Annotated in this window: 51 protein-coding genes and 1 tRNA gene (2 of these 52 cut by a window edge); 33 read left to right on the top strand and 19 right to left on the bottom strand. The window is 49.6% G+C overall.

The window, feature by feature from the left end; genetic code table 11:
- Together EJN92_RS01790 and EJN92_RS01785 are read left to right on the top strand one after the other, a co-directional pair.
- Positions 1-27, top strand: the 3' end of a protein-coding gene (locus EJN92_RS01790; protein WP_126129708.1) for a YeiH family protein. The gene continues 1,092 nt to the left of window position 1, outside the view; the window shows 27 of its 1,119 coding nt (coding positions 1,093-1,119); its start codon lies beyond the left edge, outside the window; it ends in the stop codon at positions 25-27.
- A 217-nt stretch (positions 28-244) separates the two neighbouring features.
- Complete coding sequence (locus EJN92_RS01785) at positions 245-862, top strand: PEP-CTERM sorting domain-containing protein (protein ID WP_126126266.1); 618 nt, start codon at positions 245-247, stop codon at positions 860-862.
- A gap of 67 nt (positions 863-929) precedes the next feature.
- Here the strand turns inward: EJN92_RS01785 and EJN92_RS01780 are convergent, their stop codons facing one another.
- Positions 930-1,382, bottom strand: coding sequence for a hypothetical protein (locus tag EJN92_RS01780; protein ID WP_126126265.1), 453 nt, complete (start codon positions 1,380-1,382; stop codon positions 930-932).
- A gap of 55 nt (positions 1,383-1,437) precedes the next feature.
- Complete coding sequence (locus EJN92_RS01775) at positions 1,438-1,896, bottom strand: hypothetical protein (RefSeq protein WP_126126264.1); 459 nt, start codon at positions 1,894-1,896, stop codon at positions 1,438-1,440.
- 397 nt (positions 1,897-2,293) lie between these two features.
- Here EJN92_RS01775 and EJN92_RS01770 point away from each other — a divergent pair, with 397 nt between their 5' ends.
- Entirely contained in the window at positions 2,294-3,487 is a 1,194-nt protein-coding gene (locus EJN92_RS01770) for an amino acid aminotransferase (RefSeq protein WP_126126263.1), read from the top strand.
- Positions 3,488-3,699: 212 nt separating this feature from the next.
- Positions 3,700-5,721, top strand: coding sequence for an LTA synthase family protein (locus tag EJN92_RS01765; RefSeq protein ID WP_126126262.1), 2,022 nt, complete (start codon positions 3,700-3,702; stop codon positions 5,719-5,721).
- Between the two features lie 249 nt (positions 5,722-5,970).
- Here EJN92_RS01765 and EJN92_RS01760 read toward each other — a convergent pair whose 3' ends face one another.
- From EJN92_RS01760 to EJN92_RS01735, 6 genes are all read right to left on the bottom strand, one after another.
- Positions 5,971-6,609 (bottom strand): nitroreductase family protein, encoded by a 639-nt coding sequence (locus EJN92_RS01760; protein ID WP_126126261.1) that lies wholly within the window; start codon positions 6,607-6,609, stop codon positions 5,971-5,973.
- 199 nt (positions 6,610-6,808) lie between these two features.
- Positions 6,809-7,690, bottom strand: a complete 882-nt coding sequence (locus EJN92_RS01755; RefSeq protein ID WP_126126260.1) for a hypothetical protein — start codon at positions 7,688-7,690, stop codon at positions 6,809-6,811.
- 183 nt (positions 7,691-7,873) lie between these two features.
- Entirely contained in the window at positions 7,874-10,450 is a 2,577-nt protein-coding gene (locus EJN92_RS01750) for a PAS domain-containing sensor histidine kinase (RefSeq protein ID WP_126126259.1), read from the bottom strand.
- 394 nt (positions 10,451-10,844) lie between these two features.
- Positions 10,845-11,837 (bottom strand): branched-chain amino acid aminotransferase, encoded by a 993-nt coding sequence (locus EJN92_RS01745; protein WP_126126258.1) that lies wholly within the window; start codon positions 11,835-11,837, stop codon positions 10,845-10,847.
- A gap of 502 nt (positions 11,838-12,339) precedes the next feature.
- Positions 12,340-13,233 (bottom strand): glutamate racemase, encoded by an 894-nt coding sequence (gene murI, locus EJN92_RS01740; protein WP_227869656.1) that lies wholly within the window; start codon positions 13,231-13,233, stop codon positions 12,340-12,342.
- 1 nt (position 13,234) lies between these two features.
- Positions 13,235-14,752, bottom strand: a complete 1,518-nt coding sequence (locus EJN92_RS01735) for a fumarate hydratase (protein ID WP_126126257.1) — start codon at positions 14,750-14,752, stop codon at positions 13,235-13,237.
- Positions 14,753-15,278: 526 nt separating this feature from the next.
- Between EJN92_RS01735 and acs the strand changes: the two genes are divergently transcribed.
- Both acs and pssA read left to right on the top strand, forming a co-directional pair.
- A complete protein-coding gene (gene acs / locus EJN92_RS01730) occupies positions 15,279-17,261 on the top strand; it encodes an acetate--CoA ligase (RefSeq protein WP_126126256.1) in 1,983 nt (660 codons plus the stop codon).
- A 263-nt stretch (positions 17,262-17,524) separates the two neighbouring features.
- Positions 17,525-18,385 carry a CDP-diacylglycerol--serine O-phosphatidyltransferase gene (gene pssA, locus EJN92_RS01725; protein ID WP_126126255.1) on the top strand — a complete coding sequence of 287 codons (861 nt, stop codon included), beginning with the start codon at positions 17,525-17,527 and terminating at the stop codon, positions 18,383-18,385.
- 16 nt (positions 18,386-18,401) lie between these two features.
- Here pssA and EJN92_RS21375 read toward each other — a convergent pair whose 3' ends face one another.
- Positions 18,402-18,563 carry a hypothetical protein gene (locus EJN92_RS21375; protein WP_157984289.1) on the bottom strand — a complete coding sequence of 54 codons (162 nt, stop codon included), beginning with the start codon at positions 18,561-18,563 and terminating at the stop codon, positions 18,402-18,404.
- A 241-nt stretch (positions 18,564-18,804) separates the two neighbouring features.
- Here EJN92_RS21375 and EJN92_RS01720 point away from each other — a divergent pair, with 241 nt between their 5' ends.
- From EJN92_RS01720 to EJN92_RS01610, 23 genes are all read left to right on the top strand, one after another.
- Complete coding sequence (locus EJN92_RS01720; protein ID WP_126126254.1) at positions 18,805-20,343, top strand: 2-isopropylmalate synthase; 1,539 nt, start codon at positions 18,805-18,807, stop codon at positions 20,341-20,343.
- A 206-nt stretch (positions 20,344-20,549) separates the two neighbouring features.
- A complete protein-coding gene (gene rpsO, locus EJN92_RS01715) occupies positions 20,550-20,819 on the top strand; it encodes a 30S ribosomal protein S15 (protein ID WP_126126253.1) in 270 nt (89 codons plus the stop codon).
- 209 nt (positions 20,820-21,028) lie between these two features.
- Positions 21,029-23,161, top strand: coding sequence for a polyribonucleotide nucleotidyltransferase (pnp, locus tag EJN92_RS01710; RefSeq protein ID WP_126126252.1), 2,133 nt, complete (start codon positions 21,029-21,031; stop codon positions 23,159-23,161).
- Between the two features lie 124 nt (positions 23,162-23,285).
- Positions 23,286-24,263: an NAD(P)H-quinone oxidoreductase gene (locus EJN92_RS01705; protein ID WP_126126251.1), complete on the top strand. Its 978-nt coding sequence runs from the start codon at positions 23,286-23,288 to the stop codon at positions 24,261-24,263.
- Positions 24,264-24,527: 264 nt separating this feature from the next.
- Positions 24,528-25,274, top strand: coding sequence for a triose-phosphate isomerase (gene tpiA, locus EJN92_RS01700; RefSeq protein WP_126126250.1), 747 nt, complete (start codon positions 24,528-24,530; stop codon positions 25,272-25,274).
- A gap of 58 nt (positions 25,275-25,332) precedes the next feature.
- Positions 25,333-25,698 carry a preprotein translocase subunit SecG gene (secG, locus tag EJN92_RS01695; RefSeq protein WP_126126249.1) on the top strand — a complete coding sequence of 122 codons (366 nt, stop codon included), beginning with the start codon at positions 25,333-25,335 and terminating at the stop codon, positions 25,696-25,698.
- 115 nt (positions 25,699-25,813) lie between these two features.
- Positions 25,814-25,898 (top strand) — tRNA-Leu (locus EJN92_RS01690).
- Between the two features lie 126 nt (positions 25,899-26,024).
- Positions 26,025-26,384: an NADH-quinone oxidoreductase subunit A gene (gene ndhC / locus EJN92_RS01685; protein WP_126126248.1), complete on the top strand. Its 360-nt coding sequence runs from the start codon at positions 26,025-26,027 to the stop codon at positions 26,382-26,384.
- A gap of 6 nt (positions 26,385-26,390) precedes the next feature.
- Positions 26,391-26,867, top strand: coding sequence for a NuoB/complex I 20 kDa subunit family protein (locus tag EJN92_RS01680; protein WP_126126247.1), 477 nt, complete (start codon positions 26,391-26,393; stop codon positions 26,865-26,867).
- A gap of 59 nt (positions 26,868-26,926) precedes the next feature.
- Positions 26,927-27,526, top strand: coding sequence for an NADH-quinone oxidoreductase subunit C (locus tag EJN92_RS01675; protein WP_126126246.1), 600 nt, complete (start codon positions 26,927-26,929; stop codon positions 27,524-27,526).
- Between the two features lie 9 nt (positions 27,527-27,535).
- Positions 27,536-28,789 (top strand): NADH-quinone oxidoreductase subunit D, encoded by a 1,254-nt coding sequence (locus EJN92_RS01670; protein ID WP_126126245.1) that lies wholly within the window; start codon positions 27,536-27,538, stop codon positions 28,787-28,789.
- Between the two features lie 49 nt (positions 28,790-28,838).
- Complete coding sequence (nuoE, locus tag EJN92_RS01665) at positions 28,839-29,327, top strand: NADH-quinone oxidoreductase subunit NuoE (RefSeq protein ID WP_126126244.1); 489 nt, start codon at positions 28,839-28,841, stop codon at positions 29,325-29,327.
- Positions 29,327-30,622, top strand: coding sequence for an NADH-quinone oxidoreductase subunit NuoF (gene nuoF, locus EJN92_RS01660; RefSeq protein ID WP_126126243.1), 1,296 nt, complete (start codon positions 29,327-29,329; stop codon positions 30,620-30,622). Before nuoE ends, nuoF begins: the two co-directional genes overlap by 1 nt.
- Positions 30,623-30,665: 43 nt before the next feature.
- Positions 30,666-32,993: an NADH-quinone oxidoreductase subunit NuoG gene (gene nuoG / locus EJN92_RS01655; RefSeq protein WP_126126242.1), complete on the top strand. Its 2,328-nt coding sequence runs from the start codon at positions 30,666-30,668 to the stop codon at positions 32,991-32,993.
- The gene (gene nuoH, locus EJN92_RS01650; RefSeq protein ID WP_126126241.1) at positions 32,990-34,060 is read left to right on the top strand and encodes an NADH-quinone oxidoreductase subunit NuoH; all 1,071 of its coding nucleotides are present in this window, start codon (positions 32,990-32,992) and stop codon (positions 34,058-34,060) included. Before nuoG ends, nuoH begins: the two co-directional genes overlap by 4 nt.
- Before the next feature lie 10 nt (positions 34,061-34,070).
- Positions 34,071-34,559, top strand: coding sequence for an NADH-quinone oxidoreductase subunit NuoI (nuoI, locus tag EJN92_RS01645; protein ID WP_126126240.1), 489 nt, complete (start codon positions 34,071-34,073; stop codon positions 34,557-34,559).
- A gap of 18 nt (positions 34,560-34,577) precedes the next feature.
- Positions 34,578-35,204 (top strand): NADH-quinone oxidoreductase subunit J, encoded by a 627-nt coding sequence (locus EJN92_RS01640; protein WP_126126239.1) that lies wholly within the window; start codon positions 34,578-34,580, stop codon positions 35,202-35,204.
- Between the two features lies 1 nt (position 35,205).
- Entirely contained in the window at positions 35,206-35,514 is a 309-nt protein-coding gene (gene nuoK, locus EJN92_RS01635; protein ID WP_126126238.1) for an NADH-quinone oxidoreductase subunit NuoK, read from the top strand.
- 89 nt (positions 35,515-35,603) lie between these two features.
- On the top strand, positions 35,604-37,658 hold the full coding sequence (nuoL, locus tag EJN92_RS01630) for an NADH-quinone oxidoreductase subunit L (protein ID WP_126126237.1): 2,055 nt from the start codon (positions 35,604-35,606) through the stop codon (positions 37,656-37,658).
- A gap of 20 nt (positions 37,659-37,678) precedes the next feature.
- Positions 37,679-39,172: an NADH-quinone oxidoreductase subunit M gene (locus EJN92_RS01625; protein ID WP_126126236.1), complete on the top strand. Its 1,494-nt coding sequence runs from the start codon at positions 37,679-37,681 to the stop codon at positions 39,170-39,172.
- A gap of 71 nt (positions 39,173-39,243) precedes the next feature.
- Positions 39,244-40,716 carry an NADH-quinone oxidoreductase subunit NuoN gene (gene nuoN, locus EJN92_RS01620; RefSeq protein ID WP_194074981.1) on the top strand — a complete coding sequence of 491 codons (1,473 nt, stop codon included), beginning with the start codon at positions 39,244-39,246 and terminating at the stop codon, positions 40,714-40,716.
- 23 nt (positions 40,717-40,739) lie between these two features.
- A complete protein-coding gene (locus EJN92_RS01615; protein ID WP_126126235.1) occupies positions 40,740-41,039 on the top strand; it encodes a DUF2818 family protein in 300 nt (99 codons plus the stop codon).
- 7 nt (positions 41,040-41,046) lie between these two features.
- Positions 41,047-41,616 (top strand): NUDIX domain-containing protein, encoded by a 570-nt coding sequence (locus EJN92_RS01610; protein WP_126126234.1) that lies wholly within the window; start codon positions 41,047-41,049, stop codon positions 41,614-41,616.
- A gap of 97 nt (positions 41,617-41,713) precedes the next feature.
- Here the strand turns inward: EJN92_RS01610 and EJN92_RS01605 are convergent, their stop codons facing one another.
- Positions 41,714-43,336, bottom strand: coding sequence for an electron transfer flavoprotein-ubiquinone oxidoreductase (locus tag EJN92_RS01605; protein ID WP_126129705.1), 1,623 nt, complete (start codon positions 43,334-43,336; stop codon positions 41,714-41,716).
- Between the two features lie 345 nt (positions 43,337-43,681).
- Here EJN92_RS01605 and EJN92_RS01600 point away from each other — a divergent pair, with 345 nt between their 5' ends.
- Positions 43,682-44,458: an SDR family oxidoreductase gene (locus tag EJN92_RS01600; protein ID WP_126126233.1), complete on the top strand. Its 777-nt coding sequence runs from the start codon at positions 43,682-43,684 to the stop codon at positions 44,456-44,458.
- Positions 44,455-44,913, top strand: coding sequence for an acyl-CoA thioesterase (locus EJN92_RS01595; protein ID WP_126126232.1), 459 nt, complete (start codon positions 44,455-44,457; stop codon positions 44,911-44,913). The genes EJN92_RS01600 and EJN92_RS01595 overlap by 4 nt, the downstream gene beginning before the upstream one ends.
- Before the next feature lie 29 nt (positions 44,914-44,942).
- Here EJN92_RS01595 and EJN92_RS01590 read toward each other — a convergent pair whose 3' ends face one another.
- Positions 44,943-45,503 (bottom strand): LuxR C-terminal-related transcriptional regulator, encoded by a 561-nt coding sequence (locus EJN92_RS01590; protein ID WP_126126231.1) that lies wholly within the window; start codon positions 45,501-45,503, stop codon positions 44,943-44,945.
- 363 nt (positions 45,504-45,866) lie between these two features.
- On the opposite strand from EJN92_RS01590, the gene EJN92_RS01585 reads away from it, so the two are divergent.
- Positions 45,867-46,565 (top strand): CoA transferase subunit A, encoded by a 699-nt coding sequence (locus tag EJN92_RS01585; protein WP_126126230.1) that lies wholly within the window; start codon positions 45,867-45,869, stop codon positions 46,563-46,565.
- Positions 46,566-46,594: 29 nt separating this feature from the next.
- On the top strand, positions 46,595-47,236 hold the full coding sequence (locus EJN92_RS01580; protein ID WP_126126229.1) for a CoA transferase subunit B: 642 nt from the start codon (positions 46,595-46,597) through the stop codon (positions 47,234-47,236).
- Positions 47,237-47,444: 208 nt separating this feature from the next.
- On the opposite strand, the gene EJN92_RS01575 is transcribed toward EJN92_RS01580, so the two are convergent.
- The 8 genes from EJN92_RS01575 to EJN92_RS01540 form a co-directional block, all read right to left on the bottom strand.
- Positions 47,445-48,092: a PEP-CTERM sorting domain-containing protein gene (locus EJN92_RS01575; protein ID WP_157984288.1), complete on the bottom strand. Its 648-nt coding sequence runs from the start codon at positions 48,090-48,092 to the stop codon at positions 47,445-47,447.
- Between the two features lie 355 nt (positions 48,093-48,447).
- The gene (locus tag EJN92_RS01570) at positions 48,448-49,683 is read right to left on the bottom strand and encodes a Wadjet anti-phage system protein JetD domain-containing protein (RefSeq protein ID WP_126126227.1); all 1,236 of its coding nucleotides are present in this window, start codon (positions 49,681-49,683) and stop codon (positions 48,448-48,450) included.
- Positions 49,680-53,216, bottom strand: a complete 3,537-nt coding sequence (locus tag EJN92_RS01565) for an ATP-binding protein (RefSeq protein ID WP_126126226.1) — start codon at positions 53,214-53,216, stop codon at positions 49,680-49,682. The genes EJN92_RS01570 and EJN92_RS01565 overlap by 4 nt, the downstream gene beginning before the upstream one ends.
- Positions 53,209-53,889, bottom strand: coding sequence for a DUF4194 domain-containing protein (locus EJN92_RS01560; protein WP_126126225.1), 681 nt, complete (start codon positions 53,887-53,889; stop codon positions 53,209-53,211). Before EJN92_RS01560 ends, EJN92_RS01565 begins: the two co-directional genes overlap by 8 nt.
- Before the next feature lie 74 nt (positions 53,890-53,963).
- Positions 53,964-55,418 carry a DUF3375 domain-containing protein gene (locus tag EJN92_RS01555; RefSeq protein ID WP_126129704.1) on the bottom strand — a complete coding sequence of 485 codons (1,455 nt, stop codon included), beginning with the start codon at positions 55,416-55,418 and terminating at the stop codon, positions 53,964-53,966.
- A gap of 346 nt (positions 55,419-55,764) precedes the next feature.
- Positions 55,765-56,322 (bottom strand): redoxin domain-containing protein, encoded by a 558-nt coding sequence (locus tag EJN92_RS01550; protein ID WP_227869654.1) that lies wholly within the window; start codon positions 56,320-56,322, stop codon positions 55,765-55,767.
- 298 nt (positions 56,323-56,620) lie between these two features.
- A complete protein-coding gene (locus EJN92_RS01545; protein ID WP_126126224.1) occupies positions 56,621-57,343 on the bottom strand; it encodes a hypothetical protein in 723 nt (240 codons plus the stop codon).
- Positions 57,344-57,548: 205 nt separating this feature from the next.
- Positions 57,549-57,671, bottom strand: the 3' portion of a protein-coding gene (locus EJN92_RS01540; protein ID WP_126126223.1) for a MarR family winged helix-turn-helix transcriptional regulator. Its footprint extends 573 nt past the window's final position; only the last 123 of its 696 coding nucleotides appear in the window; its start codon lies beyond the right edge, outside the window — the gene reads right to left on this strand; the stop codon is at positions 57,549-57,551.

Below are 57,671 nucleotides of genomic sequence, written 5' to 3'. Positions count from 1 at the left end.
TTAGCGGTGTTTAGCCTATGGGCCTAGGTGTTATCGCAAGTTTTACAGCTAGCCACGCTGTGGATGTTGGCTGAGGTGCGGTTTGGATTTGGTGTAAAAGAAAGAATAAAATGTGTCGGAAAATTTTACACTGCACAAATGGGTTGATACTGAAATTCCCTTAAGTAAATGATTTTATAGGGAAATGTATTCCAGGCATATATATTGCTTATTAGTCTGCCATGTTCAATTCACTCTATAAATAATGAAAAATTTACTCGCTTCCATGTTGTTAAGTATCGTCGGTTTTAGTTCTGCCAATGCAACCGTCCTGACCGCCACGACTAACGTTGATAATACGTTTAGATTGTATGTTTCCACTAGCGATGCAGTTTTAGGCAGCTTGATGGGCTCAGGAAATAGTTGGCCAACGACTTACACTTCGAGTGCGACTTTGGCAGCAAACACCACACAATACATTCATATGGTGGCAACCAATCAAGGTGGTCCTGGCGGCTTTCTGGGCATGTTTAGCTTGAGTGACAATGCTTTTGCTTTCGATAATGCGACCCAATTGCTGTTGACGAATCCAACTGACTGGAAGCAAAACACGACTGGTTTTGGCAATGCCACTTCTGCTGCGGTAGGCGAAGGCAATAATGGCGTTGGTCCATGGGGCATGCGTCCTGGCTACGGTACAAATTCGCCAACCTGGATCTGGAACTATGTCAGTAACACTGGTAACGATTTCCAAACTGTTTATTTCTCAGCCAGAATCAATGCGGTGAACAATGGTTCACAAGTACCTGAGCCAGCTTCCCTGGTTTTGTTGGGCCTAGGTTTGGCAAGTTTGGCAGCAGCACGCAAGCGCGGCGCTAAGTAAGAATTTGCACTCAATAAAAAACCCGCTTTAGCGGGTTTTTTTACGTTTGGGCAGGGAAGTAAATCACTCAGGATGTCACGGTTTCCTTCAGGCTCAGTAAAATCGCCTCGGCCTGTTTTACATCAGCTTCGCTATCGAGATAGACCGCCATCTCGACTTGTCCGCGTTCACCTAATGCAAAGCAATGAAAAGCGGCGACAGTTTCCGGCTCCTCAGCGATACCATCTTGCTCGCTGATGTTCTCGTGCAGGCGATAGCTAAAGCGCAGCATGCCCTCACTGCTGCTGGTGCTGACTTGGTGGGCATCATTCGACATCACCTTTTTGATATTCTCAAGACGCGCTTCTTGGCTTTGGGCATGGTCGTTATTCCAGATCGCGATCCAGATGGTCAACTGGGGATTCCAAAGCACCAGATCGCCTTCTTCTATGCGGCGATTGAATTTGCCCGGCAGCGTAATCCCCCAATTGGGAGTGAGTTGGTAGTTGCCCTCAACAACAGGGAAGTCGGCGTGTAGCATGGTGTTTTCCTTTTAAGGCTAGCCTCTGAGTTTGCTGCGTTTAATCGTGTAAATATTAGTGTTTGGAATTGAGTAAATTTCCTGTTGGCGTTGCGGCTATTGCCAGCGCAAATAACTGTAAGACGATGTGCGCGATTGCTTCGCTCTGGAGCGAGTGCTCGCCGGTCGCTAAGGCACTGCGTATGCGTGTAATCATAGTCAGTTGATCTGGATTATCTCTGATCTGGCCAAGCACCGTCAGCGCTTTCATGCTTAGCTGAGTCTGAAACAGGATGGGGCCGTCAGCGTAGTGATCCGAATAGCGGATCAGACCCTCATCTTTCAGAAAGCTCAGCGCTTCAAAGCTAGCTTCGAGTGATTCTAAGCTGTGCTCACTGGCGATCTGCGCAGGATTTGCCAGTGCGGCGATCTCTGCGAGATTAAGTTCAGTTGGTTTCGGAAAGGCTGCGTACAGGCGCGCTAAGGTATGCAGAACGATGCGATTGAACTGGTCTATGTTATCGGGCAGGGGCATGGAGACTTCCTTGTACTTGGTAAGTTCTAATGTTCATTGAGCGGGATCTGGCAGTATTTTCACCGTTAATATTCATTTAATCAATTCCCCTGTGAATTAAGCAGGCATCGTGGCTGTGCTCTCTTCTTCAGTTTGGCGAATGAACGCAGACCTGCAAGGCGGTTATTGCGCTAATTTCGGTGCGGATTGCTATGCTGATTGGTATTGTGATCGCAATCAGACGTTTAAATTTACTGCCTCAATTTACTGCGTAAATTTGCTGCTTAAATCAGCAGCAATCGGGCAGAGCCTGATGAATGTGGCAAAATAGCGGTCTGGCGCTAATTGCGGGCTTTTTTGCAACGCATTTGGAGTAGCCATCATTTGACGATATCTTCATTTTTCTGGAGTTCTTACCATGTTTCAACACGTCGAAGCCTACGCGGGCGATCCTATTCTTTCCTTGAACGAAGCCTTTGGCAAGGATCCTCGTACCAATAAGATTAATCTCTCTATCGGGATTTACTTTGACGATGCCGGTAAGATCCCTATGTTGCCGTCGGTGCGCGCGGCCGAATTGAAAGTGGTGGCCGAAGCCGGCGCCCGTCCTTATCTACCGATGGAAGGCGCGGCCAATTTCCGCACCGCAGTTCAGCATTTACTGTTCGGTGCCGAGCATGCTGCCGTCAAGGCGGGTCGCGTGGTGACCTTGCAAACCGTGGGTTCTAGCGGTGGATTAAAAGTCGGTGGCGATTTTATTAAACGCTATTTTCCGAACAGCACCATGCTGATCAGCGACCCAACCTGGGATAATCACCGCGCCGTGTTTGAAGGCTCGGGCATCACGGTTAAAACCTATCCTTACTACGATGCGGCTACCGGTGGTCTGCGTTTTGATGCGATGCTTGCTGCCTTGCAGCAAGCCGAGAAACACAGCATCGTCTTATTGCATGCTTGCTGCCACAATCCTACCGGTGTCGATCTGACGCAGGCACAGTGGCAAGCTTTGGTGCCCGTGTTAAAAGAGCGCGAACTAATCCCTTTCCTCGATATTGCCTATCAAGGTTACGGTGAGGGCATAGCCGAAGACGCGTATGCCATCCGCCTGCTGGGCGATTCTGGCTTGAGCTTCTTCGTCGCCAATTCTTTCTCCAAGAGCATGAGCCTGTACGGCGAGCGTTGCGGTGCCTTGAGCGTGGTGTGCCCGGATGCGGCGCAAGCGGTGAATGTGCTGGGCCAGATGAAGGCGAATATCCGCCGCAATTATTCTAACCCACCGCTGCATGGCGGCCAGATCGTGGCACGCGTGCTGACCGATCCAGAATTGCGCGCCCAATGGGAAGGCGAAGTGGTGGCTATGCGCGAACGGATTCAGGCTATGCGTAAAAAACTGCACGATGTCTTGAGTGCCAAAATACCGGGTCGTGACTTCAGCTATTTCCTGACTCAGCGCGGCATGTTTAGCTACACCGGTCTTTCGGCAGAGCAGTGCGATCGCTTGAAGGAAGAGTTCGGCGTGTATCTGGTGCGCTCTGGCCGTATGTGCGTCGCAGGCTTAAATACCGGTAACGTCGAAGCCACCGCCACTGCGATGGCAGCGGTACTGGCCTAAATTAGCTTGGCGGGCCACACTTATCGCATTTTGATGAGTACCCCCGACAATGCGCATATTCCATGCGGGTTTCCAGCCTGCCCGGGCTGCAAGCCGCATGGGATATGCGTGAGCGGGCAGGGCCCAATTTTTTACTGCTAGCCTGTAGCAATAAACTCAGCAATAAATTCCGCAAACCGCAAGCCCCATCCCAGCTCCTAGTACTCTAAGCAATGACCCAGACTTCTACCGCTAACTCTTCCCGTGCCACCACTTCAAGCCCGCTACAAAAACTGATATTGGCGCAGCGTCAAAATATCTATGTACGTCTGGCGCTGATCGCGCTGTTGTGCCTGCTGCCTTTTTTGGTGGCAAGGGTGGCGTTGTACCTATTCTATTTTGAGCACTTTAGAAATCTCAATCTGCAGCAAGTGGCGATGGCGTTTTGGGTAGGTCTGCGTTTTGATCTCTCGGTGATCACCTTTAGTATGTTCTTGCCGAGTATTTTTTTACTACTGCCATTTCGCTGGGCGCAGCACCCGATTTGGCAGCGCTTGTGGTGCTGGATTATCTATCTGGGTTTACTGCTACTGGTGGTTTTGCTGATCGGTGATGCCGTGTATTTCGGTGAAGTCGGTCGCCACGTCGGCTCTGAGATCAGCACCGTACGCGCCGATCTGGCCCCCATGTTGACGTTGGCCTTGCATCAGTATTCCGGCTTGCTGGCACTGTTCGCCGCTTTCTCGGTGCTGGGTGCCTGGGTTTGGCATAGAGTGGTACATCCTGTAGTGCCGGTCATTAAACATCGCTCGCTCAGGTTGATCGGCTTGTTGTTGGTGTTGGCCTTGTGTGTGGTCAGCGGGCGCGGCGGCTGGACCAATAAACCTATCAGCGTCTCGGATGCCTTTTTTTCTAATTCTTCGGCGCAGGCTTATCTGACACTCAACGGTGCCTTTGCCGTGAGTCATGCGCTGGCCGACAATACCCCGCCGGTGCATGATTTTATGCCGCAGCAAGAGGCGATTGCACGCACCCAAAAATCGCTGGCAGGCCAGCACCCCGTATTTCAAGATCCGGCCTATCCGCTGTATCGACAGTTGAATATGGCTGCCAACGCGTCAGCAGGCACAAGCGCCAAGCCGCCCAATGTGGTGGTCTTGGTGCTAGAGAGTTGGGGCGCGCAACACATCGATGCCATCCGCGCACATCTGGAGCTGCCGCCTATCGGTGCCACTCCGCATTTTGATGCGCTGGCCAAGCAAGGTCGTCTGTACACCCGCTTTTTTGCTAATGGTCAGCGCTCTATTGTGGCGGCGCAATCTATCCTGGCCAGTCTGCCTACTTTACCCGGCATGTTGTTTCTCGGTGAGGGCATAGAGCAAAATCGCCAGAGTTTCATGGGCGAGATGGCGCAAGCGCAAAACTACCAGACCATCTTTTTGCAGAGCGATCACCGCGTCTCGTTTCGTTTCAATTCTATTTCCGCGCGCGCTGGCTTCGCGACTTATCTGGGCGCAGAAGATATGCCCGAGCTACACCCTAAGCCTAAGCCCGATTTGGTGTGGGGAACCTGGGATCACAATACCCTGCAACAAGCGAATCGCCTGTTCGCTCAGGCGCAGCAAACTCAGCAGCCATTTCTAGGCTATATTTTCACCTCCACCACGCATGCACCGTTTATGGTGCCGGAACAGCGCTGGCGCAAATATCCCGAGACCAGTGAGCTGAATAAATTTCTAAATTCTATGTATTACGCCGATTGGGCGATTGCCGAAATGATGGCGTCCGCCAAACAAGCCGGCTATTACGACAACACCATCTTCATCATTACCGGTGACCATGTCAGCGGGGTGGGCGACTATAAACAACACGTGCCTAATCTTTACCATATTCCGCTGCTGATCGTCGGGCCAGGGATTACGCCCGGGGTCGATGATCGCATCGGTAGTCATGTGGATATTTTGCCGACTATCGCCGAGCTGGCGCATTGGTCAACTGGCTACGCCGGAATAGGGCGCTCGCTGCTAGACCCCGAGCGAGTCGAAGAACGGGTCGCCTTGTCGGTGCGCGGCGAGGTGATCGATCTGATTTCAAATCGTGGCTGGATCTCGCATAATTTAAATCGCACAGTCGGCAATAGCGCCGACCTGCCAGACACAGTGAAGTCAGAACTAGAGCAACTACTGCTGGCGCACTATCAAAGCATTAGCCACCTGATGCTGGAAAACCGGATACAGCCCGCTGCTAAGCATTAAGGGATACTCACCCTAAAATTCTTAAAATATCGCCGTTTCCGCATATACATTGCGGGTAGTAAAAATATACTGGTGAGGAGTATGTGGTTTTTGCTGCTTGAAGAGAGCTGCGTGTGCCTCGCTCTGCTGCATCGGTGCTGCTGTCGCTGATAGTTGTGCTGACTGTTGCGCTGAACTCGCAGGCGTAAAAAAGGGACGGTAAAATACCGTCCCTTTTTTTACTTCCGTTAAGGCAAGCAGATTTAAATTTTACTTAATCTCGGTGACAAACTGCGCATGTGGGCGACGGATTTTCTTCAGCTTGGCCAGCCAATCCTGCTCTTCTTCACGATAGCCCAAAGGCATGATGACGACGCTGCGCAGGCCGCGCTCTTTTAATCCCAGGATGGCGTCGACTGCATCGGTATCAAAACCTTCCATCGGTGTGCTATCGACTTCTTCGGTCGCCGCTGCGATCAAGGCCGTGCCGACGCCGATGTAAGCCTGGCGGGCCGCGTGCTGATAATTCACTTCGGCGCTGCGTGCTGGGTAGCTGCCCAGCAGTTGCTGGCGATAGCTTTCCCAGCCTTCGTTTTTAAAACCGCGCTCTTCATTGGTCAGATCAAACATCATATTGATGCGCTCTGCCGTGTAATTATCCCAGGCGGCGAACACCAGCAGGTGCGAGCAATCCGTGATCTGCGCCTGGTTCCAGGCAGCCGCCTTGATTTTTTCGCGCACGTCTTTATTGGTGATGACGAACAGTTCATACGGCTGCAGGCCGCTCGATGTGGCAGTCAAACGTACCGCTTCGACGATGCGATCAATTTTCTCTTGCGCCACCACTTTGGCAGGGTTCATTTTTTTTGTGGCATAACGCCATTGCAGCTTTTGTAATAGGTCGGACATGAATCGCTTTCTGGATAAGGGCTTGACAGTGAAACGCTCAAGGCGACTTCACCGCTTAAAGTCGGCTGACTGGCGCGTCGGCTGCAAAGGCTACTTTTTGGGAGCCTTGCTGCAGCTTACCCAGCCCATCTGGGGTGGGTAAGTGGTTTCACAAGCGCTGCAGCGATTTTTTTTCTGTCTTGGCGTTAAGCGCGCCTTCTTAAAAATTGACTCTCACATGCAAGCCCTGATAGTTGATCTTGCTGGCGTCGGGTGCCGCTTCGTATTCCAACTCTATGATGGCGTCGTCGCTAAAACTGGTATCGAATAAGGGCGGTGAAAAGCTCGCTACTGGCTTATTCGATTTCTCTGGTTTTTCCATCATGATCGCAAGCCGGCGCTCGCCTTGGATTAAGCTAGCGCTGCGTAAATCGGTGAAATCGGCTGGAAAGCTGAGCATGACTTTACTCGATTTGCAGGGACCGCCCAGCGCCCTTACAAAATTACGCGCCATAAACGGTAGATCATCGTAATGGATAGCCCAAAACATCTGGCACTCCAGACGCAAATCACCCAGCCGCCTTTGATGCGCGGCCAGCTGCGGGCTGCGCACATACGGCCACCAGCGAAATAATTCCTTCTTACGATTGATCATCAACTCGGCATTGTCTTGTTCGGCCTGGGCGTCACGAGGCAAAGTGAAAGTGCCATTGTCGGCCAGCGCGATCGCCAAGCTGTGCGCATCACTGGCCAGCCGCAATGCCACCCCGCTCAAAGTGGCCGTCGCATTACGTGGCTTGAGGATGAACTTGGCGCTGGCCTGCGGTGCCAAAGCATGCTGCTGCTCAAACGCAGTGAGCCCCTTGAGCATGACACGATACGGTTTCCAATCCGGATTCTTAGTGGCGCTGACGTCCACCTCGGCGATAGGCTCAGCGCTGGCTTCGGCAGCCGAAGCGGCGGCAGTTTCTGCGCTCGCCTGATTAGTTAGTGGGCTAGTTAGTGGGCTAGTTGTTGGATTAGCTTGTGGGTTAGCTTGGGCCGAGATTGCCGCGCTGAACAGCGCGCAAAAGAGGCCAGTGAGTAGGGCGTTTTTTTTCATCGTTAATCAGTGTAAAAAATTCTAAGGGCGAGTTATTGTGAGTCTTGAAGTAAGCGGCGTGCTGAAATTTTCTGGCTAGTATAATTACATTTGGGCGAGCATAGTGGCGGCTAGCTAAGTATCGCGCTGCGCCCCCGTTGGTGCTGACTGGCGCGCCTATCCTTGCTTTTTACAGGCCTTGGTTTACTCGATTTGTGCTGACTCTGCTTGCTGCGCCAGTGGTATCGTAAACCAAAATGTACTGCCTAGTCCGGCGGTTGAGCTGAAGCCAATTTCGCCGCCCATTGAGATGATCAATTTTTTTGAGATGTTTAATCCTAGACCGGTGCTACCTTGTTTGCGGGTGTCGCCGCTATCGGCTTGGGCGAATGCCTCAAACACTTTGCTCTGGAACTGCGCAGGTATTCCGCTGCCAGAGTCTTCAACTTCGACCAGCACCGCTTGGTTTTGCTGGCGCGCCCGTAGATGTACTTGCGCCCCTGGATGGGAAAATTTTGCGGCGTTCGACATCAAATTATCCAATACCTGTCTGAGTCGATTGGCGTCGGCGATCACCAGGTAATCCTCGGCGACTGCGCTGTACTGATAGCTGACCTGATACTGGCTGGCATAGGCGGCATTGGCGCTGATGGCATCCTGGATTAATTGGTGCAGACTGACTGGCTCCAGATGCAGCGGCAGTTTACCGGATAAGAGTTTATCCATGTCGAGTATGTCATTGACCAGGGTGATGAGGCGCTGGCTATTGCGATGCGCCACTGTGACGATCTCTAGCGCTTTGGCGGGCAAGGTGCCAAGTACCCCGGCTTCGAGTAAACCTAGGGCACCGCGTATCGAGGTGATTGGGGTGCGTAACTCATGGCTGACGGTGGAGATAAATTCAGTTTTAATTCTATCCATCTGTTTTTGTTTGGAGATGTCGGAATGTGTGCCGGTCATGCGCAGCGGCTTGCCTAGCGCATCGCGGCTAACCACTTTGCCGCGACTGAACACCCATAGATAGCTCCCATCTTTGCAACGCACTCTATGCTGACTGCTAAATAAGGCTGACTTGCCGTCTAAATTTCCGTCTAAATTCTCCTGTATTTCCGCCATCACCCGGGACTTGTCTTCGGGGTGTAGGCGTGAAGTCCACTCGCTTAATGCGGTTCCAATTTCATCTTCGGTATACCCCAACATCGACTTCCAGCGCGGTGACAGCAAGAGCGTATGGTTTAGCATATCCCAATCCCAGACGCCGTCGCCACTGCCTTCAAGCGCAAAATTATGACGTTCCTCGGTGATGCGCAATTCTTCCAGAGCCGCCCGGGTTTGCTCATTGGCCGCCAAAATCGCTAAAGCGCTATTTTTACTGGCGCTAATGTCAAAGCGTATCGAGACATATTTTTCTATCACATTGTTGGCGTTTTTGTAGGGCACGATCACCGTATCGACCCAGTAAAGATGGCCATCTTTGGCACGATTGCAGATTTCTCCACGCCAGGGATTGCCACTGGAAATGCAAGCCCATACCTGTTGCCAAAAGGCGCGGCTTTGCGCTCCCGAGCTCACGATTCTATGGTTGGCTCCGATCAGCTCTTCTTTGCTGTAGCCACTAATACGGCAAAATAATTCATTGACGTGTGTGATGCTGCCGTCACGATCCGCCGCGGAGACGATGGCGTGGAAATTGAGCGCACTGAGTAAGGCTTCGGTGTCTTTGGTGGCGAAGGAAAGTTTTGCTGCCATCGATAAAAAGCTGCTTTCTAATGCCGCAATTTCTCTGTAGGCACTGCCGACGCGGGGAGTGGTTTCGCCGCGTAGCGAAGCATGCAAATCAAAATCGCTGATCGCCGCCGTCACCTCCTGCAGCGGGCGCACAATACGTTTGGATAGCACGAGTGCCAGGGCCGCGCCTAGAGCGGCCAGCAGCGCAACCGCCAGCAAGGCCTTGCTTCTTAGCCTGGTCGCCGGAGCAAATGCTTCCGCTTGATCGACATGCGCCATGATGCAGCCGCCACCAATCTCGGGGATAAAACGAAAACCATGAATAATCGGCACATCGCGATAATCCAGATCGAGGGTCTCGGCATTTTCTGGCGATAAACAACGCTTCATCGGCCTTGCGCTGATAGGATCCACACCGTGCCCTTGCACCGATTTATAGCGCGCGCTGGTGATGAAGTAACCTTTTGAATTGGCTAAAAAAGTTTCGCCAGAATGCCCTAGTTCCTTGGGGTAGTTGAAGATCGCTTGTAACTTGCTCACTGAAAATCCGATCAAGAGTCTGAGCTGCCCGCCTTGGCTTTGCTGGCTAGCTTGAAGAAAAAAACTTGGGATACTGCCCGCTACCCGCGGCGTAAAATAAGCGAGTTGGCCTTGGGCGAAAGCGATATTTTCCAGCGCTAGCGTAGGGTTAGCGCCGAGCAGCAGGGGGGCGCCATCGGGTGCGAGCAGTATCACCGTCTCGGCGTCTTCGTGAGCCAGTAGACTGAGTAATTCGGTTTTGTAGCAAGCCGGGTTTGTGGTGAATGAAACGCAGTGTTTCTGTAATTCGATTAAGGCAGTATCGGTACGCCCCTGTATCGCCTGCAATCGCAGTTTTAAGCTTTCGTAGCGACTTTGCGATGCCGCACCCACCGCAAGTATCGCCTGGTCGCGGGTCTGGGCATACAGAGCCTGATAGGCGAGCGCAACGATGATACTGCTGGGCACGAGCAGGCTTAAGAAAATAATCAAGGCCAAGCCCCATCGCAAGGAGATACCCCTGGAATTTTCCATAAAGCCTCCGCGCTATGTAAAGATGTCAATATTATCTTAAAAATAAATAATGCGGGATTTCTTTGTGATGGAAGGCCGGCGCGCTAGCCTGCTGAGGTAAATTCTAAAAGCAGGCCAGCCCAGCGCGCATATTCCACGCGCCCGCTGGCGGCATCTGCCCGTAAACCCGCATGGAATATGCGCGTGCGGGCAGGTGCCTATGAAAACGAGACAGTGCGAACGGCGAGTAGGGTGATGTGAACGGATGTGGACGTATTTGTTGATAACTAGCGATAGCGCAAAAAAAAGTCGGCGGGCATAAGGCTAGCCCGCTTGTGCAGTGATTAGGGCTAGGCTGGGCATGGCAAAATCGCAGCCACCCCAGCGCTTGCTTGGCTAGACTAAGCCAAGAAAATCAAATCTTAGTAATCCAGTTAAAAGTATCTTCTTCTATCCCTTGCTGAATATCGTTCAGATACTTGCGCAGGCGTTTTGAATTGACCGCTTCTTTGCCTTGATTCACCGTGTGGGTTTGATCTTGATAAACGATCTCACCGACCGGTGCCAACACCGCAGCGGTGCCCGACAAGGCGACTTCGCCGGTCTTGATCCACTCGATTAATTCATTGGCCGAGATATTGCGCTCAGTAACTTGGTAGCCTAATTTAGCCGCTACTTTGAGCAAAGAGTCACGCGTGATGCCGGGTAAAAATTCGCTGTTCAAAGGCTTCGTTAGCAGTTCAGTATCGCTGATTAAGAGGCAATTGGCGGCACCGGTTTCTTGTACGTCGCCATTCGGTGCAAAAATCACTTGGGCGGTATTGTATTTTTCTTTGGCTTTCTGGATTAAGCCCAAAGCACTGGCGTAATTGCCACCGGATTTGACGCTGCCAAAGTGGGGTGCGCAGCGTTGGTTTTCTGTGTCTAACAACACGCGCATGGTGGCGTCGGCCGAGAAGTAATCTCCCACTGGTGAGATCAAGACATACAGCAGCGCGGTGCTGGTCGGTGCGGCAGCGCGGCCGATCGAGGGATCGGTGCCGATCAGGGTAGGGCGGATATAGGCGGAGCCAGGGAAGGCCGGGACCTGAGCTTTGTACTTTTTTAGCAAATCTAAAATCATCGCCTTTAATTGCACAGCATCAGGAACCGGCAGATACAAAGACGCTGCGCTGTTTTGCATGCGCTTGATATGGTCGTCGATGCGAAAAACGCAGACCGCACCATCGGCCGCACGAAACGCCTTCATGCCTTCAAAACAGGTACTGGCATAGTGTAAAACGTGCGAAGCTGGGTGTAGCGGCAGGTGGTCGCTAGGGCCAAAGCGAGTGTCTGACCATTTCTCGCCATCAAAATTGGCGAGTGTTATTTCATCAAAAAAGACTGTTCCAAATTCTGCGCTTGCCATGTGATTCTTTCAAGAAATGAAGGATTGCAAAAAAATTCTAGACGTTGGACTGAGCATGCTGTTGTCTAGCGATTGGCAAAATAATAAACCAATATGCGGGGAGTAGCATCTGAAATTTTGAATTGGCGCTGCGCCTTTCGATTCCGATTTGATTCCGCTTTGATCCCTTTTTGATTCGGCATTTTCTTAAAAGAAGAGGCGGCGGGTGGGCACAAGCATCATCGTGCCCACGCGTAAGGGGCAAGCAACAACACATCAGCTTAAGCTCCATCAAACCAAAACATCCTTGCATGCAGTCTTGTCGGGTTATCTCGGCGTGGACACAAAAGCGTGGCCACCCAGCCAGCCGCGATTCAATCAAAATTTTTTAAACAGGCAAGCCCAGTGCGCATATTCTATGCGGCTGCTGGCGGCATCTGCCCGCAAACCCGCATGGGATATGGGTCTCGGGCTAGGTCCTGTTTGAAATTGTTTGGTTTTGGCGGGCGCGCTGGCGCTGGTCTTATGCCAGGGCGCTGAGCTGGTACTGGTCGGCGCGCAAGCCCAGCATGTGCTGTAGTGCGTGTTCCAGGTTGCTGGTGCTGCCTGTGGTGTAGGTGTTTAGCGCTGTGCTGCTTATCGCAGCGGATGGCTGGGTGTTGAGTAGACCTTGCTGCTCTAGTAGTTTGTGCAGACGTCTGGCGACCGCTTCGCCGGTGTCTATCAGGCGCACTGCGTCTAGCTTGGCGTCTGGCTGGTTTTCTGCCACAACTTGACGAATCAGATGAGCGATAAAGGGGTAGTGGGTGCAGCCTAGTACTAGCGTATCGGCGCCTTGCGCGAGTAGCGGCGCGACGTAGCGGCGCACCAGTTGCAGGGTTTCGGCAGAATGCAGCTCGGCTTTTTCAATTTGGTTGACTAAACCTATGCAGGCTTGCGCGATAAAGTTGACGCCGGTTTCGACGCTGAGCTGGTCGCGTAACTGGCTAAATTTTTGACTTTGCAAGGTGCTCTTGGTGGCTAATACGCCGACCACCTTCGATACGCTGTGCAGCGCCGCCGGTTTTAAGCCCGGCTCCATGCCTATGATGATCAGCTCGGGGTAGCGCTGGCGTAAGGTAGCTACCGCCGCGGCGGTGGCGGTATTGCAGGCAATCACCAGCGCCTTGATGTGATGCGTGAGTAAAAATTCGGCAACTGCCAGACTGCGTTCTATCAGCACCTCATCCGATTTTTCGCCGTAAGGCGCGAAGCCAGAATCTGCAAAGTAGATCAGCTGTTCGCCCGGCAGCTGCTGGCGTATATGTGCCAGCACCGAGAGGCCGCCCACGCCAGAATCAAACACCCCGACTGGCTGCCCGGGGTGTTTGATAGCTGTAGTCTCAGCTAAGGTGTTAATGGCAGAAATGGCAGACAAATCAGGCAACCGGGATGATGCCTATCTTGGCTTGCCATTCTTTCGGGCCGGTGGTGTGCACCGAGGTGCCTTTGGAATCAACCGCTACTGTGACTGGCATATCGACGACATCAAACTCGTAAATCGCTTCCATACCCAGATCGGCAAAGCCCACCACCTTGGCGGTCTTGATGGCTTTTGATACCAGGTAGGCGGCGCCGCCCACTGCCATCAGATAGGCCGAACCATGTTGTTTGATCGATGCAATGGCAGCTGGGCCGCGCTCTGCCTTGCCTATCATAGAGATCAAGCCGGTTTTTTCTAACATCATGTCGGTAAAGCTATCCATGCGGGTCGCCGTAGTCGGGCCGGCAGGGCCTACCGCTTCGTCACGCACAGGATCGACCGGGCCGACATAGTAGATCACGCGGTTGGTGAAATCTACCGGCAGGGTTTCGCCCTTGGCCAGCATGTCCTGGATGCGCTTGTGGGCGGCATCGCGGCCGGTCAGCATTTTGCCGTTCAGCAGTAAAGTCTGGCCTGGGGTCCAGGAAGCGACTTCTTCTTTGCTTAATGTATTGAGATCGATGCGTTTGGATTTTTCGGTATCGGCAACCCAGTGCACATCCGGCCAGCTAGATAGCGCTGGTGGCGTCATGTAGACCGGGCCAGAACCGTCCAGCACAAAGTGACCGTGACGGGTCGCGGCGCAGTTAGGGATCATGGCCACTGGTTTGGAAGCTGCGTGGGTAGGGTACATATTGATCTTGACGTCGAGCACGGTGGTCAAACCGCCCAGACCTTGTGCGCCTATGCCTAGGGCATTGATCTTGTCGCACAATTCTATGCGCAGCTCTTCGGTCTTGTTTTGCGGGCCGCGTAATTTCAGCTCGTACATGTTGATGTCTTCCATCAAGGATTCTTTCGCCATCAGCATGGCTTTTTCTGCAGTACCACCTATGCCTATGCCCAGCATGCCAGGCGGGCACCAGCCAGCGCCCATGGTCGGTACGGTTTTCATGACCCAGTCTATCAATGAATCAGATGGGTTGAGCATGACGAACTTGGTCTTGTTTTCTGATCCGCCGCCCTTGGCTGCTACTTGTACGTCGACCGTATTGCCTGGTACCAGTTCCATGTGGACTACCGCTGGCGTATTGTCCTTGGTGTTTTTGCGATCAAACAAAGGGTCTGCCACGATAGAGGCGCGCAACACGTTGTCGGGATTGTTGTAACCCTGACGCACACCTTCATTGACGGCGTCGGTAATGGAGCCGCTAAAACCTTCAAAGCGCACGCCCATACCGATTTTTAAGAACACATTGACGATGCCGGTGTCCTGGCAAATCGGGCGACGGCCTTCGGCGCACATGCGCGAGTTGGTCAGGATCTGGGCAATCGCATCCTTGGCGGCCGGGCTTTGTTCTGTCTCGTAGGCGCGCGCCAGATGGGCGATGTAGTCAGCCGGATGATAGTAGCTGATGTACTGCAGTGCGGCGGCGATGGATTCGATCAGATCGTCTTGCTTGATGATAGTCATGATTTGGCTCTGGGCTAGGTAAAAAAATCGTGCTTGCTTAAAATTTTGTAGCTGATTAATGCGTGGTTCGATTGCATCCTTGGCGTTGGCGCGGGTGTTAGCTCTCAGTATTTACGTCTAATGCAATTCGCGGGGAGTACCAGTTAATGCCGTTCAGTTAAACTTTGTCCTACGTATCGTCATTCCCGCGAAAGCGGGAATCCAGCGGCGTAAAAGCCTAAAGACACTGGATCCCTGCCTACGCAGGGATGACACCTAGTCGGATTGGAGCTTAACTGAACAGCATTAGGGAGTACCAGTCGCCTTATAGTGTGCCGCCGTTTTGATCTGCGCGACGCAAGTTGGCAGTATTTTACACTGACGCAGATATTGCGGTAAGCCACTTGCGGATAAATGGTATTGTTGTGGTATTATCGTTTTAGCACTTTGACGTAAGGCTTGGGTAAGTCTGCAAGACTAAGGTGGAGCTGTCTAGTTCATGTTTGTCGTTTTAAAATAAATCACAATAAACCAGTTGGAGATATCAATGTCAGACCTCGATCCTGTAAAAGCTGAATCACGTATTTTCCCTCCACCGGCAGCGTTTGCTGCAGATGCCACTATTTCTGGTATGGATGCCTATTACGCGCTATGCGCTGAGGCGGAACAGGATTATGAAGGTTTCTGGGCCAGGCTGGCACGCGAGAATCTGCATTGGTATAAGCCGTTCAGCACGACCCTGGATGAAACGCAAGCGCCGCTGTATAAATGGTTTGAAGACGGTCTGCTCAATGTCTCTTACAACTGCCTGGATGTGAATCTGCAAAAAGGCCTGGGCGACAAAGTCGCCTTGGTGTTTGAAGCCGATGGCGGCGAAGTTACTAAAGTTAGCTATACCGAATTACATCAAAAAGTCTGTCAGTTCGCTAACGGCTTAAAGTCGCTAGGCGTAGGCAAGGGCGACCGCGTGGTGATCTACATGCCTATGTCAGTCGAAGGCGTGGTGGCAATGCAAGCCTGCGCCCGTATCGGTGCCACCCACTCTGTGGTGTTCGGTGGCTTCTCAGCGAAATCCCTGCAAGAGCGCATCGTCGACGTCGGCGCGGTGATGGTGATTACTGCCGATCAGCAAGTGCGCGGCGGCAAACATCTGCCTTTAAAAGCCATCGTTGATGAAGCGCTGGCGCTGGGCGATTGCCAGAAAGTTAGAAACGTCGTGGTGTATCAACGCACCGGCGGCGAAGTGACTATGGCGGGTGGACGTGATCGCTGGATGCACGATCTGGTGGCTGGCCAATCTGCCGTGTGCGAGCCTGAATGGGTCAGCGCCGAGCACCCGCTGTTTATTCTTTACACCTCTGGTTCTACTGGTAAGCCTAAGGGCGTGCAGCATTCTAGCGGCGGCTATTTGTTGTGGGCCATGCTGACCATGAAGTGGACCTTCGACATCAAGCCCAATGACGTGTTCTGGTGTACCGCCGATATTGGCTGGGTCACCGGCCACACCTACATCACTTATGGCCCGCTAGCCGTGGGCGCGACCGAAATCGTGTTTGAGGGCATCCCGACTTACCCGAATGCCGGCCGTTTCTGGGACATGATACAAAAGCATAAAGCGACGATTTTTTACACCGCGCCGACCGCGATCCGCTCGCTGATCAAGGCGGCTGACGGTGACGCCACTATCCATCCGAATAAATATGATTTGTCGTCCTTGCGCTTGCTGGGCTCGGTCGGCGAGCCGATTAATCCGGAAGCCTGGATGTGGTACTACAAAAATATCGGCGGCGAGAAATGCCCAGTGGTTGATACCTTCTGGCAAACCGAAACGGGTGGCCATATGATGACGCCTTTGCCAGGCGCGACACCTTTGGTGCCAGGTTCTTGCACCTTAGCTTTGCCGGGCATTATGGCCGCCATCGTGGATGAAACTGGTCATGATTTGCCGAACGGGCAGGGCGGTATTTTGGTGGTTAAACGTCCTTGGCCATCGATGATACGCACCATCTGGGGCGATGATGAACGTTTCAAGAAGAGTTATTTCCCGGAAGAATTCGGCGGTAAGGTGTATCTGGCCGGTGATGGCGCGATCCGCAATAAAGACACCGGCTATTTCACCATCACCGGTCGTATCGATGATGTCTTGAATGTCTCCGGTCACCGCATGGGCACGATGGAAATCGAATCGGCGCTGGTGGCTCATCCTATGGTGGCCGAGGCGGCGGTGGTCGGGAAGCCAGACGAGACCACCGGTGAATCGATCTGCGCCTTCGTGGTCTTGAAACGTAGCCGTCCTACCGGTGACGAGGCCAAGCAAATCGCCACCGAGTTGCGTAACTGGGTCGCCAAGGAGATAGGTCCGATTGCTAAACCGAAAGAAATTCGTTTCGGTGACAATCTGCCAAAAACCCGTTCCGGCAAAATCATGCGTCGCTTGTTGCGTGTACTCGCCAAGGGTGAAGAAATTACTCAGGATATTTCGACTTTGGAAAATCCAGCAATTTTGGAGCAGCTGAAACAAGCTTTGTAACTTGAATTACTAGTTTTAAAAACCGAGTGCGCAATACCCGTGTGGCCTGCAGACCATTATTGGCCTGCAGGCCGCATCCACATTGCGTGTTTGAATTGGGGTTTTAAGTGGTGCAGGTTCGATGTTGACTTCGCGCATGGTTTTACTTCGCGTCAATCGCGGTTATACTCCAGCCTCTTAGTTGCCGTGCAATTGCGCGGTCAATGCGATTAATTCGCTGTGATGGTGCCTGGTCACTATCCTCATCTACCTAGAATAGACGCATGTCCTCATTTAAAAAACGTCAGCCCAAGGGCAGTTTTAAGTTGTTCCCGCGCGGTGCCAGAAAAACCAAGCTGTCAGGCAATCAATCTACGCAAGCCGATGATCTGGGTTCGCCCGTTAAACCACGGCGCGGTATTTATCTGTTGCCCAATGCCTTTACTACGGCGGCCTTGTTTTGCGGCTTTTATGCCATCGTGATGGCGATGACGCAACGCTTTGAACATGCCGCCTTGGCGATCTTTGTGGCTATGGTGCTCGATAGTCTGGATGGGCGGGTGGCGCGCATGACCAATACCCAGAGCGAATTCGGCGCGCAATACGATAGCTTGTCGGACATGATTTCTTTCGGTGCGGCGCCAGCGCTGGTGGTGTTTGAATGGTCACTCAAGGGTATGGGAAAGCTAGGTTGGTTGGCGGCTTTCGTGTATTGCGCCTGTGCCGCTTTGCGTCTGGCGCGTTTCAATACAAATATCGCGGTGGTCGATAAGAAATATTTTCAGGGTTTGCCTAGTCCCGCTGCGGCCGCACTGGTGGCCGGTTTTATCTTATTGATGGATGACTTGCATTTTAAAGGGGCGGAACTGAGCTGGAGCGCCTGGAGTATTACCTTGTTTGCCGGTTTAACGATGGTAACCAATGTGCCTTTCTATAGTTTTAAAGACGTGAATATGCGCAAATCCGTGCCTTTCGTTGCGCCATTTTTGATCTTGCTCGGCTATGTGGCGATCGTCAGCGATCCACCTAGGGTTTTGTTCGGTTTATTCGTCATGTATGGCTTATCAGGCTACGCGGTCTTGTTGTGGCGCTGGCGTAGTGGTCGTCCCATCAGTATTGTGCAGACGACTGAAGACCACAAGTAGAGATAAGTAGATTTTTCTAGATTTCCCAGCGATTAAATCCACGTGACATGCGTGGATTTTTTTTTGCCGCAGCGATGCAGTGCTGGTCGTTACGTTGCCACATATTCTTGCACTTTTCAGTGACTTGTCCTTGCGCTTTTTGCCAATCGCGTTTATAGTCGTCCCATGAACTTCGCATTCACCCCTCTCGTTACACCAGCTAAGACAGGCCTATCAGGCCTGCTGTCGTTGCTGGTGCTAACTGCACTAAATCTACTAGTGCGGTAACGCGCACAATCTCATACCCCCACAATCTGAGTAGTCTCCCCATCCGTGTGTGTTTTGCAAGGATAGGAGTAAGAGTATTCAGAACAGTATCAATCGTAATTCAAGCGCATTTCAAACATCACTTTTTGCAATAAATTCTCTGGAGAGCAGACATGGCAGACAAACTCATCATATTCGATACCACCTTGCGTGATGGCGAGCAATCCCCCGGCGCTTCAATGACCAAGGATGAAAAAGTGCGTATCGCACGTCAGCTAGAGCGTCTGAAAGTCGATGTGATCGAAGCTGGTTTTGCGGCGGCCTCGCAAGGTGATTTTGAATCGATTAAGGCGATTTCTTTAGCGGTGCGCGAACCGATTATCTGTTCCCTGTCGCGTGCCAACGACCGAGATATCGCGCGTGCCGCCGAGGCTTTGGCTGGCGCTGAGCGTAAGCGTATCCATACCTTCATCGCGACCTCGCCTTTGCATATGGAAATGAAGTTGCGCATGAGTCCGGATCAGGTACTGGAGCAAGCCAAGCAAGCGGTGCGCTATGCCCGTACCTTTACCGATGACGTCGAATTTAGTCCGGAAGATGCGAGTCGCTCCGACATCGATTTTTTGTGTCGTGTGATTGAGGCTGTCATCAAAGAGGGCGCGACCACGATTAATTTTGCCGATACAGTCGGCTATGGCGTGCCTGAGTTGTACGGTAACACCCTGAAAACTTTACGCGAACGCATTCCCAATTCCGATAAGGTGATTTGGTCGGTGCATTGCCACAACGATTTGGGTATGGCGGTGGCCAATTCTCTGGCCGGCGTCATGATAGGCGGCGCGCGTCAGGTTGAATGTACGATTAATGGTCTCGGTGAGCGCGCCGGCAATACCGCGCTGGAAGAAATCGTGATGGCGGTGCGTACCCGCAAGGATTATTTCAATCTTGATTTTGGTATTGATACGACACAAATCGTGGCGACTTCAAAACTGGTCTCGCAAATCACCGGTTTCGCGGTGCAGCCAAATAAGGCCGTGGTCGGCGCTAACGCCTTTGCGCATGCTTCCGGCATTCATCAGGATGGCATCTTGAAGGCGCGCGATACTTATGAAATTATGCGGGCCGAAGATGTAGGCTGGGCCGCGAATAAAATAGTCTTGGGTAAATTGTCGGGCCGCAATGCGTTTAAGCAACGCCTGCAAGAATTAGGCATAGCCTTGGAATCTGAGACTGAAGTGAATGCGGCATTCGCACGCTTTAAAGAATTGGCCGATAAAAAATCGGAAATTTTCGATGAAGACATCATGTCTCTGGTGTCGGATGAAGAGCATGCGCATGGCAACGAACAATATCGCTACGTGTCTTTGGCGCAGCATTCTGAGACCGGTGAGCGGCCAACGGCCAAGGTGGTATTTTCTATCGCTGGCGAGGAGGTCAGCTGTGAAGGCACAGGTAATGGGCCGGTCGACGCCATCGTTAATGCGATCGAGTCGCTGACCCAGAGTGGCTCTGAGTTGCTGTTATTTTCAGTCAATGCAATTACCACCGGTACTCAGTCTCAGGGCGAAGTGACGATGCGTTTGTCTAAGGCTGGGCGTATCGTCAATGGGGTCGGGGCGGATCCGGATATCGTGGTGGCATCTGCCAAGGCGTATTTGTCGGCGCTGAATAAACTGCACTCTAAGTCTGAGAAGCTCAATCCGCAAATCTAGTTTGCCTGCCAGGGTGATCGCCTGTGGTGAGATTTAATCTTAAGCGATCATCCTTTTTACGCATGCAAGTATTTGAATTTGCGTAATTTTCATGCTATAGTCGCAGATCTCATCATTCCGATGGGATTGTTATCTTGTAAAAAGTAAGCACGATAATGAGGGTTGAATTAATTTTTACTCTTGTTACCGCATGTAAAAGGAAAATCATGACTATTGAAAAAACAGCAAAGGCCGCTATCGTTGCGGACAATGCCCGCGGTCAAAACGACACCGGATCCCCAGAAGTGCAAGTTGCTTTGTTGACTGCACGTATCAATGACCTGAATGGTCACTTTAAAGCTCACAACAAAGATCACCACTCACGTCGTGGTTTGATCATGATGGTTAACCGTCGTAAGAGCTTGTTGTCTTACCTCAAAGGTAAAGATTTGAATCGCTATCGCTCACTGATCGAAAAACTCGGCTTGCGTAAGTAATTCTTGCTGATTTTAGCAAAAAATTTATAGTAAAAAGCCTGCCTCAGTTTAGCTGACGCAGGCTTTTTGCTTATCTGGTGTTTTGGTAGTTCGGTTGTTTGGCAGTTGGAGTTGGTATTAGAGTTGGTAATAGGGCGGCCATTTGGCTGCTTGTGGTGAGGTGAACGACAGCGCCTGAAAATCTGTTGGAAAATTCGAAAGGATATATTGTGTTTAATAAAGTTACGAAAACCTTCCAGTACGGTCAACATCAAGTGACCCTGGAAACCGGCGAGATCGCTCGTCAAGCTTCTGGTGCAGTCTTAGTCTCCATCGAAGATACCGTTGTTTTGGCAACTGTTGTTGCTAAAAAAGACGCTAAACCTGGTCAAGATTTTTTCCCTTTGACAGTTGATTACATGGAAAAAACCTATGCGGCTGGCCGTATTCCTGGTGGTTTCTTCAAGCGTGAAGGCCGTCCATCTGAAAAAGAAACGCTGACATCGCGTTTGATCGATCGTCCTATCCGTCCTTTGTTCCCTGAAGGTTACTTGAATGAAGTTCAGGTAATTATCCATGTGTTGTCGGTTAATCCTGAGATTGATCCGGACATCGCTGCCATGATCGGCGCTTCTGCTGCGATCTGCATTTCTGGTATTCCTTTCAATGGTCCTATCGGCGCGGCACGCGTTGGTTACATTGATGGTGCTTACGTCTTGAACCCAACTGCGAGTCAGTTGAAGTTGTCCGAGATGGATCTTGTGGTTGCTGGTACTGAACAAGCAGTGATGATGGTTGAGTCAGAAGCCAAAGTATTGTCTGAAGAAATCATGCTGGGCGCGGTTGTCTACGGTCACGAGCAAATGAAGGCCGTGATCGATGCGATTCACGATCTGGTTGCTGAAGGCGGTAAGCCTGAAGTGCAATGGGCGCCTGCGCCTAAGAATGAAGTTTTGATCGCGCAAGTAACTGCCGTGGCTGAGCCACTGTTGCGCGCTGCTTATCAGATCAAAGAAAAGCAAGCGCGTACTGAGCAATTGAAATCGGCTAGTGCAGTTATTTCTGCTACTTTGGCTGAGCAAGCTGCAGCTGCTGGTGTCGATGCGCCAAATTCTGCGGATGTTAGCAATGTCATGTTTGATCTGGAAGCGAAGATCGTTCGTTCCCAGATCTTGGATGGCGAGCCGCGCATCGATGGTCGTGATACCCGCACTGTGCGTCCTATTTCTATCCGTACTGGCGTCTTGCCACGTACCCATGGTACTGCCTTGTTCACACGTGGCGAAACTCAGGCTTTAGTGATTGCAACTCTGGGTACTGCCCGTGACGAGCAAAAAATTGATGCTTTGATGGGTGAGTTCACTGATCGCTTCATGCTGCATTACAACATGCCTCCGTTTGCTACTGGCGAAACTGGCCGTGTTGGTACGCCTAAGCGTCGTGAAATTGGTCACGGTCGTTTGGCTAAGCGCGCTCTGTTGGCTGCTATGCCAGCACCGGAAGATTTCAGCTATTCGGTACGTCTGGTATCGGAAATTACTGAGTCTAACGGTTCTTCCTCAATGGCGTCGGTATGTGGTGGTTGCTTAGCCTTGATGGATGCCGGTGTGCCTATGAAAGCGCACGTTGCGGGTATCGCAATGGGCTTGATCAAAGACGGCAATAAATTTGCAGTCTTGACTGACATCTTGGGCGATGAAGATCACCTCGGTGACATGGACTTTAAAGTTGCCGGTACTGCTGCTGGTATCACCGCTTTGCAAATGGATATTAAAATCCAGGGTATCACTAAAGAAATCATGCAAGTCGCTCTGGCGCAAGCTAAAGAAGGCCGCGTGCATATTCTCGGTGAAATGCAAAAAGCTGTGCCAGTCGGCAATGTTGAATTGTCTGATTTCGCACCACGCCTGATCACAGTCAAGATCAACCCAGAAAAAATCCGTGATGTTATCGGTAAGGGTGGCGCGGTGATTCGTGCTCTGACTGAAGAGACTGGTACTCAGATCGATATCAGCGATGAAGGTATCGTGACGATCGCTTCGGTGGATGCAGCGGCTGGCCAGGAAGCCAAGCGTCGCATTCAAGAATTGACAGCTGAAGTTGAAGTCGGCAAGGTCTACGAAGGTACCGTTCTGAAGTTGTTGGATTTCGGCGCTATCGTGCAAATCATGCCAGGTAAAGATGGTTTGTTGCACATCAGCCAGATCGCCAATGAACGCGTGAATGCAGTTGCTGACTACCTCAAAGAAGGTCAGCAAGTTAAAGTGAAGGTTCTGGAAACAGATGATCGCGGTCGCTTCAAATTGTCGATGAAAGCCGCCGCTGCTGAAGTCGAAGCTCAAGCGCAAGAAGCACAGCAGTAATACGATGGCGATGGGTGCATAGTCATTCATCGCCAGGTTTTGCTAAGTCGTGTATAAAAGCCGTACGCATGTCAATGCGCGCGGCTTTTTTATTGAGAGTCATATCTTTACGAGGGGAACTCTGATGCGAGCAATTGAAATTACTGCCTATGGCAAACCTGAAGTCTTGCAGTTATGCGAACGCCCTGTGCCGCAGCCGCGTGCTGGGGAGGTGCTGATTAAAGTGCAGGCGGCTGGTATCAATCGACCCGATGTGTTTCAGCGTATGGGGCATTATCCGGTGCCTGCTGGCGCTTCCGATTTGCCGGGTCTGGAAGTGGCGGGCGAGATTGTTGCTGGTGATGTGGCTGGCAGTGATTTTAAGTTGGGTGATCAGGTCTGCGCGCTGGTGCAGGGTGGTGGCTACGCCGAATATTGCGTCGCGCCGGTATTGCAGTGTTTGCCGATTCCGGCTGGATTGACTGCGCTGGAGGCGGCCTCTTTGCCAGAAAATTATTTTACCGTCTGGAGCAATCTGTTTGACCTGTCCAGATTGTCGGGCGCCGAGAGCTTGTTAGTGCAGGGCGGCACTTCAGGGATAGGGGTAGCGGCAATACAAATCGCGGCTGTGCTTGGTCATAGGGTGTTTGCCACAGCTGGCACGGATGAGAAATGCCGTATTACCGAGAGCTTGGGGGCAGAGCGTGGGATTAATTACCGCAACGAGGACTTTGCTGAGGTCGTTAAATCCCTGACTGCTGGGGTTGGGGTGGATGTAATCCTGGATATGGTGGCGGGCGACTACTTGCCGCGTGAAATCAATTGTCTGGCCGATGATGGGCGTCTGGCGATTATTGCGCTGCTGGGTGGGGCCCGTGCCGAGCTGGATATGGGGCAAGTGTTGCGGCGGCGTTTAACTATTACTGGTTCCACTTTAAGGCCGCGTTCTATTGCTTTTAAGGCTGCAATTGCGCGCCAATTGCTGGTGCGGGTCTGGCCCTTGCTGGAGGCTAAGTCGATTAAGCCGGTGATTTACCAGGTTTTTGCCTTGGAGCAGGCGGCGCAGGCGCATCGTCTGATGGAGAGTAGCCAGCATGTCGGTAAAATAATGTTGCAAATTTGATTTGCGATAGATTTGCGCTGATTTTTCTAGAAGTTTTATATACTCCCTACTTTTTATTGTAAATCATAGTGTTTTCCCGCGTCTTTATTGCGTGATTGAAAAATACCTAGGGGGAGTATATTGGCTTCCTGCACGTTCTGCGGAGTTTTACTGGCGCTGTTTGGCCTGTTGTGACGATGGAAATGTTTTGAAACTGGTCTGCTCAATTTGACCCCTGCGCCGCGCTCACGATACAATAGAGGGTTAATAAAATTTTAGAATGCTATGCGCCGTACACTAATAGCTGGTAATTGGAAAATGAATGGCAGCCTCGCTGCCAATAGTGCCTTGCTCGCTGAGCTTAAGGCTGGTATGGCGGGGCAGTCTTGTGATGTATTGGTGTGTGCTCCTGCTGTGTATTTGGCGCAGTGCGCCGAGTCGCTGGCGGGTAGTGGCATCAGTTGGGGTGCGCAGGATGTGTCTATGCATGCCGCAGGTGCTTACACCGGTGAAATTTCAGCGACTATGCTCAATGATTTTGCTTGTAAGTATGTGATTCTCGGTCACTCTGAGCGCCGTGCCTATCATCATGAGTCGAATGAGTTGGTGGCACAAAAAACCTTGCGTGCCTTGGCTGCAGGTATTTTGCCTATCGTTTGCGTCGGTGAAACTTTGGAGCAGCGTGAGTTGGGTCAGACCGAGGCTGTCGTGAGCGCGCAATTGCAGGCGGTGCTTAATGTGTTGGATGATGCGGCCTTGGCTAAAATCGTCGTCGCCTACGAGCCTGTGTGGGCAATTGGCACCGGTAAAACCGCGACGCCACAAATGGCGCAGGATGTGCATGCGGTATTGCGTGCTCAGTTGGCGGTGCGCTCGGACGAGGTGGCTCAGAAAGTTCAGATTTTGTATGGCGGAAGTATGAAGCCAGAGAATGCGCGCGAGTTGCTGGCGATGGTGGATATTGATGGTGGTCTAATTGGTGGTGCTGCGCTGAAGTCTGTTGACTTTCTTGCGATCATTAATGCCGTGTAAAGAATGTTTTGGTAGTTGTTGTTTTTAATGTGGTAATTAATTTAACTGGGTGTTTTGAATGCAAAATTTTTATACTTTGGTCGTGGTTGTGCAGGTTCTGTCAGCGTTGACTATCATTGGTTTGGTCTTGCTGCAACACGGCAAGGGCGCGGATATGGGAGCCTCTTTTGGCTCTGGCGCTTCGGGCAGTCTGTTTGGTGCGACCGGTTCTTCGAACTTTCTTTCTAAGTCTACAGGTATCGCCGCTGCGATTTTCTTTGGTGCGACCCTGGCTTTGACTTTTATTGGTGGTCATCGCACTAGTTCTGTCGGTGTTATGGATAATTTGTCTTCGGTAAAAACTGCGCCTGCCGCCGCTTCTGCTGCTGCAGTAACTGCAGTTCCAGCGAGTGCAGCGGGGCAATCGAATCAAATTCCTAAATAATTAGAAATTTTAAAAAATATTTTAAATTTTTTTAGTGTTGCGCTGTAAAAATGATTGAATTTCCGCAATTGTGCGTTGAACAATTGGGCTGAAGAGAGTAGAATGCAGCGCTTGTGCCGACGTGGTGAAATTGGTAGACACGCTATCTTGAGGGGGTAGTGGCGAAAGCTGTACGAGTTCGAGTCTCGTCGTCGGCACCAATAGTTTTTCTTAAGTTTTTCTCTTGAGTTCGATCAAGGAATTCTTCCTAAGTGATGCTGCTCTGAAATTTGCGGTTATCATAATGCGAATTATTCAATCTGACATTTAAATACGGGGAACCTATCGTGAATCTCGAAAATTATTTCCCTGTTCTTCTCTTTATTTTGGTCGGCATTGCGGTAGGTGTGGTTCCGCAAGTTTTGGGTCGCGTTCTAGCACCTTTTAAACCCGACAGTCAAAAAACATCTCCCTATGAATGTGGCTTTGAGGCGTTTGAAGATGCGCGCATGAAATTTGACGTGCGTTACTATCTTGTCGCTATTTTGTTCATATTGTTCGATTTGGAGACGGCATTCTTCTTTCCGTGGGCTGTGGCAATGCGTGACCTTGGTTTTATGGGGTATTTGGTCATGCTCGGTTTTATTGTTGAGTTTGCGGTGGGCTTTTGGTATATCTGGAAAAAGGGCGCCCTGGATTGGGAGTGATAGATTATGGCAATTGAAGGCGTACTCAACGAAGGCTTCGTCACTACGACGGCCGATAAGCTGATTAACTGGACGCGCACTGGGTCTATGTGGCCGATGAGCTTTGGTCTGGCTTGTTGTGCGGTAGAGATGATGCACGCGGGTTGTTCACGTTATGACTTGGATCGCTTTGGTGTGGTGTTTCGCCCTTCGCCGCGACAGTCTGACGTGATGATCGTTGCTGGTACTTTGTGTAATAAAATGGCGCCAGCCTTACGCAAGGTGTACGATCAGATGGCGGAGCCGCGTTGGGTCATTTCCATGGGTTCGTGCGCCAATGGTGGTGGTTACTATCATTATTCTTATTCCGTAGTGCGTGGTTGTGATCGCATTGTCCCGGTTGATATTTATGTGCCGGGTTGTCCGCCGACCGCTGAAGCTTTGATCTACGGGGTTATTCAGTTGCAAAATAAAATTAAGCGTACGAATACGATCGCGCGCTGATGTTGCGAATTTCTGTGAAATTTTGTGCTTCAGTGGCTTAATTAAAGGCAGTTCATACTATGACTACAAAATTTGAAAATCTTGAAGCGGCAGTAAAAAATGTCTTGGGCGCTAGACTGCTCCAGTCGTTTAGCGCTTTTGGTGAGTTGACCGTGGTTCTGGCTCCTGCTGATTATTTACAGGCGATGATAGATTTGCGCGATGACGCAAGCACTGCCTTTGAACAGTTACTTGACTTGTGTGGCGTGGATTATTCTACTTACGCTGACGGTGCTTGGGATGGTGCGCGTTTTGCTGCTGTTTCGCATTTGCTGTCTCTGAGGAATAACTGGCGCCTACGAGTAAGGGTGTTTGCGGCTGATGATGACATGCCCTTGCTGCCTTCATTGGTTGAGGTCTGGAGTTCTGCTGATTGGTACGAGCGCGAAGCCTTTGATTTGTTTGGTATCTTGTTTGACGGACATAATGACTTGCGTCGTATTTTGACTGATTATGGCTTTATCGGTCATCCCTTCCGTAAAGATTTCCCTGTCTCTGGTTATGTTGAGATGCGTTATGACGCGGATCAAAAAAGAGTTATCTATCAGCCGGTGACGATAGAGCCGCGTGAGAATACTCCGCGTGTGATTCGTGAAGAGCATTACGGTATGAAGGGTTAAGGAAAATTAATGGCTGAAATTAAAAATTACACCTTAAACTTTGGTCCGCAGCATCCTGCTGCCCATGGTGTATTGCGTCTGGTGTTGGAGCTCGATGGTGAGGTGATACAGCGCGCTGATCCGCATATCGGCTTATTGCATCGTGCCACCGAAAAACTCGCAGAACAAAAAACATATTTGCAGTCTGTTCCGTATATGGACAGGCTTGATTACGTTTCCATGATGAGTAATGAGCATGCCTACGTGATGGCAATCGAGAAGATGTTGGGTCTCGAAGTGCCTTTGCGTGCGCAGTACATACGCGTCATGTTCGACGAGATCACCCGTATCTTGAATCATTTGCTGTGGATAGGTGCCCACTCACTTGACGTCGGCGCGATGGCGGTGATGTTGTACGCTTTTCGTGAGCGTGAAGATTTGATGGATTGTTATGAGGCGGTTTCTGGTGCTCGTATGCATGCGGCCTATTACCGTCCGGGTGGCGTGTATCGCGATCTGCCAAATGAAATGCCTAAGCATAAGGCTTCGCTGTTGAAAAACGACAAGGCGATGCGTTTGCTGAATGAAAATCGCCAAGGTTCCTTGCTCGATTTCATTGAGGATTTCACTAACCGTTTCCCGACCTATGTCGATGAATACGAGACCTTGTTGACGGATAATCGTATTTGGAAGCAGCGACTGGTTGGTATCGGTGTGGTCTCGCCTGAGCGAGCCAAGGCCATGGGCTTTACCGGTGCGATGTTGCGCGGTTCTGGTGTTGAGTGGGATTTGCGTAAGAAGCAGCCTTACGAAGTGTATGACTTGCTGGACTTTGATATCCCTGTTGGTGTCAATGGTGATAGTTATGATCGCTACTTGGTGCGCGTAGAAGAAATGCGTCAGTCGAATCGGATTATTAAGCAATGCGTAGAGTGGCTGCGTAATAATGCCGGTCCGGTGATCAGTAATAATCTTAAAGTAGCGCCACCAGCACGTGTGAATATGAAGTCGAATATGGAAGAATTGATCCATCACTTCAAATTGTTTTCAGAAGGTTTTCATGTGCCAGCAGGTGAGGCGTATGCGGCAGTTGAGCATCCAAAAGGCGAGTTTGGTATCTACATGGTATCGGATGGCGCCAATAAGCCTTACCGTTTGAAAATTCGTGCTCCAGGATTTGCGCATCTGCAAGGTTTAAATGAAATGGCTAGTGGGCACATGATTGCGGATGCAGTAACCATCATTGGTACGCAAGATATTGTGTTTGGCGAAATTGATCGATGATAGAAATGATCACATGCAAATCGCGTGTTGATATTTGAGGCAAAAAGCGATGGTCTTATCAGAGCAAGCATTTAAAAAAATTGATCGTGAATTGGCGAAATTTCCGGCCGATCAAAGACAGTCGGCCGTGATGGCTGCGCTAGCAATTGCGCAAGACGAAACTAGTTGGTTGTCACCTGAAGTGATGCAGGTGGTTGCGGATTACATCGGTATGCCAGCAGTGGCGGTGCAGGAAGTTGCTACGTTTTACAATATGTACAACACCAAGCCGGTTGGGAAATATAAAATTTCCGTATGCACTAATTTGCCTTGCGCCTTGTCTGGCGGTGAGCGTGCCGCGCATCATTTAAGAACTAAATTAGGTCTCGCATACAAAGAAACGAGCGCCGATGGTTTGTTTACCTTGGTTGAAGGTGAATGTATGGGCGCTTGCGGTGATGCGCCTGTAATGTTGGTAAATAATAAGCGTATGTGCAGTTTGATGTCGCATGACAAAATCGATGCTTTGGTCACTGAATTGAAAGAGGCGGGTAAATAATGACGAGTCTGCACAATCGCCATATCAAGCCGCTGATTTTGGCTGGACTTGATGGCAAAAATTGGCATTTGCAAGATTATGTCGCACGCGGTGGCTATCAGTCACTCAAGCGCATACTTGACGAGAAAATCACGCCTGAGCAAGTGATTGCTGAGTTGAAGGCTTCCTCTTTACGCGGACGCGGCGGTGCAGGTTTTCCTACGGGCTTGAAGTGGAGTTTTATGCCGCGTCAATTTCCTGGTCAAAAATATTTGGTCTGCAATACGGATGAAGGCGAACCAGGTACTTTTAAAGATAGAGATATCATTCGTTATAACCCGCATGCCCTGATCGAGGGTATGGCCATCGGTGCTTACGCGATGGGAATCACCGTCGGCTACAACTATATACACGGTGAAATTTTTGCTGACTACGATAGATTCGAAGAAGCGATTGAGGAAGCGCGTGCTGCCGGTATGTTGGGCGACAAAATTCATGGTTCAGAATTCTCGTTCCAGTTGCATGCCTTCCACGGTTATGGCGCCTATATCTGCGGTGAGGAAACTGCATTGTTGGAGTCCTTAGAAGGTAAAAAAGGACAGCCGCGCTTTAAGCCTCCTTTTCCTGCCAGTTTCGGCATGTATGGTAAGCCGACGACGATTAATAACACCGAAACTTTTGCGGCCGTGCCGTTTGTACTGGCTATGGGGGGTGAGAAATATGCCGCCCTGGGTAAGCCAAACAACGGAGGTACTAAAATTTTCTCTATGTCGGGCGACGTCGCCAAGCCGGGTAATTATGAAGTTCCTATGGGGACGCCGTTTGCCACCTTGTTGGAATTGGCTGGCGGTATGCGCGACGGTAAAAAGCTGAAGGCGGTTATTCCTGGCGGCTCCTCTATGCCAGTGTTGACGGCTGACGTGATGATGGCAACCGACATGGATTATGATTCCATCGCCAAAGCCGGGTCTATGCTCGGTTCTGGTGCCGTGATTGTGATGGATGAGACCCGTTGCATGGTCAAGTCTTTACTGCGTTTGTCTTACTTCTATTTTGAAGAATCTTGCGGTCAATGTACACCATGCCGTGAAGGTACCGGTTGGTTGTATCGCATGGTGCATCGCATAGAGCACGGTCAAGGACGTCCTGATGATTTGGATATGCTGAACTCTATCGCCGACAACATTCAGGGGCGCACTATTTGCGCACTTGGTGATGCTGCTGCGATGCCGGTTCGCGCCTTTATCAAGAACTTCCGAGAAGAGTTTGAATATCACATCGAGCATAAGCATTGCTTGGTTCCTACTTACATGTAAGCCAGCTTGAATTTTTATTCGCTTAGCGCACCCAGAGTAAACCATGGTTGAAATCGAAATAGACGGCAAAAAAGTTGAAGTGCCCGCGGGCAGCATGGTAATGGATGCTGCCAATAAACTTGGCACTTACATTCCTCATTTTTGTTATCACAAAAAATTATCTATTGCGGCAAATTGCCGTATGTGTCTGGTCGAGGTTGAAAAAGCACCTAAGCCATTGCCAGCCTGCGCCACGCCTGTGACGCAAGGTATGATCGTTCGCTCCAATAGCGATAAGGCGATCACTGCTCAAAAAGGCGTGATGGAGTTCTTGCTGATCAATCATCCTTTAGATTGCCCTGTTTGCGATCAAGGCGGCGAGTGTCAGTTGCAAGATCTTGCCGTTGGTTATGGCGGCACGAGCTCACGCTATCAAGAAGAAAAACGCGTGGTTTTTCATAAGAACGTTGGTCCTTTGATTTCCATGGAAGAAATGACGCGCTGCATACATTGCACACGTTGTGTTCGTTTCGGACAGGAAATCGCTGGCGTGATGGAATTAGGCATGCTTGGTCGCGGTGAGCACGCGGAAATTACTTCCTTTGTTGGTAAAACCGTTGATTCCGAGTTGTCGGGCAATATGATAGATCTGTGCCCAGTTGGCGCATTGACCTCTAAGCCTTTCCGTTTTTCTGCACGTACCTGGGAATTGTCTCGCCGCAAATCGATTAGCGCGCACGATGGACTGGGTTCTAATCTGACGGTGCAGGTAAAAAACAATAAGGTGATGCGTGTCGTCCCTCTGGAAAATGAAGCGATCAATGAGTGCTGGATTTCGGACAAGGATAGGTTCTCCTACGAAGGCCTGAATAGCTCTGAGCGTTTGACCAAGCCTATGATTAAGCAGGGCGGTCAATGGCAAGAAACTGATTGGCAAACAGCGCTTGAATACGTGGCGCACGGTTTGCGTAATATTAAGCATGAGCATGGCGCGGATGCTATCGCCACTGTGGCGACAGCAAATTCAACATTGGAAGAGCTTTTTTTGTCGCAAAAAATTACGCGTGGCTTAGGTTCTGAAAATATAGATTTCCGTTTGCGTCAAGCCGATTTTTCTATCAGCGCTGAGATTAAGCCTTGGTTGGGGATGTCGATTAATGATTTCGGACATCTGAAAAACGTGTTTGTGATCGGGTCTTTCCTGCGCAAGGATCATCCTTTGTTGGCGGCACGTTTGCGTCAGGCTGTCAAAATGGGTGCAAAGCTGAGTATTTTGCATGCCACTGATGACGATCTATTGATACCAGTTGCGAATAAAGCGATCTTAGCGCCATCTGCATGGTTAGCTTTCTTGGCTGAAATCGCGGTTGCAATTGCCAACAAAAAAGAAATCGCAAAACCAGTAGGATTTGAGTCTATACAGGTTTCATCCGCAGCTGAAGCAATTGCGCAAAGCTTGCTGGCTGGTGCGGAAGCCGCTGCTAGTGGCGTATTTATCGGTAACGCCGCGGCACAATACAGCGACGCTGCAAAAATTCACGCTCTAGCCCAATGGATTGCACAGAATTCCGGCGCAGGATTTGGTTATCTGACTGAAGCGGCGAATACGGTCGGCGCTTATTTGGTAAATGCTAAGCCAGTTGCCAATGTGGGCTCACTCTTTAGTACTCCGAAAAAAGCCTATGTCTTGCTTAACACCGAGCCTGAGTTCGATAGCGCAAATCCTCATCAGGCAAAACTGGCTCTGAATCAGGCTGAGATGGTGATCGTCTTGTCTGCATTTAAGCACGCATCTGATTATGCTGATGTCTTATTGCCGGTGTCGCCATTTACTGAGACTTCGGGGACTTTCATCAATTGTGAAGGCCGCGCACAGAGTTTTCATGGTGTCGTGAAGCCTTTAGGTGACACTCGTCCGGCATGGAAAGTGTTGCGGGTTTTAGGTAATTTGCTTGGCTTGGATGGCTTCGAATTCGAAACTTCAGAAGCGATACGCGATGAGGTGTTGGGTAAGGATGTGAAGGATCTTTCAGCTAAGTTGAATAATTTCTCTTCGATTGCACCATCACTGTCGAATACACCAGTCGGGCTGGAACGTGTTTCTGATGTGCCTATTTACAGCACAGATGCGATTGTTAGAAGGTCTGAGTCTTTGCAGAGAACCACTGACGCGAAGACTGGCAATGTATGGCTAAGCAGTGTTGAATTTGCTAAATTGGGAATAACAGCCGGCGATTTCGTGAAGCTAGTGCAAGGCGATGCGGTCGCCATATTGCCAGCTGCGCTAGATAAGGCCTTGCCAGACAATGTGCTTAGGCTTGCTGCGGGAGTTGTTGCGACCCAAGCTTTGGGCGGAATGTTTGGTGCTATTAGCGTGGAGCGTGCAGTATGAACTTTTTGCCCACTATCCAATCCTTCGGTCTCAATCTTTTCGGAGGCTTGTGGCCCTTAGTCTGGACCTTAACTAAAATTATCTGCATCACCTTGCCAGTGATGGGCTGTGTTGCCTATCTGACTTTGTGGGAACGCAAGATGATAGGTTGGATGCATATACGCTTAGGGCCCAATCGGGTTGGTCCGGCCGGCTTGTTGCAGCCTATCGCGGATGCCTTAAAACTGCTGTTAAAAGAAATCATCATTCCAGCCAAGGCGAACAAGGTTTTGTTCGTGTTAGCACCGATTATGACTATCATGCCGGCATTGGCAGCTTGGGCAGTCATACCATTTGGTCCAGAAACAGTTTTGGCCAACGTCAATGCTGGTTTGTTGTTGATTATGGCGATCACTTCTATGGAAGTGTATGGCGTGATCATCGCTGGTTGGGCTTCCAATTCTAAATATGCGTTTTTGGGAGCGATGCGCGCCTCAGCTCAGATGGTGTCCTACGAAATCGCTATGGGCTTCGTTTTGGTGATTGTGTTGATGGTCTCGGGTAGTCTGAATATGATAGACATCGTCAATGCGCAGACGCATGGACGTTTCGCTGATATGGGTCTCAACTTCCTGTCTTGGAATTGGTTACCGTTGTTGCCTATGTTTGTGGTGTATATCATTTCCGGTATTGCCGAAACTAACCGTCACCCATTTGACGTAGTGGAAGGTGAATCTGAGATTGTTGCAGGACACATGGTTGAGTATTCGGGTATGTCGTTCGCCATGTTCTTCTTGGCTGAATACGCCAATATGATTTTAATTTCTGCTATGGCTTCCCTGATGTTCCTGGGCGGTTGGGCGGCACCATTAGACTCTATCGTGTTTAATTGGGTACCGGGTTGGATCTGGTTGGGAATGAAAACATTTGTGGTCGTGTCTATGTTTATTTGGGCGCGCGCTTCTTTTCCTCGCTATCGTTACGATCAGATCATGCGCCTAGGCTGGAAAGTATTTATTCCGCTCACTTTGGTGTATCTGGTCATTGTTGCGACTTGGATGCAAACCTCCTGGAATATTTGGAAGTAAAAGGCTAAAAATGGAAGCAATTAAGGATTTTTTCAGCAGCCTGATGCTGCGTGAATTGATTAAAGGTTTTGCCTTGACCGGGCGTTATATGTTCGCTCGTAAAATCACGGTGCAATTCCCAGAGGAAAAAACACCGCAGTCACCGCGCTTTCGTGGACTGCATGCCTTGCGTCGTTACCCGAATGGGGAAGAGCGTTGTATCGCTTGTAAATTGTGCGAAGCCGTCTGTCCGGCGATGGCGATTACGATAGAGTCAGAGCAGCGCGATGACGGTAGTCGTCGCACCACGCGTTATGACATCGATTTGACTAAGTGCATCTTCTGCGGTTTTTGTGAAGAGTCTTGCCCAGTTGATTCTATCGTCGAGACTCACGTGCTTGAGTATCACGGTGAGAAACGTGGCGATCTGTATTTCACCAAAGAGATGTTGCTCGCTGTTGGTGACCGCTATGAACCCGAGATTGCTGCAGCGCGCGCCGCTGACGCAGCCTACCGTTAAATTGGATCTGGCCTGGCTATGGAATTTATAACCGCTCTATTTTATGTGTTCTCAGCAATTTTGATATTGTCTGCGACCTTAGTTATTACCGCACGCAGTCCCGTTCATTCGGCATTGTTTTTGGTGTTGTCGTTTTTTACAGCCGCCTGCCTATGGCTATTGCTGAAAGCCGAATTTCTCGCAATCGTCTTGGTCTTGGTGTATGTCGGTGCAGTAATGGTCTTGTTCTTGTTCGTCGTCATGATGCTTGATATTGATATGCCAAAATTGCGCGAAGGTTTCTGGAGTCACTTTCCTGCCGCTGCTGGTGTCGGCGTAGTGATAGTGCTGGAAATGTCGGCTGTATTGTGGCGCGGCTTTTTGCGTCCAGACAATCATATTCCGGCAGCCTCTGAGCATATCGGCGACACAAAAAATTTAGGTATCGCGATTTTCACTCAGTACACTTTAGCTTTTGAAATTGCTGCGGCCATCTTGCTACTTGCCATTGTGGCTGCGGTCGCCTTGACTTTACGCCGCAGAAAAGATTCAAAGTACTTTAGCCCAGCGAAAGCCTTGAAGGTTAAGCGTAGTGATCGTATCCGTATTGTGAGCATGAAGGCTGAATCTGATCGCCTCAACGTTGTAGAAAAGACGGAGGCATAAAATGACTTTAACGCTGACACATTTTTTGATTTTGGGAGCGATTTTATTCGCCATTTCCATAATCGGAATTTTTCTAAATCGTAAGAACATCATCGTTTTATTGATGGCGATAGAATTAATGCTTTTGGCCGTCAATATGAATTTCATCGCATTTTCGTATTACTTGGGCGATGTGGCTGGACAGATTTTTGTTTTTTTCATCTTGACTGTCGCCGCGGCTGAGTCTGCTATTGGTTTGGCGATATTGGTGGTGCTGTTTCGCAATCTTGATACGATCAATGTTGAAGATTTGGATGCACTCAAAGGGTAATCGATGTGCTGAATTTCGCTCATCTTGACGCGAAAAAATCATCATAGTCTAGCAATTTAAAAAAAGTAATAAGATAACAAAGGGTCATCATGGCGGGGCAACTTAACCCACATTTACTACTGGCTGTACCTCTGGCACCTCTGGCAGGATCGGCTATTGCTGGTTTGCTTGGTACTAAGTTTTTCGGTAATTTAGTTGGTCGTACTGTGTCGCACAGTGCCACCATACTTGGCGTGCTGGTCGCCTTTATCATCTCGTGTTTTACTCTATCGGCAGTGATGGATGGGGCTAGCTATAATGCCACTTTGTATCAGTGGATGAATGTCGGTGGATTGAAGTTGGAAGTCGGCTTTTTAGTCGATAGCCTGACTGCGATGATGATGTGCGTGGTGACTTTTGTTTCGCTGATGGTGCATATCTACACAATAGGGTATATGAAAGAAGACGAAGGTTATAACCGCTTCTTCGCTTATATCTCGCTTTTCACCTTCGCCATGTTGATGCTGGTGATGAGCAATAATTTCTTACAGTTGTTCTTTGGTTGGGAAGCGGTTGGCTTGGTTTCTTATTTGCTGATAGGATTTTGGTATACCAAACCTACGGCAATTTACGCCAACATGAAAGCATTCTTGGTAAACCGTGTCGGCGATTTTGGATTTATTCTAGGAATAGGTTTGTTGGTCGCTTACGCCGGATCCATGAACTACACCGAGGTTTTTGCAAAGAAAGAACAATTGCTAGCCCTCACTTTGCCTGGTACTGACTGGATGTTGATTACGGTCGCTTGTATCTGCTTGTTTATCGGCGCAATGGGTAAATCAGCACAATTTCCTTTGCACGTCTGGTTGCCGGACTCTATGGAAGGTCCTACACCGATCTCTGCATTGATACATGCGGCAACGATGGTAACTGCGGGTATTTTCATGGTGGCGCGTATGTCACCCTTGTTTGAGTTGTCCGATACTGCTTTATCCTTTATTTTGATCATCGGCTCTATCACTGCCTTGTTCATGGGATTTCTGGGTATTATCCAGAACGATATCAAACGTGTCGTTGCTTACTCTACTTTGTCGCAGTTAGGTTATATGACAGTAGCACTTGGCGCGTCTGCGTATTCGGTTGCGGTATTCCATTTGATGACACACGCTTTCTTCAAGGCGCTGCTGTTTCTGGCGGCCGGCTCAGTGATAATTGGCATGCATCATGACCAAGATATACGTAATATGGGTGGGCTGCGTAAATACATGCCTATCACTTGGATCACTTCCTTGCTGGGCTCATTAGCGCTCATAGGTACCCCATTTTTCTCGGGTTTTTACTCTAAGGACAGCATCATTGAAGCGGTACAGGCAAGCCATCTAGCGGGCGCTGGATTTGCCCAGTTCGCTGTGTTAGCGGGTGTCTTTGTGACGGCTTTTTATTCTTTCCGTATGTATTTCCTTGTATTTCATGGCGAAGAACGCTTCGGTAAGGCACACGATCACGGTCATCATGATCACGATGCCCATGATGATCACGATGCACATGATGAGCATCATGGATTAGCTCCGGGTCAGAAACCACACGAATCGCCGATGGTAGTTTGGCTGCCATTGGTATTGCTGGCGATTCCATCAGTCATCGTCGGATTCATGACGATAGAACCTATGTTGTTCGGTGAGTTTTTCAAAGGCGTGATCGTCGTAGATGAAGCGCATCAGGCGATGGAAGAATTGAAGCATGAATTTCATGGACCTATCGCAATGGCGGTGCATGCATTAACGAGCCTGCCTTTCTGGTTGGCGCTAAGTGGTGTTGTGACTTCCTATATTTTTTACATGGTCAAACCAGCGATACCGGCAGCGATCAAGAAAAATATGACACCTATCTACAATTTGTTGGACAACAAATATTATCTGGATAGATTCAATGAGATCGTTTTTGCCGGCGGAGCCCGACTCTTGGGTGATGGCTTTTGGAAATTTGGCGATAAAGGTCTGATCGATGGCTTGGTCGTGAATGGTAGTGCTAAATTAGTTGGCTGGCTGTCATCTGGGGTGAGGTTGTTCCAGACGGGCTACATCTATCACTATGCTTTCGTAATGATAATAGGCGTATTGGGATCCCTGACGTATTTCGTCTTGCCTTTACTGTTCGCAAAATAAGTGTCCATAAAAAATAAATCATGATGCAGTCAAACTCTTACTTATTAAGCCTGGCGATTTGGTGTCCTATCGCCTTCGGATTCTTTATCCTGGCCTTTGGTCGCGACACCAACGCTGGTATGGTGCGTGGCGTTTCCCTGATCGCCGCTATTGCGAGTTTTCTCGTCACGCTGCCGCTGGTGAGTCGCTTTGATAATCTTGCACACGGCATGCAATTTGTCGAAAAAAGTGCCTGGATAGAGCGCATCAATGCTTTCTATGCATTGGGAATCGACGGCGTTTCGCTTTGGCTGGTGCCTTTGACTGCCTTCATCACTGTGATCGTGGTGATCGCCGCCTGGGAAGTGATAGAGAAGCAGGTTGCTCAATATATGGGCGCGTTTCTGATTTTGTCTGGCCTGATGATAGGTGTATTTTGCACTACTGATGGCCTGTTGTTCTATGTGTTTTTTGAAGCGACCTTGATACCTATGTATATCATCGTCGGTGTTTGGGGTGGCCCGAACCGTGTGTATGCAGCGTTTAAGTTCTTTTTATACACTTTGATGGGGTCCTTGCTGACGTTAGTAGCTATCATTTACCTCTACTTGAAAGCAGGTAATTCCTTTGATATCTTGGCGTGGCATGGTTTGGCGCTGCCGTTTCAAACACAAATATTTTTATTCGTTGCGTTCTTGATGGCGTTTGCGGTCAAGGTGCCTATGTGGCCAGTACATACCTGGTTGCCGGATGCCCACGTAGAAGCACCAACCGGTGGTTCTGTAGTGTTGGCGGCGATTATGTTGAAACTCGGTGCTTATGGCTTCCTACGTTTTTCTTTACCAATCTTGCCGGACGCCAGCCATTACTTGTCTAGCTTCATGATCACGCTATCCCTGATAGCCGTTATTTACATCGGTCTGGTCGCCTTGGTTCAGACCGATATGAAAAAACTGGTGGCATATTCCTCGATTGCGCATATGGGTTTTGTGACCCTGGGATTTTTCATGTTTAATGACATGTCAGTGCAGGGCGCGCTCGTACAAATGATTTCGCATGGCTTTATTTCCGGTGCGATGTTCTTGTGTATTGGTGTCTTGTATGACCGTGTTCATTCCCGCAATATCGTCGACTACGGTGGGGTGGTGAACACCATGCCGAAATTTGCAGCTTTGTTCGTTCTTTTTTCCATGGCTAACTGCGGTTTGCCAGCAACCTCCGGTTTTGTTGGTGAATTTATGGTGATCTTGGGTGCCGTAAAATACAATTTCTGGATAGGTATGTTAGCCGCCACAGCCTTGATTTTCGGTGCTGCATATTCCTTATGGATGGTAAAACGCGTGGTATTTGGTGCGATTACGCATGAGCATGTTGCACAGTTAACTGATTTGAATAAACGCGAATTTTTTATGCTGGGAATTTTGGCGATTGCAGTCATCGCTATGGGACTGTATCCAGCGCCATTTACTGATGCGATGCAAGTATCAGTGAGCGATCTTTTAAAGCATGTCGCAGTGTCAAAAATTGCGCCCTGATTGATCTATTGAGTTGCTGAGCTGCGCTCATTGCGCGTAAGTGCAGATAAATGTTAGTACAAATAAATAATATGAACCTGATACCTCTTTATCCTGAAATCTTTCTGCTGCTGGCCATTTGCGTTATTCTTTTGGTCGACATGTTTCTTGCGGATGATAAACGCAATATCACCTACGTACTCAGTTTATTGAGCCTGACGGTGTGCGGCGCATTGACCATGCTTAACTCTGACGGCGGCACCGTGTATATCAGTAGCAATATGTTTGTCTCTGATCCTATGTCGAATCTATTGAAATTGTTTTCCTATATCGCAGTCGGTGTGACTTTGATTTACGGTAGGCAGTATGTGGCGGATAGAGGTATGACTAGCGGTATGTTGGGTGGCGAATTTTACGTGCTGGCCTTGTTCTCATTATTAGGTCAGATGATCATGATTTCAGGAAATAATCTGCTGATTATTTATCTGGGTTTGGAGTTGATGTCCTTGTCGCTGTACGCCTTGGTTGCACTGCGTCGTGAGCATACGCTGTCGACCGAAGCTGCCATGAAATACTTCATCTTGGGGGCCTTGGCTTCAGGATTTTTACTGTACGGTATTTCCATGCTGTATGGCGCAACCGGTACCCTTGATTTGAGCGCGATTGCCAAGGCAGCGGCATCACCTACCGCGAACAAAACCATCTTGGTATTCGGTATCGTCTTTGTGGTTTCTGGCCTGGCCTTTAAACTGGGCACCGTGCCTTTCCATATGTGGGTTCCGGACGTGTATCAAGGCTCACCAACGGCAGTCACTTTGTTGCTGGGTGGGGCGCCAAAACTTGCGGCGTTTGCGATATGTTTCCGTATTTTGGTAGAAGGTTTATTCCCTCGGGCAGTTGATTGGCAACAGATGCTGATGGTCTTGGCGGTGCTGTCTATGGCAATAGGAAATATCACTGCTATAGCGCAAACCAACTTGAAACGTATGTTGGCATATTCTACGATTTCTCAGATGGGTTTCATGTTATTGGGCCTGTTGTCAGGCGTATCCAATGGCAACATCAATTTGGCCGCAGATGCGTATAGTGCATCTATGTTTTATAGCATTACTTATGTCCTGACTACCCTGGGTAGTTTTGGCGTGATCATGTTGTTAGCGCGCTCTGGCTTTGAGGCCGAGAATCTGTCCGACCTGAAGGGCTTGAATAAACGTAGCCCTTGGTTTGCCTTCGTGATGTTGTTGCTGATGTTCTCTTTGGCAGGTATTCCACCATTGATGGGCTTTTATGCAAAATTGTCGGTGCTGCAGGCGGTGTTGGCATCCGGGCAAATCTGGTTGGCTGTGCTGGCTGTGCTGTTCTCCTTGATCGGGGCCTTCTACTATTTGCGCGTAGTTAAATTAATGTATTTTGATGAGCCTGCTGACCAAGGCGTCATCGTCGCTGATACCGACATGCGCATAGTCTTAAGCGTGAATGGTCTGGCGGTGTTGGCGCTGGGTTTAATGCCAGACTCTTTGATGACTGCATGTTCCGCTGCCATCGTCAAAACATTGGCCTCCTAAGTCATTAGCAAGAGGACTTAGTTTTGAATCTTACTTCTGCTAGTTGGTTGTTGATTTTGCTGTCCTTGCTGGCAGCGAACCTGCCCTTTTTTAATGAGCGCTGCTTTGGCATGCTCGCCTTGCGCGCCTTTCCTGTGAAACCATTCTGGTTTCGTTTGCTAGAGCTGATTAGCCTGTATTTTATTTTGGGTGGATTCGCCTTTATGCTCGAAACGGCGACTGGCAATCGCTTCATCCAGACTTGGGAGTTTTATGCGGTCACCGCCTGTCTATTTCTGGTGATCGCTTTTCCTGGCTTCGTGTATCGCTATCTAAAAAAATAAGTTCGCCATGTTAGATTTTGATCCCGCTAGTAATCCGCATCTGGCGGAAGTTCAAACAGATAGTAGGCGCGCTTATCAAGGTAGTTTTCTTCAAATAGAAAAAGACACCGTACGCCTGCCGGACGGCCAACAAGTTAGTCGCGAGTACATCAAGCATCCAGGTGCCGTGGTGATCTTGCCCTTATTTGAAGATGGCTCAGTCTTGCTGGAGCGCCAATTTCGCTATCCACTAAATCGGGTTTTTCTCGAATTCCCAGCTGGAAAAATTGACGCTGGCGAAGACCCCTTGCTCTGTGCAAAAAGAGAATTGCGTGAAGAAACTGGCTACATCGCTACCGATTGGCGCTATCTGTGCACCATACACAATGCGATCGCTTATTCGGACGAGCATCTGGATATTTTTCTGGCACAGGGTTTGACGGCTGGCGAAGCACAGTTGGACCAAGGGGAGTTTTTGGAAACCTTTAAAGCGCCCTTATCGCAAGTGCTTGAGTGGGTGAAGTTGGGGAAAATTACTGATGTGAAGACCATAATAGGCTGCTTCTGGCTAGAGAAAATTCTTAAAGAGCGTTGGTAGCTGAAGTAATAAAATTTTACTCATTTTTAAGTTCCAAGAAATAAAAAGCCGCTAAATTCATAGCGGCTTTTTTATTCCAGCAGATATCTCTAACAGATTACATGCTTGGATAATTCGGCCCACCACCACCTTCAGGCGTCACCCAGATAATATTTTGGCTAGGATCTTTGATATCGCAAGTTTTGCAATGCACGCAATTTTGCGAGTTGATCTGCAAGCGGTCTGCGCCTTCATCGGTTTTTACAAACTCATACACGCCAGCCGGGCAGTAGCGTGCTTCTGGTCCGGCATAGGTTGCTAGGTTAATAGCAACAGGAACGCTGGCGTCTTTCAAGGTCAGATGAGCAGGCTGATCTTCGGCGTGATTGGTGTTGGATATGAATACCGATGACAGACGATCAAAAGTCAATTTGCCGTCAGGTTTCGGATAGACGATAGGGCTAAAATCAGCAGCAGGGCGCAGACACTCGTGATCGGCCTTGGAGTGATGCAAAGTCCATGGTGCTTTGCCGCGTAAGATCATTTGATCTATCCAGACCAGTGGCGAGCCGTAGGTGCCTTTTTTCAGCAAAGGCTTTACGTTGCGCGCCGTGTACAGCTCTTCGTGTAGCCAAGACTGCTCAAAGGCTGTCGCGTAGGCGCTCAGTTCATCATGTTGGCGTTGTGCACCCAGGGCCTCAAACGCGGCTGTAGCGGCCAGCATACCGGTCTTGATGGCGGCATGGCTACCCTTGATGCGGCTCATGTTGAGGAAGCCAGCATCGCAGCCTATCAAGGCGCCGCCCGGGAACACTAATTTTGGTAATGATTGCAAACCACCGGCGGTAATCGCACGGGCACCATAGGAAATACGCTTCGCGCCTTCAAAGAAGCCGCGAATTGCCGGATGCGTTTTGAAACGTTGAAATTCTTCAAACGGAGAAATATATGGGTTCTCATACGCCAGTCCAACCACGTAGCCGACTGCGACCTGATTGTTTTCCAGGTGATATAAGAACGAGCCACTATATTGATCCATCATAGGCCAGCCTGTGGTGTGCACCACTAAGCCCGCTTTATGTTGTTTAGGATCGATTTCCCACAGCTCTTTGATACCTAAGCCGTAGGATTGTGGATCTTTACCCTTATTTAAGTCATATTTGGCCATGACTTGCTTGCCGAGATGGCCGCGTGCTCCTTCGGCAAACAAGGTGTACTTGGCGTGCAATTCCATACCTAGCTGGAAGGCGGGTGAGGCGGCACCGTGTTTGTCTACGCCCATATTGCCAGTCGCGACACCTTTGACTGAGCCGTCGTCGTTATACAAAATCTCAGCAGCGGCAAAACCTGGGAAAACTTCCACACCCAAAGTTTCGGCTTGCTGTCCTAACCAGCGCGTGACATTGGCCAGTGACACGATGTAGTTGCCATGATTTTCAAAACAGCTAGGCAGCATCCAATTAGGGGTTTTATAGGCTTTCTTCTCGGTCAGGACCAAGACACGATCTTCCGTCACTTCGGTGTTGAGTGGCGCGCCCATTTCTTTCCAGTTAGGGAAAAGCTCGCTCAATGCCTTAGGATCCATGACCGCGCCAGATAAAATATGTGCGCCAGGTTCCCCGCCTTTTTCCAGTACGCAGACTGAGACTTCGCGTCCAGTCTCTGCGGCTAACTGTTTTAATTTGATCGCAGCTGATAAGCCAGCAGGGCCGCCGCCTACGATAACGACGTCATATTCCATTGCATCGCGAGGACCGAATTGTTCAACTAGACTTTGTGTCATGGCTTTTATCGCTTTAAAAAATTTTACGAACGAACGTGCTTATTTGTTGTCAGCATGTTATATGCTGTGAAGTGATTCTGCAAGCAGTGCCGAAACTAGCGGTAAGCTGAGTTGGCAAGCGAAAACTAGAGAATTATCGCAGAGCGATGCATAAGATGCAGTAATTTCATGCTTGGCAGCCCGATTTATCCGTAAAAATCGTGCGAAAGATGTAATTTATAAAACAGGGGCGTGGTGACTATGTCATCATAGCGTTTCAATTAGAGTAGTACGATTATTCGAATATACGAGTGGGAGAATTAAATGGGAATCGAAGTCAACTTTGAAGGCAAAATCGCACTGGTAACCGGTGCCTCTAGCGGCCTTGGCGCCCGTTTTGCAAAAGTTTTAGCGCAAGCTGGCGCTCAGGTCGTGCTGGCGTCGCGTCGCATCGACAGACTGAAAGAATTGCGCGCCGAGATCGAGGCTGAAGGTGGTGCGGCCCATGTTGTGGCTCTGGATGTGACCGACTACGCCAGCATTAAATCAGCGATTGCGCATGCCGAGACTGAGGCCGGCCCCATCGATATTCTGATCAATAATTCAGGCGTTTCTACCACCCAAAAACTAGTCGATGTCACCCCTGAAGATTATGCCTATGTGATGGATACCAATCAGCGCGGTGCCTTTTTTGTGGCACAGGAAACCGCCAAACGCATGATCGCGCGCTACAAGGGCGACCATAAAAAACAACATCGCATCATCAATATCGCCTCGGTCGCTGGTTTGCGGGTATTGCCGCAAATAGGCGTGTATTGCATGAGTAAGGCCGGCGTGATTCATATGACTAAGGCGATGGCGGTAGAGTGGGGCAAGTTTGGAATTAACGTCAATGCAATTTGCCCCGGCTATATTGCGACCGAGATCAATGCCGAGCACTTTAATAGTGAGCAAGGTCAAAAATTGATAGAGATGCTGCCACGCAAACGGGTCGGCCTGCCGGAAGATTTGGATGGCTTGCTGTTGCTCTTGGCGGCAGAAGAATCGCGCTTTTTAAACGGCACTATCGTCACTGCTGATGATGGGATGAGCGCGCAATGATAGTGCCTGCAGTAGCGGAAAAAAAACTGGTGTACACAGTCACGATCCCGATCCGTTGGGGTGATATGGATGCCATGGGCCATGTGAATAACACGGTGTATTTTCGCTATATGGAGCAAGCCAGAATAGAGTGGTTGACGATGATGGGCTGCTTGCCCGATGAGAAGGGTAACGGGCCGGTGATCGTCAATGCCTATTGTACGTTTAAGCGCGCTTTAAAATATCCGGGGCAGGTCGAGGTCTGCACTTTTATTGGTGCCGCTGGTCGTAGCAGTATCGAGACCATACAAGAAATGCGCAGCGTTGGCGATGGCTATGCACTGTATGCGGAGGGCGGTGCGAAGGTGGTCTGGGTTGATCCTAAAACCGAAAAGTCGGCGCCGCTGCCGGAGGCTATACGCCAAAAAATACAAGAGTTGAAAGCCGCTGCGAAACCCAAACGTGTCGCAGTCTGAGTCGCACAACTTCAGACTAGGGCGTGCACTTAACTACCTAGTCTTAAGAGTTTATTCACCAGTTCGTTAGAGGTAGCGGCGTTAAATTTACGCATTAATTTGGCTCTGTGCATCTCTACCGTACGCGGGCTGAGCTCGACTTGCCTGGCGATTAATTTACTGGTTTTTCCCTCTACCAACAGCGCTGCAATTTCACGCTCTCTGGGGCTCAGTTCGGCCGACACCTGGCGCTTGGCGCTGAGGTCTTCAAAGGTCCAGATGCCTGCCGCATGCGCATCCTCTTTGTGCAAGCCGCGCCCCGATACATGGCACCAAAATAGCTCTTCGCTGGCGCGTTTCATGATGCGCTCATCCGAGTAATGGCCTTTGGCATTCATGATCGGTGTAATCCGTGCGCCAGTGCGTTCATACTCGGCCGGAGTTGGGTACAGGATAATGAAAGATTGCCCTAGTAATTGCTCTTTCTGGTAGCCGAACATCTGGGCCAGGACATCATTGCATGCCTGAATGATGCGATTTTCTGAGACGCACATACCTACCGGTGCATATTGAAAAATGGATTCGAAATCGATAGCGCGCACTGCATTCATAGTTTCTGGTGTTTTCTGTGTTGTGTGCCGAGCAGAGTTCGATTAGAGTAAGTCTTTGTTTGGCTGAGTTCGCCTGAGTTTGCCTGAATTTGATGATGTAGTGCAATTTGGCAGGCAATTGAATTTGCCCTTTCCTTATAGGGCTTACGCAAAATTGCTCCAGCTAGGCGCACCGCCGAAGACAGTACGCTAGTACGGCAAGGCGAGTGCAACAACGCTGGGGCGATTTTGCTTAAGGTCTTTCTCAGGTAGTTTTACGGTATTGCGCGCGCAAGCGTAGCATCATATCCTGTGTCACACAATTGCCAGCTGAGATCTTTTTTCTGGTTAGCAAAAACATTTTAATTAAAAAAAGGGACAGCTATGGACAAGGTATATCCTGATGCAGCATCCGCTCTTGCGGATATCGTCAAAGATGGGCAGACCATCGCGGTTGGTGGTTTTGGTTTGTGCGGCATTCCTGAAGCCTTAATCGCTGCACTGCGTGATACTGGCGTGCAAAATCTGACCGCAATTTCAAACAACGCCGGCGTAGATGGCTTTGGTCTGGGGCAGTTGCTCACTACCCGTCAAATCAAGAAAATGATTTCATCGTATGTCGGTGAAAACAAAGAATTCGAGCGCCAGTATCTGGCCGGAGAATTGCAATTAGAATTTACCCCGCAAGGTACGCTGGCCGAAAAGCTACGCGCTGGTGGTGCCGGCATCCCGGCCTTCTTTACTAAAACTGGGGTCGGCACCATCGTCGCCGAAGGTAAGGAAATCCGCGAATTTGACGGCCAGCAATATGTGATGGAGCGCTCTCTGGTGTCCGACGTCTCGCTGGTGAAGGCTTACAAGGCCGATAAAGCTGGCAATCTGGTGTACCGCAAAACGGCGCGCAATTTTAATCCCAACGTCGCCATGGCGGGTAAAATCACGGTGGCAGAGGTCGAGGTCCTGGTCGAGATCGGCGAACTCGATCCCGATGAAATTCATACGCCTGGTATCTACGTGCAACGTATCGTGGTCAATACTCAGCCAGAAAAACGCATAGAGCAGCGCACCGTTCGCCCCGCATAATCCAGAAAAAAATAAACAGGAGAAATAAGATGGCATGGAATCGCGACGAAATGGCTGCGCGTGCAGCACAAGAATTACAAGATGGTTTTTACGTTAATCTGGGCATAGGTTTGCCAACCATGGTCGCCAACCATGTGCCTGCCGGCATGGACGTCTGGTTGCAGTCAGAAAACGGCTTGCTAGGAATCGGCCCGTTTCCTAGCGAAGATGAAGTCGATGCCGACCTCATCAATGCAGGTAAGCAAACCGTTACCACCTTGCCTGGTTCATCGATATTTAGCTCGGCCGATTCCTTTGCCATGATACGTGGCGGCAAAATTAATCTGGCGATCCTGGGTGCGATGCAGGTAAGCCAGGGCGGTGATCTGGCTAACTGGATGATACCCGGCAAGATGGTCAAAGGCATGGGCGGCGCGATGGATCTGGTGGCAGGCGTTGGCCGTGTGGTGGTCTTGATGGAACACGTCGCCAAGGGCGATGCGCATAAAATTTTAAAAGCCTGCAATTTGCCACTCACCGGTGTCGCCGTGGTCAATCGCATCATCACCGATCTGGCGGTGATCGATGTCACACCGCAGGGTTTGAAATTAATAGAGCTGGCTACTGGCGTGAGCAAAGAAGAAGTAATCGCCAAGACCGAGGCTGAATTGGATGTGAGCGCCTTCGCCTAATAATTAATTTGTAGTGTTGGGTCTTAAAAAAAGCGCTGGCATTTGATTGCCAGCGCTTTTTTATTGCTAGATATTTGTCGATACTAGGGGAGGGTATCAGCCTTCTGAGCTAGTTTGCCCAGGTAAGTTATGCGCAAGCCGATGGGTGTACGCGATACTCCCCTAATACCTTAGGTACTCGCGCTGTTGGATGAAAGCAAGGACGCATTTATACACGTTTGCGTGGTGCAAATGCAGCCAATGCAGCCAGTGCGAATAAACCTATGCCTAGTGACGCCAGTGTGCTTGGTTCTGGCACTGCATTGACGGAGGTGATAGTTCCAGCAAAGAATTTTCCAGTGGCATTATCTCCACTATCCTGGAAGTTATTCGCAGCAATATTTGTCAGCGCGAACGGTGTGCTTGGTAATAGTGCGCTGCTCAATGAGTCGAGGTCAAATGAGCGCAGGATCAAAGCGATTCCATTCGGAAATTCCGTGCTGCTCAGTCCAAAACTCAGACCATCCACTAGTTCTGGTCCGGCGCCCGCATCCGGATTGGCTTGATTGTTACGCAAGTAAATTAAGCCGCCACTAGCGGCCTGGTAGGCAATATGCTGCCAGTTTGTTCCGCCAATTTTAAAGTCCATGATTAAGCTGGCAGGATCGAATTCGGTTCTGCTCGGCTTGGTATTGAGGATGGCGGCATTGGTATCGAAACTGAGCAAGACCTGAAACGCGTCGCCGACATGGTAGTCTGGGTAACCGGTGGCGCCCGTGATATTTCCCCGGTAGTCCCAGGTTACCAGACTTGCATTAGCGGCAAAAGAAGCAAAGGCAAGGGCGGCAAGTACAAACTTAATTAGAATTTTTTTCATTTTGAATGAGGCCCGTTGAGTGTGACGTTGATTAAATTTAACTAATGGCCTGTGAATTAAGAAAAATGCCATTAATTAACTCATTAGCAATAAACATGCCACAAGCATATATTGATTTAAATCAATTACTTACCTCTTTGTGAAGACTTTTTGGTCTGGTAGTGTAAAAAAAGCCGACACAGGTGCTAGGAGCGGCGTCATGACCAGCGCCGATTCTATCTTTATTAGACGCTTTCATTTGTTGATACTAGGGGAGGGTATATGCTTCAGAGTTTAATTTACGCATGTAATATATACGTAAGCAGATAGGGGGAGGCGATACTCCCCCTGGAAGCCTTAATTTTGCGGCTTGAAGCTAGTGCTTATTGGCGGGTGGCACTAATTGTATCTTTGCTAGCGCTGCTTGCAAGGCACTAAAACGGATATGTTCTTGTTCTAAACGCAGATGATCTTGCAGGCTATGCTCTTGCAAGCGCTTAAATAGTTGCGCTTCCTCTTGACTTAATAGCGGCAGTGCATGGCTCACAGGCTGTTCTTCTCGCCCCCATAAATTTTGATGCGCCAGCAGTGTGCGTTCATCCATCAAGAACGAACGCACATGCGCAAAACGATGGCGTAACTGGTTGAGTATGGCAAAACCGTGGGTGTCGATATCGCCCCAATAGTAAATCTCGCAGTGCTGTAGCCAATCTGCATGAGCGAGGGCATCCCAACCGTAGCCAGCACCAAAAATAAGCAGTGAATTTGCGAACTGGGGGAAGGCTAGAAAATTGGTTTCGTTTTCGGTAATGAAGACGCGCGTCGGCCTCAGGTTTAATTTTGCAAAATTGTGACTGTCTATACTGAGGTCGGCCAGTGGGGTCGACGCGATCAAATTTAAAGCGCTATCCAAGCTACGGAAACGTATGTGTTGCGGTTTGTCGAGAAAACCGTAGCGCGCTGAAAATTGTTTGATGCCCGAGTATTCCTGTTCAATCGCATATTCTGGTAAAACTAAATCAAACAACTCGCTTAATACGCGGCGCTGGCTTTCTATGAATTTGCTATGCACGCCAGCGATGTCAATCTGGCGCAAATAAATGCCCGGCTGCGGGTGTAGCTTGATCCAACTGACGATGTCTAGCAAACGCGGCCATTCCTGATACAAACTAAGCGCGAGTAGTGGACGTCTATCTAGCCAGGCTAATAGTTCAGGATGCCGGTTGCCGGTGTCGCTCGCCATCTCGTCAAACCAGCTGGCTTCTTTTTGCTTCGCGATCAGTGTTAATGCGTCTTTCAGTGTATCTAGCCAGATCGCTTGCGGGATTGTTTGCTTGCCGAGTATCCGATGATTGAGCTCACGCCATTCTATGCGTAGTCCTTTGATGGCGGATAGTTTGGCTATCCAGCTTCTGACCTCTTCAAAATGATCCGATAGTTCGCTTGAACTTGGCGCTTTGAATGCCAGCCGATACGGGAACACCAAGTCCATCTGGGAGCCTAACCCGGCGTCATTATTTCCCCTAAGCCTTAGCGTCGCCCGCAACAATGCGCCTTGCTCCCACAGGCGCAAGATTTGATCTTTTAAGCTCTTTTCGGTGCTCCAATTCATTGCGGTATAGGTTGCGGTATTGTTTTCTGTATTGGGTGCTGGATTAAGGCACGCACTTCACTCAAGGCCGTTTTTTCTCGTCTATACTCGGCAATCGACAAGTTACGCAATTTAGAACTACGGCCATCTTCATTATGTACAAAACCGACATGGGCGACATAGGGTTCTATGATATGAATTTTTTGTAAAGGCGTGACGATCAAGAGTTGTAAATTGAGCTGGGCAAACAGGCGCAAGCCGTATTGCGCCGACTCATCCGAACCGCGCCCGAAGGCTTCATCAATCACCACAAAGCGGAAAGAGCGTGAGCGGCTGGCGCCCCACTCTAAACCAAATTGATAGGCCAGACTCGCCGCCAAAATAGTGTAGGCCAGCTTTTCTTTTTGCCCGCCGGATTTACCACCTGAATCAGAATAATGTTCAAACTCAGTATCATCGAGGCGATAGCGTTCACTGGCCGCAAATAAAAACCAATTACGTACGTCGGTCACTTTAGTGGTCCAGCGTTTGTCGGCTTCTGACAAACCATCGCGCCCACGGAAACGATCAATGATGCGTTTCACCTGTAAAAATTTGGCTTCAGAATATTGCGCCTCATCCGATCCTGTGAGCGCACCTTCGGTACAGGTTCTTAGCTCAGCCTGAAAGTCGCGGATCTCCGCATCGGGGCTGATCTGCGACTCTAAAACGATGTAACGCCCGGGGTTGTAGTCGATCTGGGTCAGCGATAGATTGATGTGGGTGATGCGCTCCTTAATGGTTTCACGTTCACGCGCGAGCTGGGCATTGAAGTTGGCGATCTCATTAATGGTGTTGACATTGAGCATGTCTTTGAAGCGCGCTTCAAAGCGCGGTAAATCATCCAGACTTAATTGCGTGAGTAAATTCTGATATTCAAAACCAGCATCAATACTTGCATCAAATTCTGCTGTTTCCAATTTGAATTCAATTTTGAATTGATTCATCGCTTGCAGAATTTTCTCGCGCAAGCGCTTGAGTTTTTGCTCTTCTTTATCAATATTATTTTGTAGCCAGGCGCGCAGCTTTTGTTCGTAATTGTCGCAAGAGAGCAGGGTAATGCTGTGTTCGCCTAATGCCAGTGTGCGGTATTTTTCAAACAGCGATTCGGTATCGGCACTGCTTAAGTTTTCTTCTAAAATGGATAGAATTTGCTGCTGGTGTTCTTGATTATTACTCAGCCGTAGCGCTACTTGCGCAGCTTGGGCTTTGTAAGTGTCTAAATCTTCTTCCGTCTTGATGATGGCCTTTTCAGCAGACTGCAGTTGTTTCTGCAATTGCGCCATGATGTCGGAGCTGGCGGCGAGGCTGGCTCTTTGCTCAAGCAAAGCTTGAATCTCGCTCGCCAGGCTGGCCCAATCTAGCTCTTCAAATTCGCTAAATTCTTCCAGTCGATTATAGTTTTCTATGCGCGTATTGAGTGCATCCATCTGCGCTTTGACGGCCATCATCACTTGCGCAGTTTTGCCTAATTCGGTTTCTAGCTTGAGGCGTTTTTTCTCCAGGGCTTTGATCTTTTCTGTATTGCTCCAGCCTAGGATGTAGCGGCTGCGATCATGCAGGCTATGTCGGTCATCTTTTTCATGGCGACCGCTGGGGTCTTTAATTTGACCAGCCAGCGTTATTGCCCGCGCCTCACGGCGAAACTGTTGTTGATCCAGGCAACAAGCGACATCGAAGCGTCGCGCGATTTCGCGTTCTAGCCAGGTATAAAAAGCAGAGTCAGGTTTGATGGCGATTTTTCTGACCAGAGAATCCCTATGTAAGTTGGGCATTTCAGAGCGATGATGTGTATGTACATGGAAATACACGAAGCGTTGTTTCAAGTGATGGCTATTCACCCATTCTGCCACTGCCGCATAGTGTTCATCTGCCACTAGCAGTGATAAACCGAATCCATGTATTAAGCGCTCAGCCGCGCCTTCCCAATCGCGTTCTTGCTCATGAATTTGCAAAAGCTCTCCAGCGAAAGGCAAATCCGCTTCTGCAAAGCCAAGCTCAGCACAGAGCGCTGCGCGAATTTGGATTTGTCGGTCATCAATATTGCTGCGTCTTAGTTTTAAACTGCTGATCTCTGCATGAATTTGATCTCGTTCAATTTTGTCCTGGCGAAAATTAACCCCGTGTTCTGCGTAGTCGTTGTGTAGCGACGCTTCTTGCGCGCGCGCCTCCGTCCTTAGATTTTTCAGTGCACTTCTCTGATCTAAAAATTGATTTAAATCGCTGACATCGTCTAGCGCTACAGCACTACATAATTGGCGATAGCGCTCGGCTTTGTATTTTCGCTGATCGCGCAGCGTTTCCTTGCTTTTAATCTCATGGTTCAGACGCTCTATGCGATCACCGCCATTGGCATGTAAAGCGCTTTTGATCGCATCGATGCTCTGACGCTGACTTTCTCTTTCCGGTGTTAAGGCTTGCAGGCGACTCTGCAGACGTTCGTCCTGATCTTGCAATTGCAGCAGTTCTTGCTGTAGTAAAGTGAGTTTGATCCCGGCAAAATAGGCGCGTAAGCCTTCGCGGCATTGCCGGTATTGATCGATCTCGGCGGCGATCAGTGCCTGGCGCTCAGCATCTGCGCACATAGGCGTCAATAGATCAACTTGCCGTTTGGCTTTTAAGACTGCTTCGTGGGCGCGATTGAGGTCGTCAAAATGTTGGATTAAAGCCAGCATGCGCGTTTGCACATCAAAGGCTTCCAGCATATGACTGCGGACAAAATCAGTGAGATTACCAACCGATTTCATCGATACGGTTTGATGAAATAATTCTAAAGCCTGATCGTTTTCTATGCCAAAGCGACGCCGGAACCATGCCGCATATTTAGGGAAGCCATCTTCAATCTCGGCACCCAAGCGACGTAGTTTTTTACGCAGCTGATTCATGTCCGTACCAAAATTGGAGAAATGTTCTTTGATCGTTAAATCGCGCTCAGCACCAAGGAAAAAACGCGCTGGTTGCGCATGCGCATCTTTCATCCAAAAGCATTGCGCCAGGCTGATGGTTTGCCCGTAAGCGGCATTTTGAAACACGCCCAGTATCACGGAATAATTGTTACTGTCACGCAGCGCGACCGGTTTGGCATTGCCCGTGATGTCATTGCGCTCGGATTTGTAGTGACCCAAGACATACGAGCGCAAATCGCGTTCTTTCACACCAGCACCGGCCGCTTTGTTGTAAGCGACTCTATGTGCCGGTACCAGTAGCGTGGTGATGGCGTCGACGATGGTCGATTTTCCGGAACCGATATCACCGGTCAATAAGCCATTGCGACCATCAATCTGTAAGGTCCAGACATGCTGATCGAAGGTGCCCCAATTAAAAATTTCTAAGCGTTGCAGGCGAAAGCCTGCCAGATCTTCTGTAATGCTTGCTGTAATGGCTGTCACTTCAGCTAACACTTCAGGTAGCACCGCGCAGATCGGTTCTGGTGCATTATCTGCTGTGGCGCTCACTTCAGTCGCAACTTCAGCAGAAACGTCAGCAGAAACTTCAGGAAAAAGTTCTTCATTCATCTGGCCCGCTCTCCTGTGGGTCTAGGTCGCCCGCGAGTTGCGTTTGATAGTCGGCCAGGCGGGCATCAAATTCGGCCAACCACTGTGCATCGACAAAGGCCTTGATGATGCGCCTGACTTCATAGCTAGTCGCATTGCCAGAACTTTTTAATTTACGTAAAAAACCGAGTTCTATCACTTTGTTAATCTGCGTTTCGATCTGGTCGACTAGTTTTGCTTCATTGCTGCTGTCTGGTAAAAAGACGCGTATCAATTCAACGATCTCATCCTTATTCAAAATCAGACGCGTATCGCCACCACTGGCATCAAATTCGGCGAGTTTTTTACGCAGCAAAGCGATTAACAGGCTGACAGTAAACGACAAGGCCCGTCGTGTCACTAAGCGGGCTACTTTTGAGCTTGCTTCAGTTTCACCAGTGATCAGCTTGGGATCTGGTTTGCTTTTTAAGTAGGCGTAACTTTCGGATTCATCCAAAATAAAATCAAGATTTAACACCGCCACATAATCCCTCACACTCGCCTGATATTTGAGCAGGGCGCTCCAGCTCGCTTCGTCGTTTTCACGATATAGAACGCCTTTAAGCAGATGAATAATTAAGTTGGACAAGCCAATATCACCATGCTGCTGATCGGTAAGTAAATTATCTTCGGAGTGGATTTCAGTTTCGCGCATGAGTGGCTAGAGGTGATTAATTTGTAAGTTAATAATGGTATTGTGCTTGCTTTAAATTCGTGCTTTAAATGCGTTCATCTAACAAAAATAACACGCGGTAATTCAGCACTTTTTTCCACTATTTCACCGTCTTTGCCTAAAGCGTGCCAGCGTATGCAATCACGCTGCTCCTCGTTGATCACCGTGCTAAAAGCATCGCTGGCCAGTTGCAGATAGACGATAAGTTCGGCCAGACCATGTTGCAATGGAGTATTTTGGATAATTTGTTGCAGACTCACTTGCGCCTCTAGTTGCAAGGCATGCCGTATATTGTGCGCCAACTGTGCTTTATCGACAATGATATGTGCGTACAAAACACTGGCATCGAGACTTTCATCCCCCATCGTTAAGACGCATTGCCGGATGAGGCTTTTTATGCTGGGCGTGTAGAGTGGTCGCTCCATTGGCAGTGTTATTTCGGCGGCTAACTCAGGCATCTCGGTAAAGTTGCCGCTCGGCGCTGCTTGACGTAAGGCCAGTGCTTTGGATTCTATGCCGTGCAAAATATCCATGATGCGGCGATTTTCTAACCAGGCCTTATCGTCTAAAAAACGCCGTAGTTGCTGGGATAGTTGCGCCACCGTTCTTTGTGTATGCTCGCCCGCTTCCAGCCAATCATAATGGATGCGACGGGTACGTGCTTCGGGTTTGAGTGCGATCACCGGTGCTAAATTTAAGACATAGTCGAGCAGGCTGCCGAGTTCTTCCTGGCGTCGGCTCGACATCAGAAAATCCCAAAAGGCACGAAAACTTTTACCTTGATCGGAATCGGCGATGGCATCGCTTTCTTTCAAAATTTCTTCAAGCAAAGCACCTTTGGACCCGTCCCATAAGGCAATGCGCTCACGTACCCGCCTATCTAAGAGGCGAAAATTTTGCTCAACTTCACGAAAATCGGTCAGCAACTCGCGTGCTAACTGGTTAAATTGCAGAAAGCGATCTTTCACCGCCGTATCGTCGAGTAGCGCGACGTCACCACTCAAGACGCGCGTCATCTCGGCATCGATCTCATCGCGTTTTCTTTGCAGCTCGGCGATACGCTTTTCGGGATCAGTTTCACTGCCTTGCTGCATTTGCTTGAGCAGATCAAACAGGGTCAGCAGGCGCGACTCGGTACCGACAAAACTACGCTCTTGCAAACTACTTAGCCAGGCAATCGCTTTTTCGCTGGCCGGGCTAAGATCAAACTGGGCTTCGTCTGAACCGGCTAAATAAAACTTACGCAGCCAGCCTTTATCATTGCCCGCCCAATCGTTCAAATACTCCAGACTACGTTTAGGGAACGCCTGCTCACCCAATTGCTCACGCAAAACATACAGATCGTCTTCCAACATCTCGGCCAGATCAAGCGCCGCAAGCACGCGCACATTCGGCATCACAAACACCCTTTGCAAGAAACTGGCAATTAAGGGCGCATGCGGAGAATTGAGCAAACGCCAGGCCGGATGATGACTGCGCAGGGTTTCTAGCGTGTGATAGTTGAGCATAATAGTTGAGCAAAAACGTGAGCAATAAGCTAGGAACGGTAAATAAGCGAAATCCGCGCGCATGAGTATGCGTCTAACTGATCAGCTTGGTCAATCAGTGCTTTGGGTGACGGCCAAGCTAGTGCTGCGCTTGCGCTGTTGGTGTTCGCCGTTGTCGCTCCATTAATCGCATCGCTAATGCATCGCTAACGCAGTTAGGGCTAGGCTGATGCGCAGGTAGTTGGGGCTAGGTTGCCTGTAGATACTGGGGCAGGGTATGTGCCATGCGTGCTAAATTGCGCGCGTAGAATATGCGCGAACCGATAGGGGGGGCGATACTCCCCCCTTAATGCTAGGTTTTCGGCTTGGTTTAGCGAATCTGGCAGGATACTGTGGTGCAGCTGGCACCCAAGTTTAAGTCTTGGGCAGGCTCGATTTTTTGCTCTTTAGGAGTGGGCGATTCTGCCAATAATTGCCCTATCAGTGCACCTAGGCGCAAATCATCTAAGCGCCCAAAGTGATGCAGTCTAACCATGCCTAAGCGGTCCAAAACGATCAAACTTGGGGTGCCGCGCATGCCATAGCTTTGCATCGTGAGGGGAATCGCACTGACCGTGTCTGGGGTATCGATGCCGATAGGGAAAGCTATTTTGTATTCATGGACAAAGGCTTTGAGTGCATACGCATTCATCGCCTCGTGATGTTCAAACACGCTATGGATGCCGATCACCGCCAGCTCTGTCTGTGGAAATGCAGCATGAATGGCGCTCGCTTGCGGCAGCCCGTGAGAGACACAGCCGGGACACAGCATTTGAAACGCATGTATGACGACCACGCGGCCTTTCAGTTCGGCCAGTGTGATCGGCGCGTGGCTGTTGATCCAAGTAGAAATGCTTAATTCTGGCGCTGGCGTATTCATCTTTAACATAGTGTCCTCTGGCATTTTGATGGGTGAAAGCTGCGGAGTCGGACGCTTAGCCGTACTCCGCAGACGATACATTTACCGTAACTATTCAGCCTATTATTAAAATTATTCAAAAAACGAAAACCTCTCAAAGGAGGCGCAGAGACACAGAGAAAAACGGAGAACTGCCTTGCTTTCCTCTGTGAATCTCTGTGCCTCTGTGCCTCTGTGTTGAGTGGTTTTGACTTTCTTCATAGCGGGCTGAACCGTAAGCATTTACCGATAGATTGCTTGATCGATTGATGCTGCTCTGTCGAGCCAATTATTGGTTTACTTTTCCCGGCAAGGACAGCTTGCCTGAGGCGACTTTGAAGACATCGGCAACGCATAGCAAAGGCGCATGGACACTCGCGTTGACGCGCAAGGCAGCGGTCACGCCATCGAAATTGGCCGCTGTGACAACGCCGATGTCGTCAAATGGGACTTTGACTTCCAGCGTGTTGCCTTTGAAAACTGGGTTCCAGCCCGGGCTATCAATCAAGATCGGTAAACCTGGCCAGGTTTTTGGCAGCTTAGGTTTGCTGCCCTCGGGTATATCGACTACTTTTAAAGCGTCTTTGCCACAGACCGGATCGGCTTGCAAGACCACCCAATGAGAATGCCATTCGCCACCGCCACCGGCAAATAAAGGTGTGTCGTTGAAATCCGGATGCGAGGTGACCGCGAAGGCCAAGATGCCACTTTTTTCCTCGAAGCCGACGGCAGAGGGATCTATCGTCGTGGGCCACACATAAGAAAACACTGTGCTACCGGCCAACTTGCCGACTTTGTTTGGTTTGTTTTTTCCTGCCTTGCCAGAGACGGCAATATGGAAAGTGGCGATATTGCCTGCTGTCGTGATCTTGGTATGAAAGATGTCAAAAGCGGCCTGCACTGTAGGTGTCGCTGCTGTCGCGATGCCACCGCTATGCTCATGTGCTGCGACTAACTGCGCTGAAGAGGCGAGCGTAAGGATTGCCGCGATTTGGGTCAGTTTGAGTTTCATGCTGTGTCCTTTTAATTGGTTGGTATTTCAAGGGTGGCTCGGGGTTTGCGATGCGATGTGTGAGCCTAAAAACTTCGCATTTAAAATAGGAGTCCTAATTACATGAGGCTTAAAAAATGCCAAACTTGCGTTAGGCATTGCCCTGCGAGTACATCATTAAAATTAATGATGTAACTCAATTATTGAGCTCAATAATTGAACTCAATCAAAGGGACATTTTTTCTAATTTCTTCCAATTTAATGTAGCCGTTGCAGGCTCTGCTGGCGCGTGCTCTTCGCAATCTAAGCGCAGTAGCATGTGCGGCAGTGGTGCATTGACCAAATTACA

The organism is Undibacterium parvum, assembly GCF_003955735.1.
In the GTDB taxonomy this organism is placed as follows: domain Bacteria; phylum Pseudomonadota; class Gammaproteobacteria; order Burkholderiales; family Burkholderiaceae_D; genus Undibacterium; species Undibacterium parvum.
Note: the sequence above shows the minus strand (reverse complement) of the source record. Positions and strands in the feature narration are given on the sequence as shown.

What these genes read in the sequence shown, in the direction of transcription:
- EJN92_RS01785 (WP_126126266.1), top strand. Translation starts at nt 245, where the DNA reads ATGAAAAATTTACTCGCTTCCATGTTGTTAAGTATCGTCGGTTTTAGT.
- EJN92_RS01780 (WP_126126265.1), bottom strand. Translation starts at nt 1,382, where the DNA reads ATGCTACACGCCGACTTCCCTGTTGTTGAGGGCAACTACCAACTCACT.
- EJN92_RS01775 (WP_126126264.1), bottom strand. Translation starts at nt 1,896, where the DNA reads ATGCCCCTGCCCGATAACATAGACCAGTTCAATCGCATCGTTCTGCAT.
- EJN92_RS01770 (WP_126126263.1), top strand. Translation starts at nt 2,294, where the DNA reads ATGTTTCAACACGTCGAAGCCTACGCGGGCGATCCTATTCTTTCCTTG.
- EJN92_RS01765 (WP_126126262.1), top strand. Translation starts at nt 3,700, where the DNA reads ATGACCCAGACTTCTACCGCTAACTCTTCCCGTGCCACCACTTCAAGC.
- EJN92_RS01760 (WP_126126261.1), bottom strand. Translation starts at nt 6,609, where the DNA reads ATGTCCGACCTATTACAAAAGCTGCAATGGCGTTATGCCACAAAAAAA.
- EJN92_RS01755 (WP_126126260.1), bottom strand. Translation starts at nt 7,690, where the DNA reads ATGAAAAAAAACGCCCTACTCACTGGCCTCTTTTGCGCGCTGTTCAGC.
- EJN92_RS01750 (WP_126126259.1), bottom strand. Translation starts at nt 10,450, where the DNA reads ATGGAAAATTCCAGGGGTATCTCCTTGCGATGGGGCTTGGCCTTGATT.
- EJN92_RS01745 (WP_126126258.1), bottom strand. Translation starts at nt 11,837, where the DNA reads ATGGCAAGCGCAGAATTTGGAACAGTCTTTTTTGATGAAATAACACTC.
- EJN92_RS01735 (WP_126126257.1), bottom strand. Translation starts at nt 14,752, where the DNA reads ATGACTATCATCAAGCAAGACGATCTGATCGAATCCATCGCCGCCGCA.
- acs (WP_126126256.1), top strand. Translation starts at nt 15,279, where the DNA reads ATGTCAGACCTCGATCCTGTAAAAGCTGAATCACGTATTTTCCCTCCA.
- pssA (WP_126126255.1), top strand. Translation starts at nt 17,525, where the DNA reads ATGTCCTCATTTAAAAAACGTCAGCCCAAGGGCAGTTTTAAGTTGTTC.
- EJN92_RS21375 (WP_157984289.1), bottom strand. Translation starts at nt 18,563, where the DNA reads ATGCGAAGTTCATGGGACGACTATAAACGCGATTGGCAAAAAGCGCAA.
- EJN92_RS01720 (WP_126126254.1), top strand. Translation starts at nt 18,805, where the DNA reads ATGGCAGACAAACTCATCATATTCGATACCACCTTGCGTGATGGCGAG.
- rpsO (WP_126126253.1), top strand. Translation starts at nt 20,550, where the DNA reads ATGACTATTGAAAAAACAGCAAAGGCCGCTATCGTTGCGGACAATGCC.
- EJN92_RS01705 (WP_126126251.1), top strand. Translation starts at nt 23,286, where the DNA reads ATGCGAGCAATTGAAATTACTGCCTATGGCAAACCTGAAGTCTTGCAG.
- tpiA (WP_126126250.1), top strand. Translation starts at nt 24,528, where the DNA reads ATGCGCCGTACACTAATAGCTGGTAATTGGAAAATGAATGGCAGCCTC.
- secG (WP_126126249.1), top strand. Translation starts at nt 25,333, where the DNA reads ATGCAAAATTTTTATACTTTGGTCGTGGTTGTGCAGGTTCTGTCAGCG.
- EJN92_RS01680 (WP_126126247.1), top strand. Translation starts at nt 26,391, where the DNA reads ATGGCAATTGAAGGCGTACTCAACGAAGGCTTCGTCACTACGACGGCC.
- EJN92_RS01675 (WP_126126246.1), top strand. Translation starts at nt 26,927, where the DNA reads ATGACTACAAAATTTGAAAATCTTGAAGCGGCAGTAAAAAATGTCTTG.
- EJN92_RS01670 (WP_126126245.1), top strand. Translation starts at nt 27,536, where the DNA reads ATGGCTGAAATTAAAAATTACACCTTAAACTTTGGTCCGCAGCATCCT.
- nuoE (WP_126126244.1), top strand. Translation starts at nt 28,839, where the DNA reads ATGGTCTTATCAGAGCAAGCATTTAAAAAAATTGATCGTGAATTGGCG.
- nuoF (WP_126126243.1), top strand. Translation starts at nt 29,327, where the DNA reads ATGACGAGTCTGCACAATCGCCATATCAAGCCGCTGATTTTGGCTGGA.
- nuoG (WP_126126242.1), top strand. Translation starts at nt 30,666, where the DNA reads ATGGTTGAAATCGAAATAGACGGCAAAAAAGTTGAAGTGCCCGCGGGC.
- nuoH (WP_126126241.1), top strand. Translation starts at nt 32,990, where the DNA reads ATGAACTTTTTGCCCACTATCCAATCCTTCGGTCTCAATCTTTTCGGA.
- nuoI (WP_126126240.1), top strand. Translation starts at nt 34,071, where the DNA reads ATGGAAGCAATTAAGGATTTTTTCAGCAGCCTGATGCTGCGTGAATTG.
- EJN92_RS01640 (WP_126126239.1), top strand. Translation starts at nt 34,578, where the DNA reads ATGGAATTTATAACCGCTCTATTTTATGTGTTCTCAGCAATTTTGATA.
- nuoK (WP_126126238.1), top strand. Translation starts at nt 35,206, where the DNA reads ATGACTTTAACGCTGACACATTTTTTGATTTTGGGAGCGATTTTATTC.
- nuoL (WP_126126237.1), top strand. Translation starts at nt 35,604, where the DNA reads ATGGCGGGGCAACTTAACCCACATTTACTACTGGCTGTACCTCTGGCA.
- EJN92_RS01625 (WP_126126236.1), top strand. Translation starts at nt 37,679, where the DNA reads ATGATGCAGTCAAACTCTTACTTATTAAGCCTGGCGATTTGGTGTCCT.
- nuoN (WP_194074981.1), top strand. Translation starts at nt 39,244, where the DNA reads ATGAACCTGATACCTCTTTATCCTGAAATCTTTCTGCTGCTGGCCATT.
- EJN92_RS01610 (WP_126126234.1), top strand. Translation starts at nt 41,047, where the DNA reads ATGTTAGATTTTGATCCCGCTAGTAATCCGCATCTGGCGGAAGTTCAA.
- EJN92_RS01605 (WP_126129705.1), bottom strand. Translation starts at nt 43,336, where the DNA reads ATGGAATATGACGTCGTTATCGTAGGCGGCGGCCCTGCTGGCTTATCA.
- EJN92_RS01600 (WP_126126233.1), top strand. Translation starts at nt 43,682, where the DNA reads ATGGGAATCGAAGTCAACTTTGAAGGCAAAATCGCACTGGTAACCGGT.
- EJN92_RS01595 (WP_126126232.1), top strand. Translation starts at nt 44,455, where the DNA reads ATGATAGTGCCTGCAGTAGCGGAAAAAAAACTGGTGTACACAGTCACG.
- EJN92_RS01590 (WP_126126231.1), bottom strand. Translation starts at nt 45,503, where the DNA reads ATGAATGCAGTGCGCGCTATCGATTTCGAATCCATTTTTCAATATGCA.
- EJN92_RS01585 (WP_126126230.1), top strand. Translation starts at nt 45,867, where the DNA reads ATGGACAAGGTATATCCTGATGCAGCATCCGCTCTTGCGGATATCGTC.
- EJN92_RS01580 (WP_126126229.1), top strand. Translation starts at nt 46,595, where the DNA reads ATGGCATGGAATCGCGACGAAATGGCTGCGCGTGCAGCACAAGAATTA.
- EJN92_RS01575 (WP_157984288.1), bottom strand. Translation starts at nt 48,092, where the DNA reads ATGAAAAAAATTCTAATTAAGTTTGTACTTGCCGCCCTTGCCTTTGCT.
- EJN92_RS01570 (WP_126126227.1), bottom strand. Translation starts at nt 49,683, where the DNA reads ATGAATTGGAGCACCGAAAAGAGCTTAAAAGATCAAATCTTGCGCCTG.
- EJN92_RS01565 (WP_126126226.1), bottom strand. Translation starts at nt 53,216, where the DNA reads ATGAATGAAGAACTTTTTCCTGAAGTTTCTGCTGACGTTTCTGCTGAA.
- EJN92_RS01560 (WP_126126225.1), bottom strand. Translation starts at nt 53,889, where the DNA reads ATGCGCGAAACTGAAATCCACTCCGAAGATAATTTACTTACCGATCAG.
- EJN92_RS01550 (WP_227869654.1), bottom strand. Translation starts at nt 56,322, where the DNA reads ATGTTAAAGATGAATACGCCAGCGCCAGAATTAAGCATTTCTACTTGG.
- EJN92_RS01545 (WP_126126224.1), bottom strand. Translation starts at nt 57,343, where the DNA reads ATGAAACTCAAACTGACCCAAATCGCGGCAATCCTTACGCTCGCCTCT.